This is a genomic window from Nocardioides sp. AX2bis, from assembly GCF_902506435.1.
Lineage (GTDB): Bacteria > Actinomycetota > Actinomycetes > Propionibacteriales > Nocardioidaceae > Nocardioides.
On sequence record NZ_LR733215.1, the window covers coordinates 456,026 to 513,696 of the forward strand.

General features: G+C 67.8%; 43 protein-coding genes (1 of these 43 cut by a window edge). 20 read left to right on the plus strand and 23 right to left on the minus strand.

The window, feature by feature from the left end:
- Positions 1 to 27: 27 nt before the first annotated feature.
- Complete coding sequence (locus tag GV155_RS02305; protein ID WP_201300029.1) at positions 28 to 1,806, plus strand: DUF1800 domain-containing protein; 1,779 nt, start codon at positions 28 to 30, stop codon at positions 1,804 to 1,806.
- Positions 1,807 to 2,060: 254 nt separating this feature from the next.
- Here the strand turns inward: GV155_RS02305 and GV155_RS02310 are convergent, their stop codons facing one another.
- From GV155_RS02310 to GV155_RS02320, 3 genes are all read right to left on the minus strand, one after another.
- Positions 2,061 to 2,567 (minus strand): hypothetical protein, encoded by a 507-nt coding sequence (locus tag GV155_RS02310; RefSeq protein ID WP_160004867.1) that lies wholly within the window; start codon positions 2,565 to 2,567, stop codon positions 2,061 to 2,063.
- A 1,063-nt stretch (positions 2,568 to 3,630) separates the two neighbouring features.
- The gene (locus tag GV155_RS02315; RefSeq protein ID WP_160004869.1) at positions 3,631 to 5,220 is read right to left on the minus strand and encodes a DUF1800 domain-containing protein; all 1,590 of its coding nucleotides are present in this window, start codon (positions 5,218 to 5,220) and stop codon (positions 3,631 to 3,633) included.
- Positions 5,221 to 5,402: 182 nt separating this feature from the next.
- Positions 5,403 to 6,713 carry a DUF1501 domain-containing protein gene (locus tag GV155_RS02320; protein WP_160004871.1) on the minus strand — a complete coding sequence of 437 codons (1,311 nt, stop codon included), beginning with the start codon at positions 6,711 to 6,713 and terminating at the stop codon, positions 5,403 to 5,405.
- Between the two features lie 268 nt (positions 6,714 to 6,981).
- Between GV155_RS02320 and GV155_RS02325 the strand changes: the two genes are divergently transcribed.
- Positions 6,982 to 8,211 (plus strand): right-handed parallel beta-helix repeat-containing protein, encoded by a 1,230-nt coding sequence (locus GV155_RS02325; protein WP_160004873.1) that lies wholly within the window; start codon positions 6,982 to 6,984, stop codon positions 8,209 to 8,211.
- A 43-nt stretch (positions 8,212 to 8,254) separates the two neighbouring features.
- Here the strand turns inward: GV155_RS02325 and GV155_RS02330 are convergent, their stop codons facing one another.
- Positions 8,255 to 9,460, minus strand: a complete 1,206-nt coding sequence (locus tag GV155_RS02330) for a glycosyltransferase (RefSeq protein ID WP_160004875.1) — start codon at positions 9,458 to 9,460, stop codon at positions 8,255 to 8,257.
- 18 nt (positions 9,461 to 9,478) lie between these two features.
- Positions 9,479 to 10,783: an O-antigen polymerase gene (locus GV155_RS02335; RefSeq protein WP_442938801.1), complete on the minus strand. Its 1,305-nt coding sequence runs from the start codon at positions 10,781 to 10,783 to the stop codon at positions 9,479 to 9,481.
- 417 nt (positions 10,784 to 11,200) lie between these two features.
- On the opposite strand from GV155_RS02335, the gene GV155_RS02340 reads away from it, so the two are divergent.
- Positions 11,201 to 12,547, plus strand: a complete 1,347-nt coding sequence (locus tag GV155_RS02340) for a lipopolysaccharide biosynthesis protein (RefSeq protein ID WP_160004879.1) — start codon at positions 11,201 to 11,203, stop codon at positions 12,545 to 12,547.
- 24 nt (positions 12,548 to 12,571) lie between these two features.
- Here the strand turns inward: GV155_RS02340 and GV155_RS02345 are convergent, their stop codons facing one another.
- Positions 12,572 to 13,507: a sulfotransferase family protein gene (locus GV155_RS02345; protein WP_160004881.1), complete on the minus strand. Its 936-nt coding sequence runs from the start codon at positions 13,505 to 13,507 to the stop codon at positions 12,572 to 12,574.
- 247 nt (positions 13,508 to 13,754) lie between these two features.
- Between GV155_RS02345 and GV155_RS02350 the strand changes: the two genes are divergently transcribed.
- Entirely contained in the window at positions 13,755 to 14,849 is a 1,095-nt protein-coding gene (locus tag GV155_RS02350) for a glycosyltransferase (RefSeq protein ID WP_160004883.1), read from the plus strand.
- 52 nt (positions 14,850 to 14,901) lie between these two features.
- On the opposite strand, the gene GV155_RS02355 is transcribed toward GV155_RS02350, so the two are convergent.
- Together GV155_RS02355 and GV155_RS02360 are read right to left on the minus strand one after the other, a co-directional pair.
- Entirely contained in the window at positions 14,902 to 17,049 is a 2,148-nt protein-coding gene (locus GV155_RS02355; protein WP_268892564.1) for an acyltransferase family protein, read from the minus strand.
- 97 nt (positions 17,050 to 17,146) lie between these two features.
- A complete protein-coding gene (locus GV155_RS02360) occupies positions 17,147 to 17,791 on the minus strand; it encodes a Wzz/FepE/Etk N-terminal domain-containing protein (RefSeq protein WP_236553867.1) in 645 nt (214 codons plus the stop codon).
- 360 nt (positions 17,792 to 18,151) lie between these two features.
- On the opposite strand from GV155_RS02360, the gene gmd reads away from it, so the two are divergent.
- Both gmd and GV155_RS02370 read left to right on the plus strand, forming a co-directional pair.
- Complete coding sequence (gmd, locus tag GV155_RS02365) at positions 18,152 to 19,180, plus strand: GDP-mannose 4,6-dehydratase (protein WP_160004889.1); 1,029 nt, start codon at positions 18,152 to 18,154, stop codon at positions 19,178 to 19,180.
- Positions 19,122 to 20,378 carry a glycosyltransferase gene (locus GV155_RS02370; protein ID WP_160004891.1) on the plus strand — a complete coding sequence of 419 codons (1,257 nt, stop codon included), beginning with the start codon at positions 19,122 to 19,124 and terminating at the stop codon, positions 20,376 to 20,378. Before gmd ends, GV155_RS02370 begins: the two co-directional genes overlap by 59 nt.
- Here the strand turns inward: GV155_RS02370 and GV155_RS02375 are convergent.
- Positions 20,294 to 21,544 (minus strand): glycosyltransferase family 4 protein, encoded by a 1,251-nt coding sequence (locus GV155_RS02375; protein ID WP_160004893.1) that lies wholly within the window; start codon positions 21,542 to 21,544, stop codon positions 20,294 to 20,296. The two genes, GV155_RS02370 and GV155_RS02375, sit on opposite strands and share 85 nt — an antisense overlap.
- 156 nt (positions 21,545 to 21,700) lie before the next feature.
- Entirely contained in the window at positions 21,701 to 23,941 is a 2,241-nt protein-coding gene (locus GV155_RS02380; RefSeq protein ID WP_268892565.1) for an IPT/TIG domain-containing protein, read from the minus strand.
- 334 nt (positions 23,942 to 24,275) lie between these two features.
- Here GV155_RS02380 and GV155_RS02385 point away from each other — a divergent pair, with 334 nt between their 5' ends.
- Complete coding sequence (locus GV155_RS02385; protein ID WP_160004897.1) at positions 24,276 to 25,658, plus strand: hypothetical protein; 1,383 nt, start codon at positions 24,276 to 24,278, stop codon at positions 25,656 to 25,658.
- Positions 25,659 to 25,776: 118 nt separating this feature from the next.
- Here GV155_RS02385 and GV155_RS02390 read toward each other — a convergent pair whose 3' ends face one another.
- The 3 genes from GV155_RS02390 to GV155_RS02400 all read right to left on the minus strand — a co-directional run bounded on the left by GV155_RS02390 (position 25,777) and on the right by GV155_RS02400 (position 29,864).
- A complete protein-coding gene (locus GV155_RS02390) occupies positions 25,777 to 27,048 on the minus strand; it encodes a DUF1501 domain-containing protein (RefSeq protein ID WP_160004899.1) in 1,272 nt (423 codons plus the stop codon).
- 7 nt (positions 27,049 to 27,055) lie between these two features.
- Entirely contained in the window at positions 27,056 to 28,744 is a 1,689-nt protein-coding gene (locus tag GV155_RS02395) for a DUF1800 domain-containing protein (protein WP_160004901.1), read from the minus strand.
- Positions 28,745 to 28,805: 61 nt separating this feature from the next.
- Positions 28,806 to 29,864 (minus strand): glycerophosphodiester phosphodiesterase, encoded by a 1,059-nt coding sequence (locus tag GV155_RS02400; RefSeq protein ID WP_160004903.1) that lies wholly within the window; start codon positions 29,862 to 29,864, stop codon positions 28,806 to 28,808.
- A gap of 871 nt (positions 29,865 to 30,735) precedes the next feature.
- Between GV155_RS02400 and GV155_RS02405 the strand changes: the two genes are divergently transcribed.
- The gene (locus tag GV155_RS02405) at positions 30,736 to 31,197 is read left to right on the plus strand and encodes a hypothetical protein (protein ID WP_160004905.1); all 462 of its coding nucleotides are present in this window, start codon (positions 30,736 to 30,738) and stop codon (positions 31,195 to 31,197) included.
- Between the two features lie 12 nt (positions 31,198 to 31,209).
- On the opposite strand, the gene GV155_RS02410 is transcribed toward GV155_RS02405, so the two are convergent.
- Positions 31,210 to 32,157 (minus strand): sulfotransferase family protein, encoded by a 948-nt coding sequence (locus GV155_RS02410; protein ID WP_160004907.1) that lies wholly within the window; start codon positions 32,155 to 32,157, stop codon positions 31,210 to 31,212.
- 134 nt (positions 32,158 to 32,291) lie between these two features.
- Between GV155_RS02410 and GV155_RS02415 the strand changes: the two genes are divergently transcribed.
- The 3 genes from GV155_RS02415 to GV155_RS02425 are packed head-to-tail and all read left to right on the plus strand — an operon-like array spanning position 32,292 to position 35,615.
- On the plus strand, positions 32,292 to 33,749 hold the full coding sequence (locus GV155_RS02415) for an oligosaccharide flippase family protein (protein WP_268892566.1): 1,458 nt from the start codon (positions 32,292 to 32,294) through the stop codon (positions 33,747 to 33,749).
- Positions 33,746 to 34,663 (plus strand): sulfotransferase domain-containing protein, encoded by a 918-nt coding sequence (locus tag GV155_RS02420; protein ID WP_160004911.1) that lies wholly within the window; start codon positions 33,746 to 33,748, stop codon positions 34,661 to 34,663. Before GV155_RS02415 ends, GV155_RS02420 begins: the two co-directional genes overlap by 4 nt.
- 1 nt (position 34,664) lies before the next feature.
- Positions 34,665 to 35,615 (plus strand): GDP-L-fucose synthase family protein, encoded by a 951-nt coding sequence (locus GV155_RS02425; protein ID WP_160004913.1) that lies wholly within the window; start codon positions 34,665 to 34,667, stop codon positions 35,613 to 35,615.
- Between the two features lie 26 nt (positions 35,616 to 35,641).
- On the opposite strand, the gene GV155_RS02430 is transcribed toward GV155_RS02425, so the two are convergent.
- Both GV155_RS02430 and GV155_RS02435 read right to left on the minus strand, forming a co-directional pair.
- The gene (locus GV155_RS02430; RefSeq protein ID WP_201300031.1) at positions 35,642 to 37,090 is read right to left on the minus strand and encodes a sugar transferase; all 1,449 of its coding nucleotides are present in this window, start codon (positions 37,088 to 37,090) and stop codon (positions 35,642 to 35,644) included.
- A gap of 867 nt (positions 37,091 to 37,957) precedes the next feature.
- A complete protein-coding gene (locus tag GV155_RS02435) occupies positions 37,958 to 38,146 on the minus strand; it encodes a hypothetical protein (RefSeq protein WP_160004915.1) in 189 nt (62 codons plus the stop codon).
- Between the two features lie 340 nt (positions 38,147 to 38,486).
- Between GV155_RS02435 and GV155_RS02440 the strand changes: the two genes are divergently transcribed.
- The 3 genes from GV155_RS02440 to GV155_RS20610 all read left to right on the plus strand — a co-directional run bounded on the left by GV155_RS02440 (position 38,487) and on the right by GV155_RS20610 (position 42,036).
- Complete coding sequence (locus GV155_RS02440; protein WP_268892567.1) at positions 38,487 to 39,677, plus strand: glycosyltransferase; 1,191 nt, start codon at positions 38,487 to 38,489, stop codon at positions 39,675 to 39,677.
- Positions 39,678 to 39,745: 68 nt separating this feature from the next.
- A complete protein-coding gene (locus GV155_RS02445; protein WP_160004919.1) occupies positions 39,746 to 40,987 on the plus strand; it encodes an oligosaccharide flippase family protein in 1,242 nt (413 codons plus the stop codon).
- Positions 40,988 to 41,178: 191 nt separating this feature from the next.
- Positions 41,179 to 42,036, plus strand: coding sequence for a glycosyltransferase family 4 protein (locus tag GV155_RS20610; RefSeq protein ID WP_442938857.1), 858 nt, complete (start codon positions 41,179 to 41,181; stop codon positions 42,034 to 42,036).
- A gap of 32 nt (positions 42,037 to 42,068) precedes the next feature.
- Here GV155_RS20610 and GV155_RS02455 read toward each other — a convergent pair whose 3' ends face one another.
- Positions 42,069 to 42,374, minus strand: coding sequence for a hypothetical protein (locus tag GV155_RS02455; protein WP_160004923.1), 306 nt, complete (start codon positions 42,372 to 42,374; stop codon positions 42,069 to 42,071).
- Between the two features lie 1,037 nt (positions 42,375 to 43,411).
- Entirely contained in the window at positions 43,412 to 43,582 is a 171-nt protein-coding gene (locus GV155_RS02460) for a hypothetical protein (RefSeq protein WP_160004925.1), read from the minus strand.
- Between the two features lie 555 nt (positions 43,583 to 44,137).
- On the opposite strand from GV155_RS02460, the gene GV155_RS02465 reads away from it, so the two are divergent.
- The 3 genes from GV155_RS02465 to GV155_RS02475 all read left to right on the plus strand — a co-directional run bounded on the left by GV155_RS02465 (position 44,138) and on the right by GV155_RS02475 (position 47,858).
- Positions 44,138 to 45,124, plus strand: coding sequence for an acyltransferase family protein (locus GV155_RS02465; RefSeq protein ID WP_160004927.1), 987 nt, complete (start codon positions 44,138 to 44,140; stop codon positions 45,122 to 45,124).
- A gap of 69 nt (positions 45,125 to 45,193) precedes the next feature.
- A complete protein-coding gene (locus GV155_RS02470; protein WP_160004929.1) occupies positions 45,194 to 46,417 on the plus strand; it encodes an O-antigen ligase family protein in 1,224 nt (407 codons plus the stop codon).
- A gap of 622 nt (positions 46,418 to 47,039) precedes the next feature.
- Positions 47,040 to 47,858 carry a class I SAM-dependent methyltransferase gene (locus GV155_RS02475; protein ID WP_160004931.1) on the plus strand — a complete coding sequence of 273 codons (819 nt, stop codon included), beginning with the start codon at positions 47,040 to 47,042 and terminating at the stop codon, positions 47,856 to 47,858.
- Positions 47,859 to 47,893: 35 nt separating this feature from the next.
- On the opposite strand, the gene cysN is transcribed toward GV155_RS02475, so the two are convergent.
- Together cysN and cysD are read right to left on the minus strand one after the other, a co-directional pair.
- Positions 47,894 to 49,183: a sulfate adenylyltransferase subunit CysN gene (gene cysN / locus GV155_RS02480; protein ID WP_201300032.1), complete on the minus strand. Its 1,290-nt coding sequence runs from the start codon at positions 49,181 to 49,183 to the stop codon at positions 47,894 to 47,896.
- Positions 49,183 to 50,097: a sulfate adenylyltransferase subunit CysD gene (cysD, locus tag GV155_RS02485; protein WP_160004932.1), complete on the minus strand. Its 915-nt coding sequence runs from the start codon at positions 50,095 to 50,097 to the stop codon at positions 49,183 to 49,185. Before cysD ends, cysN begins: the two co-directional genes overlap by 1 nt.
- 136 nt (positions 50,098 to 50,233) lie before the next feature.
- Between cysD and GV155_RS02490 the strand changes: the two genes are divergently transcribed.
- From GV155_RS02490 to GV155_RS02500, 3 genes are all read left to right on the plus strand, one after another.
- A complete protein-coding gene (locus tag GV155_RS02490) occupies positions 50,234 to 51,547 on the plus strand; it encodes a UDP-glucose dehydrogenase family protein (protein ID WP_160004933.1) in 1,314 nt (437 codons plus the stop codon).
- Positions 51,548 to 51,717: 170 nt separating this feature from the next.
- Positions 51,718 to 52,140 (plus strand): hypothetical protein, encoded by a 423-nt coding sequence (locus GV155_RS02495; protein ID WP_160004934.1) that lies wholly within the window; start codon positions 51,718 to 51,720, stop codon positions 52,138 to 52,140.
- 117 nt (positions 52,141 to 52,257) lie between these two features.
- Complete coding sequence (locus GV155_RS02500; protein ID WP_160004936.1) at positions 52,258 to 54,003, plus strand: DUF4012 domain-containing protein; 1,746 nt, start codon at positions 52,258 to 52,260, stop codon at positions 54,001 to 54,003.
- Positions 54,004 to 54,009: 6 nt separating this feature from the next.
- Here the strand turns inward: GV155_RS02500 and manA are convergent, their stop codons facing one another.
- From manA to cysC, 3 genes are all read right to left on the minus strand, one after another.
- Entirely contained in the window at positions 54,010 to 55,239 is a 1,230-nt protein-coding gene (gene manA, locus GV155_RS02505) for a mannose-6-phosphate isomerase, class I (RefSeq protein ID WP_160004938.1), read from the minus strand.
- Positions 55,240 to 55,282: 43 nt separating this feature from the next.
- The gene (locus GV155_RS02510) at positions 55,283 to 56,287 is read right to left on the minus strand and encodes a sulfite exporter TauE/SafE family protein (RefSeq protein WP_160004940.1); all 1,005 of its coding nucleotides are present in this window, start codon (positions 56,285 to 56,287) and stop codon (positions 55,283 to 55,285) included.
- 13 nt (positions 56,288 to 56,300) lie between these two features.
- The coding region annotated (gene cysC / locus GV155_RS02515) for an adenylyl-sulfate kinase (RefSeq protein ID WP_236553872.1) crosses the window boundary (this coding region is incomplete at its 5' end): on the minus strand, positions 56,301 to 57,671 show 1,371 of its 1,827 nt. 456 nt of the annotated region lie beyond the right edge of the window.

Sequence of the window (57,671 nt, forward strand, 5' to 3'; positions counted from 1 at the left end):
CACCACCTCCCCCCACCGGAGCCCCCCATGTCCGAGTCGCTCATCACGGAGTCGCTCATCACCGAGTCGCCCGCGTCGCCCGTGTCGGCCCCGCCCGCGCTGACCCGCCGCGCGTCGTTCTCCCTGCTCGGTACAGCAGCTGCCGGCGTCGTCGGCTCCGGCCTCCTGCCGGCCTCGCCCGCGGCGGCGATGAACCCGACCACCACCGGCGCCCCGCCCGCCGCCCGGCGGCGTCGGCGCAAGAAGCCCCGCGACCGGGACTTGCGCTACAAGGCCAGCCACGAGTGGGTCAAGAAGCCGGAGCCGGAGCCCCCGACGGACCCGGAGCCCCCGACGGACCCGGAGCCCCCGACGGACCCGGAGCCCGCTGGTCCGCGGGACGTGTTCGGCCTCACCGCCCGCGACCGGAACGTCGCGAGCCGCTTCTCCTGCGGACTCACCTCCTCCCTGGCCGCCGAGGTTGCCTCTGCAGGCGGGGGAGAGGCGTGGTTCGAGGAGCAGGTCGCTGCCGCGACGCGGCACGACGCCGGTCTCGATATCGCCGACTGGTGGTCCCAGCTGCACGATGACCCCGCGACCCTGTGGAATCGACAGCTCAACATGATGGAGGCCGGTTACGACGTCGCCTGTCTCGTGGTCAGCCGCGAGATGGTGCGCCGGATCGCGTCCCCGACCCAGGTCCAGGAAGCCATGGTGGAGTTCTGGCAGAACCACCTCCACGTGCCGTCCAACGGCGACAACTTCTTCATGTGGCGTGCGGACTACGGGGAGACCGTACGGCGGCACGCGCTGGGCCGCTTCGACGAGATGCTCACGGATGCCGTCCTGCACCCGGCGATGCTGATCTACCTCGACGCCGGGATCTCGACCAAGAAGCACCCCAACGAGAACCTCGGGAGGGAGCTTCTCGAGCTGCACACAGTCGGTGTCGGCAACTACTCCGAGGACGACGTGAAGGACTGCGCCCGAATCCTCACCGGTTACCGGATCGACATGGGCAAGACCTGGGCGATGAGCTACCGCCTCACCGACCACTGGACCGGAGCGGTGAAGGTGCTGGACTTCAGCCACGCCAACTCGGCCCCCGACGGACGGCCCGTCGCCCAAGCGCTGCTCGACCACCTGGCGCGGCACCCACTCACCGCCCGCCGCATCGCCACCAAGCTCGCCCGCTGGTTCGTGACCGACGAGCCCTCGGAGGCCTTGGTCTCCCGGCTGGCGGCGGTGTACCTCGCCAACGACACCGCGATAGTCCCGGTGATCCGAGCCTTGATCGCGTCGGCGGAGTTCCCCGCCTCGGTCGGGCAGAAGCTGCGCGACCCCGGCCAGGACGTGGTGGCCATGCACCGGGTCCTCGGGACGACCTTCGCCAGGCCGACCACCGCGCGGCCCGCAGCCTTGGTCATCCGCCAGCAGGCCTCGTCGATCGGCCTGGCGCCGCTGCAGTGGCCGACGCCGGACGGGCCGCCGCTGACCGGCAACCCCTGGTCCACCCCGGGCCGCGCACTTGCGTCCTTCCGGGTGCACTGGTCGACGGCCAATCAGGTCTCGCCGACGGACGACATCACCTACCGACCGATCGCAGAGTGGCTGCCGGCGCTGCCCATGACGGTCCGGGGAGTGGTGGAGCACCTCTCGCGCGAGCTGCTCGTCACGGAGGGCCCCGAGGACATGCTCGATCTCGTCTGCTGGCTGACCGGCAGCGGATCGGAGGAGGTCGTCACCCTCACGCACCGGCTCGTGAGCCGCTACTGGGGTCAGGTCCTGGCTGCCTTCCTGGACCACCCGAGCCGGTTTCGACACTGATCACCGGGCGCAGGCGCAGGCGCAGGCAGCCTGCGACGGAGGCAGGAGCGGGAGTGCAACCCCGACAGGGGCGCGCTCCCGCCCGGGCATCAGAGCCACGACCGCACCACACCTCCCGTCGCGGCGGGAGGTGTGGTGCGGGGGAGCGCCGGTTTCACCCTCTTCACAGGAATGGCCGTGCGGGTGACGGACTGAAACGGGGCTGAAGGCGCCGAGTCCGCAGGACCAGCCCGTGAAACAGCGCGATCATAAGGTCAGTTCAGCGGGCAGCCGAGATTGTTGGCGTTGTCGAGGGTCGTCGCCAGCTCGAGGATCACGGCGCGATCCCCGGATCGAAGTGCGGAGTTGACCAGAGGGCGCAGGCCCTCGACCCCACCGGCGCCGGTGGTCGTGCGACGGTAGGGGAACGCGATCTCGACGGTGGAGTTCAGCCAGGCCGCCGTGGCCGCGCGGGCCAGGATGGCGGTGGCGCCAGCGAGGCCCTTGCCCCCTCCGCCCTTCAGTGCTCCGCCGAAGGTCTCGCCGGGAAGGCTCTTCGCGAACTGCGGCGAGACGACCGTGAGCGGTGTCTTCGGGGTGTAGACGGGTGTCGTGTCCGTCGGGTTGTCGAGCCAGGACTGGGGGTGGTTCTTCCAGTAGCCCGGGGTGCATCCCTCGGTGGTGCCGACCATGTCGGCGCTGGCGGGACCCGCCAGCGCTGTGGTCAAGCAGATGGCGGCGAGCACTCCTGTTGCGAGGGTGCTGACGCGGTTCTTCGACATGCCTACTCCTGGATCGTCCGTGTGTCGCGGCCGATCGGCCGTCGCCACGACCTTGAGGCACCCATGCAGGTCAGAGAGATCAAGCGATGGAACTTCTCCTGACTTGGGTACGTGGAGCGGTGCCGGTGATTCCTTCAGGTGCCGCCGGGTGATCTCTCGAGTGGATTTCCCACAGCTCGCTTTGGTTGCCTCGCCTGGCCTGTTGTGTGGACCGCTCCGCTCCGCTGTGGCCGGTGGTGGTCGCAAGGCAGACATCGTGTGTGTCCCCCGTGGCGGATGGACAGGCTGGCGCAGTCGCCCCCCGTGGCGGATGGACAGGCTGGCGCAGTCGCCGGGCATCACCACCACGAGCAAGTCCCAGGATTGCGGGCTTGCCGAACGGGTGGTGCCAGGGCACGTTCTGGTCGTGACCTGGGGTAAACGCTGACGGGCACCGTGACCGCGGGCTCACACACTGCGATCACCGCGATCCGGCCCCAACGCCTCGTGTTAACGGTGCCGCAGCCATCACGCCGCGACCCTGAGGTCCGCAAACCCGACGTCGATGGGGGTGGGCAAGGCACTGCTGCACGGCGTCTGCGACCAACCCGGCGCCGAGACGGTCTGCGCCCAGTTCGACCGGGTCGTGGGCGGCCTTCGCTGCGTCCCAGAGGTAGATCCGGCGCCAGACCTGGTCCGACAACCTCAACGAGCGCCCGGATCGCGAGATCCGTGAGGGGATGGTCCCCGACCGCTCCGACGTGATGCGCCTCGTTGGGCCGACCTGACCGAGCAGCACGACGAATGGGTCGCAAGGCCGCCGCTACTCCGGACTCGACGTCCTCAACCGGTCTCGGACCACTCAGGCCCCGACTAGAAGGACGCCGACCAGAAGGACACCGACCAGTCCAGCACCACCGCGGCCTTCAGGGACTGGACCACGACCCCGCCGAATCAGTCGTCTGACACCACGTCAAAGGGCTTGGCCGATCTGTCGCTGCGTGAGTCCGGGATTCCTTGCGGACGGGTCGCGGCACGCCACCGGGCAAGGCGTCACCCGGCGGCGGCAGCCACACCCAAGGCGTCAGTGACGGTAGCGGTGGGGGTGGTCCAAGAGCAGACCCAGCAGTCGGTTCCAGCGGGTGGTGATCAAGACGTGTCCGGAGGTGATCGTCTCATCGGCCCTGACTCCGGTCGCCGTGGTGGCCGCTTGGAGCAGACCGGCTGGGGTCGGTTCGTTCAGGACGGCGAGGGACATGGAGTCGACCACCTGACGGAAGGTCATCGGCAGCTGGGGGACCCATTCCTGCGGCGTGCGGTACCTGATGTCGGCGGTGGGGTTGTACCCGCCGGCCAGTGCCCAGTGAACGCGCATGGATGCCAGGGCCCGCGCAGGGCTGGCCCACGAGTCGCCTGTGATTGGTGCGCCGTCGGGAGTGCTCCACGCGTAGGGACCCATACCGACCTGCTCTGCCTGTTGGCGCAGAACGATCGCGGCCGAGGTCTTCGTCGTGGGCGCCGAGATCTGGGTCCCCAGCACCCGGTGTGTGGCGACGACGTCATGGGAGGGGTCGCGCAGCTTGGCCAGGGTGGAGGACCGGAACTCCTCCGAGGCGATCAGGGCGCGCAGGACGGGCGCGACTGCGGTGTTGTTTGCGAGGTAGACGGCCGCGAGCTGATCGATGAGGGCCTGGGAGGGCTGGTCGGAGACGAACCAGGTGGCGAGGAGACGGCAGATGCGTCGGGCCGTGGCGGGGTGGCGGGCCAGATAGCGTAGGTAGGCGGCGGTCACGGCCCGTCCGTCGGGGTTCGTGTTGGCGTGGGAGAAGTCCATCACGCGCACGGGGCCGGTCCAATGGTCGGTCGTGCGGTAGCTCGGTGCCCAGGTCCGGCTCACGTCGATGCGATGGCCCGTGAGGATGCGCGCGGAGTTCTTGACGTCATCCTCGGTGTAGTTGCCCCGGCCGACGGTGTGGAGTTCGAGCAGCTCGCGGCCGAGGTTCTCGTTGGGGTGGGTCCTGGTCGAGATCCCGCCGTCCAGGTAGATGAGCATCGCTGGGTGCAGTACGGCCTGCGGCAGGAGCTCGTCGTAGCGGCCGAGCGCGCATCTACGGATGAGGTCGCCGTAGGGCACTCGCCACATGAACATCCGGTCCCCCACTGCGGGGACGTGGAGGTGGTTCTGCCAGAACTCGGTCATCACCTCGAGCACCTGAGAGGGGGACTGCACACGCCGCACGAGCTCGCGGCTGGCGAAGGCCTGGGTGACGTCGATGCCTCGCGCGCCGCCGTTCTGGAAGTTCCGCCACAGGGTGAGCGGGTCCTGGTGAAGGAGGGGCCACCAGTCACCGATCTCGGCGGCGCGGTCTCGGTCGTAGGCGGTAGCGACCTGCTGATTGAACCAAGCGACCCCGCCTCCGGCTGCGAGCACCTCCTGCTGGAGCGCCGTGTTGGGGCCGAACGAGAACCGGTTCATCACATGGCGGTCCAGGGCGCTGAGCGCGGTGATCGGCCTGGGTGCGACAGGACTGACGGGTTCGACCGACCGATCGACTGACTCGTGGCCGGTCTTGTAGCGGTGCCGGCGACGTCGGCGAGCTCGCCCGGCGGCTGCGGGATCGAGAAGGCCCGAGGCGACACCCCCTGCGGCGCCGGTGGCTCCACTGCCCAGCATGAACAACGAACGGCGGCGCAGGGTCGCCTGCTTTAAGGGTGGGGTCGTCAGGTCGGGAAGCGTGGGAGTCGGCTCGAGCGTGGGGGTCGATTCGGGGGGCGGAACAGGGATGGGGTCTCCGATGAGGGGGGTGGCGGAGGAGTCGCGATGGGTAGCCGCGGCCCGGGGGGAGGAGCGACGACTTACGACGCGGACATCACGCCGACGTGCTCACGGGTGAATCCGGGGAAGACGCTGGGGACCGACGCTGTCGGGAAGCGCGTTGCCACCACCTCGGCGAGCACGCTGCGGTAGTCCGTCGTGACACTGAGGTCGGAGTCGACGTTGTTCTCAAGGCCGGGCCAGCGTCCGTAGTACCTGCTGCCGGCCACGTTCGCACCAGCCACCAGCATGGCGTTGCCCCATCCGTGATCGAGTCCGGTGGCGGAGTTCTCCACGACCCGGCGCCCGAACTCACTGATGGTGACGAGCGTGACACGGTCACGTGCGGTGCCGAGATCGTCGAAGAATGCCGCTACCGACCGAGCGAGGTCGGTGAGGTTGTCAAGCATCCGTCCCCGTGTCGGCGTTCCCAGGTCGGAGTGCATGTCCCAGGACCCGGAGTCCACGGTCACCAGCTGGGTGCCGGAACCGCCCCGCAGGGTGCGCGCCACGGTGGCCAGGGCCTGGCCGAGGTCCGACGCGGGGTATTGCACCCCCAGGGTCCGCTGGGCGCGGGCGCCGTCGAGGCCGTCCACGGCGGCCATCGCGCCACGTACGGCCTTGCCCATCCCGCTCTGGTCAGCCGCCCAGACCTGCTGCAACGACGTCAGGCGGGCGCGGGCGGGGTCGCTCCTGCTGTCGCCAGCGATCGTCGCCGTCGCCAGGGACAGGAAGGACATCGCCGGGTTCTCGCCGAACATCGACGCGGGCGGGGCCCCGCCGGTGACACTGACCCCGGTCAGCGGGGAGAGCGCTGGGGCTTCACCCAGCAAGCGGTTGAGCCAACCGGTCCGAGCGGCCGAGCCCGGGTCAGCGTCCTCGACCTCCTCTATCGCAGCGAAGTGCGAGCGGTTGGCGACCGGCAACCCGGTGGCGTGGACGGCAGCTAGCTCGCCGTTGTTCCACATCGGGAGCAACGGGGCGAGAGCCGGGTGAAGGCCGAAGAAGGAGTCGGTGGCCAGCAGCTGCGCCATCGGGACGGCGATCTGAGGACGGGCCTGGTAGTAGACGGGGTCGCCGTGAGGGACGACCATCGAGAGCCCGTCGGCGGCCCCACGGAGGGAGAGCACCACGAGCACCGGAGCATCGACGGCATCGGCCGCGAAAGCGGGCGCGCTGCTCATGGTGACGACCGTCGAACCGGTGACCGCGGTGAGGCCGCCGAGGGCGATGCCGCCCAGCATGGAGCGGCGTGAGGTCTGGAAGCCGCCGCAGCCGGCGTCGTTGCACGACGGCGTGGTCGTGTCGGACACTGGGAGGCCCTGCGTGGGGAGGGTCGTGTTGCGGGGCATGGTGGGGCACTCCTGATGGAGGGGGCCGGCGACGGGCTGTCTCCTCCAAGATCGGCGCCGCGACGGCGGCCCTTGATCACCTCGGGTTGCGGACTAGACCGGGTCTGGCGCGGCGCGCTCCTGCACGTCGCGCCGGTCGACGGTGGCGCCCGCCCACCCATCGGCGAGACCGAGCGTCGAAGGTTGCCCGTGCGGGCGACCCCTCGTAGGTTGGGTCCCACGGCACCGCGCCGGCTGCCCGGCGCGGTCGCCTGAGCAAAGGAACTCGATGGACAGGTCGACCAGGCGACGGACACTGCTCGCCGCGGCAGTCCTCGGTGTTCTCGTGCTGGCCCTCGGGTCGTCGGTCCTCAAGCTGGTCGTCGAACCCTCGCGACCCGATCAGAGCGCGGCTCCGTCGCCACGTGCCGCCCTGGCACCTCCGAGAGACACGCCGCCGGTGCCCGGGGTGGTACGTCCCGAGGACTACGGTGCGCTCGGCGACGGCGTCCACGACGACGGCCCGGCGTTACAGGAGGCCCTCGACACAGCGCAGGGTCGTAAGGTGCAGCTCGCGGCGGGATCCACCTACCTCAGTCGCGTCTCGATCCGGCTTCCCTCCCACACGACGCTCCGGGGACCAGCGGACGCCGTGCTCCGCTTCCCGTGGCAGGCGGCGACCGGGCTGGACACCGGTGGGCCCTACTACCTCGGCAACACCGACCAGGTCGGGGGGAACGACGACATCGTCCTCGACGGCTTCTCGGTCGTCGGGGGTGGCGACGGGCTGCCGGCCGGCCCGAACCTGGAGGGGGAGACCCTAGGCATCCCAGCGATCCGGTTGCGTGGTGTGAACTCCTTCACCCTGACCAACCTGGACATCGGCTACGCCACAGGCATATCGATCCTGTATCAGGGCAGTGTTCACGGCACGATCGTGGGAAACCACGTCCACGACTCGGGGCGTGACGGCATCACCGGCATGTGGCTCGGAGACAACCTCGCGGACATCACCGTCGCCGACAACGTGATCGCGCGGGTCGGTGACGACGCCATCGCGATCGCCGGTGCCACGATCCGACTGTTCAACGACGTCGAGCTCCCGTACGACATCCGCATCCTCGACAACCGCATCTCGGGATGGGAGCGAGACCCCAACGGCGAGATCCTCGGCCGCGGCATCGCCCTGCTGGCTGTCGAGGACGTGGAGGTGGCCGGGAACGTGGTGGCACGCACGGCGGGGCCCGGGATCATGGTCCGCGGTGCCCCGGCGGGCGGGAGCGTGAACCCGGCCGACGGCCGCGTGTGGTCGAGTCGCGGCATCACGATCACGGACAACGCCGTGTCAGGGGCCGCAGTCCACTCCATCACCTCCACGCTTCCCGCGTCCTACCAGGGTTTCGGGGGCATCGAGGTGTCCGATGCGTTCGACGTGGTCACGGAGGGCAACATCGTCGACGCGGCAGTGGGGGAGGACTACCAGGTGACCAACTGCACGGGGTGCTCGATCGGCCGCTGACGTCTCGGAGGAGCGTGACGCGTGGGCACGGCGCTGCCGCGCTCTAGCTGGTCTGGCGACGCCACGAACGGTGTGCTCCCTCGGCCACGACCTCGCCGTAGATGCGTTCGAGCTGCGAGACGGTCGCCTCGGGCGTGTGACGAGCTTCGTACGCCGCACGTGCCGCGGAGCGGCGGGCCCGCCAGCTCGCGGGGTCGCGCGCGACGGAGGTGAGGACCGAGGCCAGCGAGCCGGCGTCACCGGTGCGGAAAGCCAGTCCCGCACCGTAGGGCACGACGTCTTCGGCGATGTTCTCCAGGTCCGAGGTCACGAGCGGCGTGCCGACCGAGAGGCTCCGGAGCGTGACGAGCGGCTGGCCCTCGTACCACTCCGACGGCACCACGACACATGTGGCCTCACCCATGAACGCCGTGACGTCCTCCTGGCTGAGCCATCCGACGTACTCGATGGTCTCGTCCTCGGCGCTGCGTTGCTCGACCAACCCACGCAGCGGCCCGTCACCCGCGATCCGCAGGACGAGACCAGGCGGCGATGAGGTGCGCCAGGCGTCGAGGAGCGTCCGCACGCCCTTGACATCGATGAGCCGGCCGGCAAATGCGACGTACGGCAGATCCTCCCGCGGACGGAAGGACGTCCCAGGATCCTCGACGGTGTTCGCCTTGACCGTGACGTGAGATTCCGGGATGCCGTCGCGCACCAACAGACGTTTGGAGAAGGGCGTGAGGGCGAGGAACCGGTTGATCGAGCCGTGCAGCGTGCCGAGCGAGCGGTGGAGCACGAGGCTCGCGGTCAGGGCGCCGGTGGCGGCCATGCTGTCGTGGTAGCACTTGTGACGGATCCCGGCGAGCTTGAAGGTGCTGCCCACGCAGTCCTCGCACGGCGCGCCGGCGCGGAAGCACGTCCCCGCCACGCAGGAGTAGCGATAGCTGTGCACCGTGGTGACGCTGGGGACGCCGCGTGCGGCTGCCACCCGGAAGACCGCGGGGGACAGGAGCGGGAACGGGGTGTGGACGTGCAGCACGTCCGGCCGGAAGTCGTCGATCAACCGGCCGACATCGCGAGCCGCCTCCGCGTTCCAGACGGCCTTGGCGCCGGCACGGATCGCTGAGAGGCCCAGGTCGTCGGCCGCAGGCAGTGTGAAGGTCGTGACCTCGTGGCCCGCCCCCTCGAGGAGCAGCCCCTCATGGGCCAGCACCTCCATCGCGCCGCCGAGGCTCGCATGGTGGTTGTGGGCGAGCAGGATCCGCATGCCACTCCTTCTAGGTCGTCATTCGGGGATGTCGGCGCTGCGAGGTCCAGTGGCGGGTGCCGCGCCCACCGGGTCCATCAGGGTCACGGGGTCCTGGGCCTCGACCATGGCAGGCCTGCTGTGCGGCGCGACGTACCACATGATCAGGCCAAGGGGGACGAGCCATGCGGTGAAGGCCACCGGCCACTCGGGCCCGAACCCGGTCTGCAGGACGTAGATCATGGTGACGAGCGCGACCCCGAAGTTGAGCCCGCTCGGTGCCGCCATGCGCTGCGCACGCTGGAGGGCCCCGATGATCAGACCGGAGAGCAGCCCGCCGATCAGCACGCCCAACGGACCGAAGTTCAGCCACCACAGCGTGGGCGCACCGACCGGCCAGCCGTTGACCACCCGGGGTTGGTACACCTGTCTGAAGTCCTTGCCGGCGACGACCGAGGTGGGCTTGCCCTCCCAGAGGATGCGTGGGACGAATCCGCTCGCGCTGTTCGCGAAGTCGGAGCCGAGGCGGTAGGGACGGTCCTGCGGCCAGTCGCGGAACGCCAGCATGGAGGAGTCGAAGTAGATGGAGTTCGTGCCGATCGAGATCTGCCGCCACACGGAGGCCTCGGCCACGACGTCCTGCACCTCGCCCGAGACAAGCTGGTCCCGCGCCACCCTGAGTCCGGTGGACACGCCGACGACGATGACGGCCACAGCGAGGATCGCGGCGACCGCCGACCGGGCCCTGATCCGACCGCTTCGCCCCTGGATGAGACCGAGCACCAGCATCACACCCATGATGGCCAACGTGCTCCGCTGACCCCAGATGAACACCCAGAACCCGTTGAGGAGCGCGAGGGCGAAGAATGCCGGGGCGACGCGGCGCCCGACGGAGCTCCCCGCCTTGCGGAGCTCGATGACCGCGGCGACCGAGCAGAGCGCCCCCATCGCGGCGGGGACCTTGAGGAAGTAGAGACCGGTCAATGACTTGTCGATCTTGACGGCCCGGATGAAGTTGCCCACACCGCCGTACTGGATCGTGAGCAGGAGCGAGATCAAGGTCGCAAGGCTGGTGAGGACGACCACCACGGTCAGGAGGCGCCGGAGGTCGGGCGCTTGTCGAGCGAAGATCAGGGTCGACCGGAACGTCGCGCGGGTGCTCGTCACGTACGCGCCGGCGAAGAACATCGCCAGGAACGCGGTCAACCAGAGCACGGTCGTGGTCGCGAGCGCGGCGACCTGGCGTTCTTCGAAGAACTGCTCTGGGTACGGGACGTCGAGACCGCTCGCGATAAGCACTGCCCTCAGGCCGTAGAACAGCGCGAACACCAGCGCGAAGAGCATCACGACGTCCGAGGGTCCGCGAGACAGGCGCCACACGATCGCACCCAGCACCATGAAGAGGAGCGCGGTAGCCAAGATCAGGGGCAGCTGCGACACCATGAGGGACCTCGTTCTTCTCTGCGGCCTGGGAAGGCGACCTCTGGCACGACGGCACGGGCGAGCAACCGGCACCCCCCCCCGATCCGCCGAGGCTACGCGGAGGTGAGCGGCGCCGCCGGGGCCGACCCCGGCAACGGTAGCCCAGCACCTCTCGACGAGGCGCGTTCTGGTCAAGGCACGTCAATCGCCGGAGGCGTGACGACGAAGCTCGGAGGTGGCGTTAGTATCGCCGCGATCGTCGCAGGCCGAGACCGTCGGGCACGCTGCGTCCCGGAGCGAGAAGATGAGAGCGACCTCAGGATGCCTTCCTCGCACCGCATGCGCCGCCAGCCCAGGCCGCGCGCTTCAGTGCTCGCTGCTCTGCGCTGGTTCGTCGTCTCCTACGGGCTCGCCGTCACCGGCTACGTCGCCATCAACGCCATGGTCAGCCGGTGGCTGGGGTTGGACGGGTTCGCCGACTTCGTCATCATCCTCACCGTCGCCACGGGCCTGGGTCAGCTGGCCCTCGTCGGTGTCCATCGTGGAGGCTTGCGTGAAGCCGCCAAGCTGACAGAGTCCCCTGACGCGGAGGTGCTGGCGACCCTGCGGGCCGGAGTACAGGTGGCGGCCCGAGGGACGCTCCCCGCCGTCGGCGTGCTGAGTGGTGCCGTGGTTTACGCAGTGGTGGGCGGCAACGAGGTCGAGCGCATCCTCCTCGGCGTCTCCTGCGCCTTGCTGGTGGTCCTGAACGGTCTCCAGAAGCTGTGGGCCAACTACCTGCGTGGTTTCGGCGAGATCCGACTCGCCGGTCTGCTGGAGGGGCGGTCTGGAGGGGGTCTCGTCAGTCTGTGCCAGGCCGTCGCAGTCCTGGTCATCTGGGTGGCCTTCCCGGGAACCGGCCTCGTGGGTGCCCTGGGTGCCCTGATCATCGGGTTCACCCTCCCCGTGCTCTACGGGGGACACAGGGTGAACCTTCGTTGGGGACACGTGCAGTTCGAGTCGCACTTCATCTCCGACCTGCGCACCACCGTCGCAGCCAACTGGCGCTTCGCGGTGAACCACCTCGGGGCCTTCCTAGGGACCAACATCGAGCTGTGGCTCGCGGGTCTGCTGCTGGCGAGCTCCCAGGCATCTCTGTTCTCCGCCGCTCAGAGGATCGCGTTGCTGCTGGTGATCCCGCTGATCTCGGCGCAGGTGGTATTTGCTCCGGTGTGTGCGCGCCTTCTCGCGACCGGTGAGATCCGACGGCTCCAGTCCGTGCTGCGGACCGGGGCGACGGTGGCACTCCTGGTCTCGGCCGTCCTGCTGACCCCGATCCTCCTCGCGCCGGACAGGGTGGTCGCCCTGGTGTTCGGCGACACCTTCGAAGGTGCTGCCTTGCCCCTCCTGATCCTGAGCATCTCCTCGGTGGCCAATGTGGCCACCGGGTTGTCCGGGATCGCGCTGACCATGTCGCACCGCGAAGGCGTCGCCGCTGCCATCCAGGCAGCGACGGTGGTCGCCCAGGTCGTCGTCGGTGTGGCGGCCGCGCTCGTCTGGGGTCTGAACGGCCTCGCAGTCAGCGCGACGACGTTCGTCACCCTGAACTACGTCGGCCAGTGGATCGCAGTGAGGCGCCTGCTCGGTCTCTGGACTCAACCGACCTTCCGGCCCCGCTTCGGAGACCTGCGCCGGGCCGAGGGGTGATGGTCGCCCCGCGTCAGGTCCGGTTCAGTGGGCCGCGGTCACCCAAGCGGGGAGCTCGCGCTGCACGTGGCCCTCAAGAAGTCCTGCGAGCTGGTCCAGGTCAGCCGCGAACCGAGGTGCCAGGAGGCCTCGCGTCCGGGGGTCGACGCCGTCGGGCCTGAGCGCGGCGCGCCGGACGAGCTCGCGTACGCGATAGGAGGTGAAGCGCTTGACAGTTCGTCGCACGGCCTCGTTGCGGGTGGCGGCCCAGATGATCCGGTGCGCCGTGGCCGACCGAGGGGTCCCGGAGATGTTCACCCGCGGCACGCCGGCGCCCTCGCCCGGGGCCGGGGGTGCTCCGATGTGCCGCAGGACCTCGCCGACCGTCCCCTCGTAGTCGGCCTGGAGATCGTCGTAGAACCAGATCCCGACCTGCTCGGCAGGGAAAGCGGCCAGGAAGGCCGACACAGCCTCCGCGTAGCGACTCATCGACTCGTAGTGCCAGAGGTGGTGCCAGCCCGCCTCCTGGCGAACGTGCTCCGACTCGAAGGCCTGTAGGAACGACTCCTCCGGCTCGAAGCCGCGGGCACGCATGTACTGATAGGCCGAGAACGCTCGGTCCACGGGCTCGCGCAGGATGATCACGATGCGCATCTGCGGGTTCATGGCCAGGATTTCGGGGATCGCGCTCTGGTGGTAGTACAGAGTGGAGACCGAGCCGTCGCCGCGGCAGGGCTGATCGGCGTCGGCGTAGAGCGAGAGATAGGCCTCTCGCTCGGTGACCGCGACGCGGTTGATTGTGGCTTCGTCTCCTGGAGCCTGGAACTCCGCGGGCTTGCCGTGCAACGCGAAGAAGTGTGGCTCCTTCGGCTCGGTGACGAAGACACCAGGATGCGTACGCAGACCCTCGACGACACCGGTGGTGCCGCTACGACCAGCCCCGGCGACCAGGAAAGTGGGCATAGGCATGTGGTCGGGCACGGCAACCTCCGGACGCGGGTACGCCACCCGTCTGGGGGACGGGCGCAGACTAACTTGTCCGACCGGCATCCCGCAGATCAGGCCTCCGGTCGCCAAGGATGTTTCCTGTCGCGGACATCGGCACACATGTGCTGCGGACGCCTTAGGCTGCACACTGGTGTCGACAGCATCGCTGTCCTTCCGTGTGGGCCGCGCGGGACGGTCGAAACGGACTCGCTCAGGGAGAATTCAGTTGCGCATCTTGCACGTGTCCGAGGTGCAGTGGGGGGGTGTCGTCAACCTCATTCGCGAGTTCACCGAGGAGCAGGTGGCGCGTGGCGACGAAGTGCTGGTCCTGACGCCGTCCGGGTTCCCGTCCCTCGACAATGCCGACATCGAGCGCTGGGATCTCGACAGGGGCAAGCCGGCGACCTACTTGCGGGCGTACCGCCAGCTCCGCCGGGCAGTGAGCACGTTCCGACCCGACGTGGTCCACCTGCACTCTTTCGTCGCCGGCTTCCTGGGGCGTCTGCCCGGCGCGGTGGCGGGCACGCCCATCGTGTACCAGCCGCACGCGTGGTCGTTCGACCTGCGGGAAGAACGCCTCTTCCAGCAGTCGGTCAAGGCCTGGGAGAGGGTCGCCGGGTGGCACACGAACGTGATGGTGACGAACTGCGAGGCGGAGATCGAGGAGGGGCTCTCGATCGGCGTCCGAACACCGGGCGTCAGCATCGGAGTCGCCATCGACCCCGGGCACTTCCACCCGGTGGACGAGCTCGAGCGCGAGCGACACCGACGTGACTGTGGAGTCACGTCGGGACGGATGCTCGTCGTGGTGGGTCGGCTGGTGCGTCAGAAGGGCCAGGACCAGCTGGTGGCCAGCTGGGAGCGGCGGCCGATTCCGGACACCGAGCTGGTGCTGGTCGGACCTGGTGACCAGGAGGGCCTCGCGGCGCTCGCGCCGAAGCAGTGGGGCAGCAGTATCCGTGCGGTCGGGGAGCAGAATGACGTTCGCCCCTGGATCTGGGCGTCGGACGCCGTGGTGCTCGCGTCACGCTACGAGACCGTGGCCCTTGCGGTCGCCGAGGCGATGTCTTGCGGCCGAGCAGTCGTGGCGACGGCTGTGAACGGCACCAGCGAGGTGGTCCTGGGCGGCCACCTCCCCCCGGCGGGCCGGATCGTGCCACTCGGCGCCATGGACGAGTTGCTCGACGACGTGACGAGGATCCTGGCCGAGCCCGCCACCGCAGCCGGCATGGCTGCTGCCGGGCGGATCAGGGCCGAGGAGCACTTCAGCCCTGCCACGGTCGCAGACCGCTTGCGAGCCGCTTATCTCCAGGCGATCGGCAGTCTGCCCGACTGACGGTCGGACTCGACGGGTTCGGTCCACCCTGGTCGTAGCTCTCCGGGCTTCGTCACAGCTTGGGCAGCGCCGCGTACAGGCGCGGCGCAAGGGTGAGGGCGTAGGTAGAGGTGAGGTGGTTGCTGTCGCGGTAGACCAGGGCGTCACCGATCACCGGAGAGCACTCGCGCGTCGGGCACACCGCGTTCTCGAGGTTGATGAACTCGACGCGGGGCAGGGACTTCGCCGCGGCTTCGAGGGGTGTGCCGTCGCGCATTGCCTCTGGCCGGGAGACGGCACAGGCTGTGAGATCGTCGGGGTGCTCGCTCACGCACGCGGGCACGTCGATGCCAGGACGAGGTGTGTCCTTGAGGACGACCACGTTCGCTCCGGACTCCAGAAACGAGCCCCAGCTGGTCTCGTAGCTCTCCCGCAGCGGCTCGAAGCTCGCCTCGTAGGACAGCTGTTCGGGATCGACGATCTTGCGGAACACGTCCGAGAGGATGACCAGGTCCGGAGGATCGCTGGCCAGTGCGGAGGCGACGTTCCCGGACCACGTCGTGCACTGCGGGTACGGCCGCGCGTCGTAGGCCACAGTGATGCCGGTCGCGTACGTGCAGTTCTGCTTCGCGTAGATGCTGAGCCGCCATTCCCGCTCACGGGCGATGGCAGTCAGGGGTGCGGCCCACTGGGCCGCATGGGAGTCGCCGACTAGGGCCACCTCGATGCTGCTGTCGACGTCGCCGGTGACACATGGCTCGGGCGACACGTCATCGAGTCGCTTCACGCACTCGTCCCCCACATTGTCCCGCAGCGCCACGAGCGGGTCGGGCGTGATCGAGTCGGCACGGGACACCGGTGCGCCCGCCCGGTCACCGAGGGCGGGAGTGTCGAGCACGAGCGCGCCGAGCTTCGGCGCGTCAGACGGCTGCGGCCCGCCGCCCAGCGAGATCGCCAGGGGCGCCGGCGGTGTCGCGGGTGGCCAGGCGGCGCCGAGAACGACGGCGCTGGCGACGGCGCCGGCGACCGTGCATGCGCCGCCCACCCGCAACGTTCGCCAGGTGTGTCCGGCCAGGGCCCGGCTCCGGCGGACGGGGTCCTCGATCAAGCGGAAGCTCAGGTAGGCCGGGACCGTGGCGAGGAGGACGACGACGACCCCTTCCGCCGCGCTGAGGTCGCGGGCCAGCGCTGCCGCGACGATGACCAGCATCGGCCAGTGCCAGAGGTAGAGGGAGTAGGAGAGCTTCCCTACCCATTGCAGCGGTCGGAGGCCCAGGACGAGGGTCGGGCCCCACCGGTGCGGCACGAGGCCCGCGAGGATGATGACGGCGGTGGCCACCGTGGGGTACGCCGCCGCGGTGCCGGGGAAGGGTGTCGTCTCGTCGATCAAGAACGCAGAGGTCAGGAGCACCGTAAGGCCGAGCCAGCCGACGACGGCTCCTGCCAGGGGCGACATCACCCGAGGGACGTAGATCGCGACGATCGCGACGACCCCGCCGACTGACAGCTCCCAGAGGCGGGTCGATGTCGCGAAGTAGGCGGCGGAGGGATCGGTCGACGTCAGGTGGATCGACCAGGCCAGGGAGGGGACGGCCAGGACGAGCAACACGAACAATGACGCCAGGGTCAGGGGCCACCGCTGCCCTTCCCTGCGCCGGCGCCGACCGATGAGCGCCAGAGCAAGGAGGAGGAGGACCGGCCAGACGACGTAGTACTGCTCCTCGACGGCCAAGGTCCAGAAGTGCTGCAGCGGGCTCTTCGAGAGGCCCTCCGCGTTGTAGTCGGTCGCGACCTCGGCAAGGCGCCAGTTCTGCACGTACAGGGCGCTGGCAAGGATGTCCTTGCCGATGTCGGGCCATCGGATAGGCGGCACCAGCAACAACGTGGCAGCGCCGGTCGCCAGGAGCACCGTGGCCGCTGCGGGGAGGAGCCTCTTGGCGCGGCGTGCGTAGAAGCCGGCCAGTGAGAGCGTCCCGGTCGCGGCTACCTCGCGCAGCAGCAGCGACGTCATCAGGAACCCGGAGATGACGAAGAAGACGTCCACCCCGATGAAGCCGCCGGCGAGGGGAATGCCCGCATGAAGGACGAGGACCAGCGTCACCGCCACTGCCCGGAGGCCCTCGATGTCCGGCCTCAGGTGTGTCGGAGATCGTTGCTGGTCCGTCCCAGTCCCCGTCCCGGGATCGGCCGGCCTATCGGTGGTGCTGGTCTGCGTCGTCATCTCCGACCCCCCCGTCGGTCTGCGTCTCGCAGCGAACGGTGCGGTCTGCCGAGACGCGGCAGAGGCTAACCCGGCCGGATCGGTACCGATCCGGTTCCTACCGGTCGACCGACGCGGTGTCACTTCGCTTGGCCAGCCGCGTCGGCTGGGGTCGGCGCGTCCGTCGGACGAGGCCGGCGTACACCAGGACGATCCCCACGAGCGCGCCGAGGAGGGCGCTCAGCGCGATGGTCACGGCAGCCGGGAGCCCGGCTGGCGCTCCGTCTGTGGCAGCCGGGGTCAGTACCTGCCCGCCGGGAGCCGGAGCGAGGGCATCACCGGGCGTACCAGTGGAGCCGATCGCGGCCAGACGAGCGTCCCGCTCCTCATCACGGTACTGGAGGTATTCCGAGGCGAAAGCGTCCGCGACGGTCACGGCACCGTCCGGGCTGTCCCAGGCTGCCGTCACCCGGAGGACCCGGGAGTCGTTGACGGCCTCGACGGTGACCCTCGTCTGTAGGTCCTGGACGCTCGTGCTCAGGCCCAGGAGGTCGATGACGGCCTGGGTGACCGGTGCGGAATCCACGACCAGGCTCTGGGTGGCGACCTCCTGCGCGGTGACCTCGCTGGTCTCCTGAGTCGTGGAGATCTCGGTCGGGTCGATCTGGATCAGCGTCGAGGCGTCGTATGCCGGCGGAGTGAGGAAGGTGTACAACGCGCCGGCGGCGCCGAACGCCAGGGCGACCACGACGACGACCACCACTTGAGCGAGCGTGACGGCCGGACGACGTGACGGGGCAGGGGTGACGGGGGCCATGAGTTCTCCGGAGCATGAGGCTCACACGCAGGGGCGGACGCCGACGGTGTGGTGCTCACATTATGAGGGCAGGTGCAGCAAAGCAGCCGCAACGGGACCTCCGAGGTGTCCGTCAGCCGCCGTGCGACCGACTCATGCGGTTAACTCCCGGCTGGCTGTGCATGTCGGTCCCAGGCGGACTCGGACTCGCCTAGAGTGGCGACCGGCTCGAACCGCCGCCGCCCAGGCCTCGGGCGAACCGGACGGTCCGGGCACCCATCGAGGAGCGTGGCAGTGGTCGACGGTCGAGCAGCAACCGGACAAGGCGTGACGCAGGGCGCCGGGAGAACTGCTCTGATCACCGGGATCACGGGTCAGGACGGTTCGTACCTGGCCGAGCTCCTGCTGTCCAAGGGCTACGTCGTGCACGGGATCGTCCGCCGCTCGTCGAGCCTGAACACCGAGCGCCTCGACGGGATCTACGAAGAGCCACAGCAGCCCGGACGTCGCCTGGTCCTCCACTACTCCGACCTCTCGGATGGAACCAGTCTCGTCAACCTCCTGCACGAGATCCAGCCGGACGAGGTCTACAACCTCGGTGCGCAGAGCCATGTCCGGGTCTCTTTCGACTCACCGCTCTACACCGCCCAGGCGACGGGGATGGGCACGATGCGTCTGCTCGAGGCTATCCGCGCATCTGGGACGCAGACGCGTTTCATCCAGGCGTCGTCCTCGGAGATGTTCGGCTCTACCCCGCCGCCCCAGAACGAGATGACCGCATTCCACCCCCGCAGTCCTTACGCTGTAGCCAAGGTCTTTGCGTACTGGTCCGTCGTCAACTGGCGCGAGGCACAGGGGATGTTCGCGGTTAATGCGATCATGTTCAACCACGAGAGCCCTCGCCGCGGGACCACGTTCGTGACCCGCAAGATCACTCGCGCGGTGGCTCGGATCCAAGCAGGCCTCCAGGACCGCCTCTACCTCGGCAACCTGGATGCCTCGCGCGACTGGGGATACGCGCCCGAGTACGTCGAGGGGATGTGGAGGATGCTCCAACGGGACGAACCGGTCGACCTGGTGCTGGCGACGGGCGAGATGCACACGGTGCGGGAGTTCTGCGAGCTGGCTTTCGCCCGGGTGGGTCTCCGGTGGGAGGAACACGTCGGGCACGACTCCCGGTACGAGCGGGCCGCCGAGGTCGACGCCCTGCTCGGGGACGCCTCCCGGGCCAGGGCGGAGATCGGCTGGGAGCCGAAGGTGGCGTTCGAGGACCTGGTCGCGATCATGGTCGATGCCGATGTCCGTCATCTTGATGACGAGCGCAGCGGAAGGCTGGTGCGGATCGACCGTGAGTGATCGCGTCGGACCCCTCACCGTGGTCCAGGTCGTGTCCCTCGTCGGGGGTGGTGGGGAGTTCGGCGGCCCCACGACGGTCGCGGTGGGCCTGACGAGAGAGTTGTCCAGTCGAGGTCACCGCGTCACCCTGCTCGCTCTGCGCGTGGGTGATGTCGGAGTGCCCGACGGCGTGCCGTCCAGCGGCTGGAAGGTGTTCCCAGCCCGGCGGTTCGTGCCCGGGGTCGGGATGCTCGGGTTGTTCAACCTCCGTCTGGCCTGGTGCCTGTGGCGTTCGATGAGGCGCGCTGACATCGTCCACCTGCACGCCGGTCGTGACCTCGTCTCGCTGGTGACCCTTCTCCTTGCTGCGCTGACCAACGTCCCCGTCGTGGCTCAGACCCACGGCATGGTCCGACCCCGCAGCAGCCCGCTCGCGTCGCTCTTTGATCGGGTCTTCGTCCCACTGCTTCGCAGGGCACGCGTCGTCAGCTTCCTCACGCCTGACGAAGAGGTGGACCTGCGCGCCCTCCTTGGGTCGGATGCCCCGTTGTCCGCTCTCTCAAACGGGCTCCCGTTGCCACCTCAACCGGCCTCGCGTGATCCGTCCGATACGACGCCGACTGTGGTCTTCGCTTCTCGGCTCCACCCGGTCAAGCGGGTGGTGGCTTTCGCTGAGGCGGCACGAATCCTGCTCGACGCCGGTGTCGACGCAGACTTCGTGGTCTACGGCCCGGACCAGGGCCAGCTCGACCGGTTGCTGGAGATCGTGGCGGAGATGGGTTCGTCCGGTCGCCTTCGTTATGGGGGCGCCCTTGGACACGACGAGACCCTCACGGCGATGGCAACCGGCGACGTGTTCGTTCTGCCCAGCAGCATCGACTGGGCGCCGATGGCGCTGTTGGAGGCGATGAGCCTCGGCCTGGCCTGTGTGTGCACTCATTCGTGCGGGCTCGCGCCGGCGATCGAACGGGCGGAGGCAGGCCTGGTGATCGACGGCGACGTCGTGGAGATCGCCGAGGCGGTCCGACGGCTCGTGGAGGACCCGGCGCTCGCGAGACGTCTAGGCGAGAACGCCCGTGACCTCGTGCGCCGCGAGTTCTCCCTGGCCGCGATCGTGGACGACCTGCTCCGCTGCTACGTCGCGGTGTTGAGCCCGGCCACCACGAGCGCGGCGACCCGGTCCAGGCCCGCTTCGGCCGAGAGAAAGTCCGAGGCGTAGGTCCGTCCCGCGGCTGCGAGTGCTCCGCGCTGGGCCGGCGCATCCCGAAGCGCGAGGACCGCGCTCAACAGGGCTTCCGGTTCTTGGGCGTCGATCACGACTCCCGCGCCGCTGCTGCGAACCTCGCGAGCGGTCCCGCAGTCTGCGGCGACTGACGCCAGCACCGGCACACCGGCGTTGAAGTAGGCGGTCAGCTTGCTGGGGACACTCATGTCGTGGACCTCCGAACGTTGGGCCACCAGTCCAATATCTGCGGCGGCCAGTACCCCGGGGAAGTCCATCCCGGCGACGGGATCGACGAAGGAAAGGGTGGAGATGTCCTCGGCCCGCTCCATCAACGCACCCCGACGGCTTCCATCGCCCATCAGGACGAACAGCAGGTCCGTGTGGCCGTGGTGCTGGGCCAGGCGCGCGGCATCGACGACGACCTCGAGGCCCTGTTTCAGACCCATGTTGCCGGCGTGGAGCACCACGAACCGATCGCGCCAGGAGTCGTCGACGATCTTCTCTACATCTCGCGGCGGCTGTTGGAGGGTCCAGTTGGGCACCACGTGCATCCGGTCCTCGGAGACCCCGATCGCTCGGCAGTGCTCCGCCAGTGAGGAGTGGACCAGGCCGAGGGCTGTGGCCGTCTTGAAGAGGCGCTGCTCGAGAGCACTGACCAGGCCGGCAGCAAGACGACCACCGAGGATCCCACTTTGACGTGCGCCGGCACCCGAGAGGTCCTGCACGATGAGCACCAAGGGCACGCCATGGTGATCGGCAACCCGCTGGGCGAGGACCCCACCGGCCAAGGACGGCACGACTGCGACGACGACGTCGACTGCGCGCCGTCTGGTGCCGCGGAGCAACCCGTGCAACAGGAAAGTCAGCTCGTAGAAACCGCGGGTGAGAGCCGTCTGTCGACGAGGAATGTACTGCCGCAACCGGGTCACCGGGATGCCGTTGACCTGCTCGACGCGGCTGAAGCGTCGGCGGTCGTCGGGCGAGAGGCGCCAGGACGGGTAGTGGGGCAGTCCAGCCACCACCTCGACGCGCGCACCGTCTCGACTCAACCGCTCGGCGGTTGCAGCGGCATACGGACCGATCCCGGCGTGCTCCGGGCTGTAGGAGACGCTCACGAACAGCACTCGTTTGCCCGCAAGAACGACTGGCGTCTCGGTCATGTTCTGTTCTCCGCCCTTGCCCCGCGAGAGTGCAACGCGAAGGCCACCATCCGGACCGTGGTGGGCCCGATCATGCCTTCGGCGGCATGGCCCGCCTTGCTCAACAGTCTGATGATCTGGTCACCCTAGTCTGCGTGGGTGCCCTCAGGTGCTGTCTCAGGGCAGCAGCTGGAACGCGGCTTGACTCTGCGTGACGCCACCAGGGGTGACCACGCCCAGCTTGCTCCGCGCGGGGGCGTTGGCCGGCACGGTTGCGGTGATCTGGGTCGGGGAGTCGACGGTGAAGGTGGCGGTGACGGCCCCGAAGCGCACGATGCGCGCCTGGAGGAATCCGGTACCAGTGATGACGACGCTGGAGCCGGCCCTGGCCGAGCTCGGGGTGAAGGAGGTGATCGTCGGTGCGACCTTGAACGGGTCGGTGCTCTGCGCGGTGCCGGCGGGGGTGGTCACTCCCAGCTTGCTGGAGGCGGGGGCGTCGGCCGGGACGGTTGCGGTGATCTGGGTCGGGGAGTCGATGGTGAAGGTGGCGGTGACGGCCCCGAAGCGGACGAAGCGCGCCTCGGCGAAACCGGTGCCGGTGATGACCACGGAGCTTCCGTTCGTGCCGGTGGTGGGCGTGAAGGAGCCGATCGTCGGTGGCATCTTGAACGGGTCGGTGCTTTGCGTGGTGCCGGCGGGGGTGGTCACTCCCAGCTTGCTGGAGGCGGGGGCGTCGGCCGGGACCGTTGCGGTGATCTGGGTCGGGGAGTCGATGGTGAAGGTGGCGGTGACGGCCCCGAAGCGGACGAAGCGCGCCTCGGCGAAACCGGTGCCGGTGATGACCACGGAGCTTCCGTTCGTGCCGGTGGTGGGCGTGAAGGAGCCGATCGTCGGCGGCACCTTGAAGGAGTCGGTGCTCTGCACTGTGCCGGTCGGCGTCGTCACGCTGACTTTGCTGACCGCGGGAGCGTCGACCGGCACGATCGCAGTGATCTGGGTGTCGGAGTCGACCGTGTAGGACGCAGACGAGGCGCCGAAGGCGACGGCGCTGGTCTCGGACAGGTTGGTTCCGGTGATGACCACTGCGGTGCCCGGCACTCCAGCGCTCGGGCTGAGCGCGTCTACTCCGACGGGGCGCGTGGCGGTGAACAGCGCGTTGCTCTCCACCGTCGTCGAGGGAGTCGTCACAGTGATTCTGCTGGACGCGGGCACGTCAGTCGGCACGGTCGCCGTGATCTGGGTGTCGGAGTCGACGACGAACGGGGCGCTGGCGGTGCCGAATGCAACCGCGGTCGCGTCGAGGAACCCGGCACCGGTGACGACGACCGGGGTACCAGGTGACCCGGTGGTCGGGGTGAAGGTGTCGACGACTGCGGGTGCGGCCTGGAACGGCGTGCTGCTCGTGACAGATCCGTTGGGCGTCCGCACCGTGATGTTCGCTCGTGCCGGGACGTTCTCCGGCACGACGGCCGTGAGTTGGGTCCGCGAGTCGACCACGAAGGTGGCGGACACGTTGCCGAAGGTGACCCGCGAGGCGTCGGTGAAGAAGTCGCCGGTGACGGTGACGGGCGTGCCGGCGGGACCGCCGGACGGTGTGAAGCCCTCGATGGTCGGTGGCTGGAGTGCGTCCGGGCAGAAGGACACGAGCTCTTGCGGGAAGTCGGTCAGCTGCGCGTTTGCGCCGGCGCCGATCGTGTTCCGCCACTCCCGGGTGTCGTTGGCGAGCCGGTCCTGTACCTCGATACCGCCGGCCTGGTAGCGGTCGACCTCTGTTGCGGTGATTCCTGTGGGGCCCATGATGATGATGTCGACCCCCTGGTCGGTCAGCACCTGCGGGTCGGGAGGGGGAGAGGTGATGTAGCGAGCAGCCAAGCGGATGTCCGGCGCAACACGGTGGGTATAGGCGGCATGAGTCGTGAACCAGGTGGTGTCGACCCTCCCCGCGTCTCGGATCTGCTGGGCGACCCGCTCCACGGTGGTCTGCTGCTTGAGCTCGATGTACACCCTGGTCTCCGGGATCGTGGCCCAGTACGCCATCGCCTCCTCCAGGGTCGGGATGCGCGAGCCGGCCTTCTTGTAGCGCAGGGCTGCGACCTGGGCGGTGGTCATCTTGTCGATATAGCCATCGACCCCGGTCGAGCGCAGGGTGTTCCGGTCGTGGAAGATCCACATCTGTCCCTGTGCGTCCGCCCAGAGATCGGTCTCGATGCTGAAGCCTTCAGCTGCGGCGCGCTCGAAGGACGTCATCGAGTTCTCATCCACCCTGGCGGGGTGCAGCCCACGATGCGCGATGGCCTCCAGCGAAGAACAGTCCGTGGGTGCAGCGACTGCCGGTGCCGCTGGTAAGGCGACCAACGATGCGACCACAGCCGTCAGAGAAAGTAAAAAAGCGCGCACTGCAGGTTCCCCCAAAGGCATTCAGCATCAGAAGAGGCCGGTCGGCTCTGCTCCTGGCGTCCTTGCTGGCCCCTCGGGCGAGGCTGCTCGGACAACGGGCAACAGGTTGCTCGCGGTGAGAGAACGGTAGCGCGGATAATCGCGCGGACAGAATTTTGACCGGTGACGTTGCGCCGTCGACACGAAGCGTCTGGAACCACCCGGCGATACCGCGTGGGTCGGGCAGCGCAGGCGTACCCAAGTCAGGGGAAAACTTCGTCTCAGTGTCCGAAGGTCCCAGTCCGCTGGTGGAACCTACTCGCGTGGCCGTCAGGTCGCACTCTCGGGTCCGCACCCCAACGCTCCAGGAGCCAGCATGTGGCAGAACCGTCCTCGTACCCTCGCTTCTGGGGGATCCGCCGCTAGTCGCGCCCCTGTCGTGGTGTCGCGACGTGCTCGTCTGGCACGGGGTTCGGCGCGATTCACCGCCGTGGCTGCCGTCCTTGCATCCAGCCTGGTGTCGGGCGGGGCTGCCTCGGCCAGCGAGGTCGTGCACCCGGTTGTCGTGTCAGAGACCGCAGCAGAGTTCACTCCGAACCTGGTCGACGACGGGGCGTTCCCGCGCGGCCCGAGGGTGCTCTCGATCACGTCCGCGGGTGACCAGATGTTCGCCGGCGGCGAGTTCCACCAGGTCCGCGGCGCCGCGAAGTCGTCACCGGTCCTCGACCGCTCGAACTTCGTCGCCTTCGACGCTGTGACCGGTGAGATCAGCGGAGCCGCCCCCCAGCTGGACGGGGCCGTCTGGGCGGTGGAGGCCAGCGGGGACTCGGTCTACCTGGGTGGGAACTTCCAGAACGTCAACGGCGTGCCCTCTCCCGGTCTGGTCAAGATCGATGCCGCTACCGGTGAGGTGGACCCGACCTTCAGGCCGCGTCCGATGGTCGGGACCCGTCAGCTGGATCTCGTCGACGGTCGTCTCTTCGCGGCGGGTAGCTTCGGCCGGCGTCTGATTGCTCTGGACCCGGTTACGGGCGTCGACACCCGGTACCTGAAGACCACGGTCTTGGGGAAGATCGCGAACAGTGCGGGTTCGACGTCGGTCTACAGCTTCTCGATCGATCCTGCCGGCACCCGGCTCGTCGCCGTCGGGAACTTCACGACCATCGACGGCGTCTCCCGCCCCCGCGCATTCATGCTCGATCTCACCGCCACCGGAGCCACGCTCAACGAGTGGTATTACGCGCCGCTGGCCGACAAGTGCGCCTCCGACACGCCGGTACGCCAGGCGTACCTGAACGACGTCGACTTCGCTCCCACGGGTGACTGGTTCGTCCTCGCCTCCAGCGGGTACGTCCCAGCCACGACGCAGCAGATCGGCACCCACGTCTGCGATGCGGCCGCTCGGTTCGAGACAGCTGTCGCGCGCCCCACCCGGCCGACCTGGATCAACTACACCGGCGGCGACACGCTCACCTCGGTCGTGATCACCGGGGCCGCGGTGTACGTGCAGGGCCACCACCGCTGGCTCGACAACCCGTTCGGCAAGGACTACGCCGGTCCGGGGGCCGTGGTCCGCAAGGGGATCGGCGCGATCGACCCGTCGACCGGCAGGGCGCTGGCCTGGGACCCGCCCAAGCAGAGCGGCATTGGTGGCTTCGGCTTCGACGTCACCGACAAGGGCCTGTGGATCGGTAGTGAGAGCAAGGTCTTCAACGGCAGGCCTCATTGGGGCATTGCTTTCACCCCACTTGCGGGCTGATTCCCCCGGCGGACCAGACGACGACTACGTGCAGGACGCGCTGGGAACCATCAGGATCCCCGCGCGTCCTTCTCGGGTCGGAAGGGCGTCGCAGGGCGTGGCCTGGCCGCGTGTCTGGTCAGGCCATGAAGCCGAGCGCGGCCTCCGGGCGGAATCCCGGAAAGACCGCCCCGACGTTCGTGCTCATCCGGTTCCGCACGATCTCACTGAGCACGCTGCGGTAGTCACGGGTGACTGCGAGGTCACCGTTGATCAGGTCGCCGCGGTCGAGCCCCGGCCACCGACCGAAGACGCGGCCGCCGTTGACCCCGCCACCCAGCACCAACATGGTGTTGCCATGGCCGTGGTCGAGGCCGGCGTTCGCGTTCTCGCCGACGCGGCGGCCGAACTCGCTGATCGTCACCAGGGTGACGCGGGACGCCAGCGTTCCGAGGTCCGTGAACAGCGCCGCGATGGCGGCCGACATGTCGGAGATCATGGGTGACATGGACCCGTGGTCGAGGTTGCCGACGCCCACGTGCATGTCCCAGCTGCCGAAGTCGACAGTCACGGCGCGGACGCCTACGCCGGCCTTCACCAGGCGGGCGGTGTCCTGCATGACCCGTCCCAGCGGCGTGCCGGGGTAGTTGGCGCCGGCGGCCGGCCTGGGCTGGGTCCTCGCCAGTGGCGCCAGCTTCAGGGACGCGTCGAGAGCCGATGTCCCGGCCCTGCCGAGAGGGTCCTGGGGACCTCGCCACATCGCATCGAGTGAACGTCGCTTCCAGGCTGCTTGCGGTCCGCTGTTCGCGCCAGGCAACCCGATGGCAGCAGTCTGGCGGATCCCCAGCGTCGGTTCCGAGCCGTACAGGGACGTCGAGACCATGGAGGACCCCATGGCGACGGCTTCCGTAGGGGCGTCGTCCGCCGTCAGCCCGATCATCCGGTTCAGCCAGCCGGTGCGGGCCGATGACCCGGGGTCGGCGTCCTCGATGGACTCCATGGCGGCGAAGTGGCTGCGGTTGGGCATCGGGAGTCCGACGGCCTGCACCGCGGCCATCCTTCCCTGACGCCACATCGGCTGGAGAGGCGCGAACGAGGGGTGCAGGCCGAAGAAGCCGTCCGGCTCGAGCAGCCGGCTCCGTGGCACGGCGATCGATGGTCGGGCTGCGGCGTATCCGGGATCGCCGTAGGGCACGACCATCGACAACCCGTCGGCGCCCCCGCGCAGGCTGAGGACGATGAGGACGTTGCCGGGACTGGGGGTCGCCGCATAGGAGACCTGACGGAAGATCCCCTCGCTGAGGGCGGTGACGGTGCCGGCCCCGGCTGCCAGGCCAAGGCCGCGAAGCACCGATCGCCGTGACGTCGAGTAGTCCGCGCAGGAGCAATCAGTGTGAGACACGTGGCGCATCAAGCCATCACCGCTTCATGTGGAGAGGAGAGTCGAGCAGGCAGGCGAGCAGGAGTGGAAGGCGTTCGGTCATCAAGGGGTGGCCGGCGGTGATCACGTCGTCCCGCTGCAAGCCGACGGAGGCGCAGGCGGCGGCCACCATGTCGGTCGTGGGTGGTTCGAAGAGCAACCGGCCGCAGAGTCGGTTGACGACGACGTCGAACCGGGCGGGGAGGTCCGGCACCCACGACTGCGGTGACCGATAGGTAGCGCCCGCCGCCGGGAACCCGGAGGCCATCGCTTGGTGGACCGTCCAGGAACCGAGCATCCGGGTCGCAGAGCTCCAGGCGTCGCCCGCGTCGGGGAACCCATCGGGGGTCGGCCAGTTGAAGGGGCGTTGCCCCATGTCCATGGACATCCAGATCGACTTGTTCGCGAAGTCCGCAGCGGTGGCAGGTCGACGCAACGTCACGTGCAGGGCCCGCGTGGTCGCAACGAAGTCTTCCGTCGGTGTCCTGACCTTGGGCCTCGAGGCGGCCCGGAACTCGGGGTGGTTCACCAGGGTCCGCAGGGTGAACTTGATGTCCGTGCCCGAGGAGACGAACGCAGCTGCGACGTCGTTGACGATCGATGCCGGTGGCGTGTCTGAGACGAATCGTCTGACCAGCGCGCGGGCTACCCGACGGGCGGTCGCCGGGTGACGGGCGAGGTACTCGAGGTAGCGGAAGGTGGTCGCCCGGCCGTCCTTCGAGGCGTTCGCGTCCTTGAATCCGAGGACGGAGACCGGTCCTGTCGCATGGCCTGACGCGTTGTAGGACGGCTTCCAGGAGTTGCCCCGGTCGACGGCCCATCCGGTGAGGATCCGGGTGGAGCTAGCCACGTCGGCTTCTGTGTAAGCGGTCTCGCGACCCACGGTGTGACACTCGAGGACCTCGCGTCCGAGGTTCTCGTTCGGTGCCTTGTTCGTCGAGGCGTAGTTGTCGAGGTAGAGCAGCATCGCCGGGTGTGTGATGGCGCTCGACAACAGGGTGGTGAAGCGCCCGAGCGCGTGCTGGCGGATCACCGAGTCGTAGTTCTTGCGGTGCACCCAGCAGTTGTCGTTGGGAGCGGCGGCGTGGAGGAGGTTGGACCAGAACTCGGTCATCACCTCCAGCACCTGGCGCTGGCTCACGGTACGGCGGGCCAGCGTCCACCTCGACAGCTCGTCGGCCAGGATGGAGCTGGACATCGACCGGTTGTTCTTGTAGCGGGCCCACATCTCGTACGGCGTCAGCTGGAGGGTGGGGAACCAGCCGTCAACCGCGCGTCCGGAGTCGTCGGGCACAGCCGCTGGGTCGAGTTGCTGCTGGAACCATGCTCGTCCGCCGCCTGCAGCACGCACCTGCGCGGCCACGGTGTCGTTGAGTCCGTAGCTGAAGCGACGGACCAGGTGACGGTCGCTCGCGGAGAGCGTCGGTTGCTGCAGGGCAGACAAGATCGTCACGGGAGGAACCTCCGGGTGTGGCGTGGGCGCTGTGTCGGGCAGCGTTCGGAGCAGCGGGGAGCGGTTGGTCGGACGGCCTGCGCCGACGACGGTGTGGGCGAAGGGACCGGTAGTCCGGTCCTCAATCGAAGATTGAGGCCTCGCGGGCTGGACAACCCCGGCGATGTCGGCCGTGATGACCGACGCCGTGGACCATACCTGCGTTGGTCTGATCTGGCCATGTCGCGGGCTCAAGGCCGGCCAGGCTAGTGACCGACGGACTTGACGCTGAAACGCGGTCGTCCGGCGGCTGCGGTCAGCCTCGGCGGACCCGGACCCGCTGCGTGACGTCGCTACCCGCGGGCGTGACCACCTTCACCTTCGCCGTTCGCCCCACACGCTTGGGCAGCGTCACCTCAAGCCTCCGAGGTGCGGCCTGCAGCAGTCGGGCACGGATGCCGGCGACACGTACGGAGCTCGCCGTGCTGAGGAACCGGCCCCGGATGCTGATCTTGCGTGACCCTGCCTTTGCGGCGACCACGTCGGAGATGCGGGGAGGAGTCGTGTACTGGTGGCAGAACCGCCCCAGCTCACGTGGTGAGTCGGTGAGCTGCCCGTCGACACGGGCATCGAGCGCGATGGCCCAGGCGGCCTTGGCATTGCTGTTGAAACCCTGCACCTCGACCCCCGCAGCCTGGAACTCCTCGACACGGGCCCTGGTCAGGGCGGGACGTGGGATGGCCACCAGGTCTGCGCCGATGTCCGTGGCGATGCTCGGGTCTGGGTCGTTGACCGAACCGGGCACCTTGTACAAGGTCCTGACGTCCGGTGCGTTCCGGTAGGTGTAGGGCGTGTAGGCAGTCAGGAACGTGGAGTCGAGCCGCCCTGCCTGCCTGATCTTCTCTGCCACGGCCAGGACGTCCTCGACCAGCTTGACCTCGACGAACACGCGTGTGGACGGGGTGGAGACCCACTGCGCGAGCGCACGGTCGAACGTGGGGATGCGGGCCCCGGTGTCCCGGTAGCGGAGGTCGGCCACCTCTTCGGTGGTCATCTCGTCGATGAACCCCCTGACGCCGGTTGATCGCCGCGTGGATCGGTCGTGGAACACCCAGAGGACCCCATCCGCGTCCGACCAGACGTCGGTCTCGATGGAGAACCCTGCGGCCGAGGCCCCGCGGAACGACTTCATCGTGTTGTCGTCGGTCCCCGGCGGGTGGAAACCCCGGTGCGCAACGGTTTCGAGAAGCGCGCACTGGTCGGTCGTACCTGCCGACGCCGGTGCGGACGCCGCGACGGCTCCGGAGGCCCCGGGCACCAACGTGACGAGGACCGACGACGCCGTCGCGAGAGCAAGCCTGGATGACAAGTGCACGAGAACTCCTACAAGCGGTTGCTGGACCTCCTGAACGGTAGGCCGGAACGAGGCGACGTCTGCGTTGCCTTCACGTTAACGGACCCTGGTGTGCGATCGGTCCTAGACTTCACACATGGCCGTGCGCACCAGACAGGGACACGGTGTGAACGAGGACGACTTCGCCTGGTTACGCCAGGTCGTGTGGGGCCAGGACCAGCTCGGTTCCGTGGGCCCCAGCATGCGCTACGTCGTGGCTCCGTCGATCTCGCGGCCCTGGTTCGTGCTTCCGTGGCTGGGCTTCGTGCCCACGGTGCGGGTCGCGCTCGACGGCTGGGGGCGGTTGTCCGACCGGCACCGCATGATCAGGTCGATCGGCGTGATGAAGGCCACCGGCGCGGTTCTGCACCTCTCCTCGACCGTTGATCTCCCCGCGACACCACCGCTCCTGGTCTGGTTGCGCGATCAGCTCGGAGTCCCGGTGTCCGGTGCGGTCATCACAGGTGTGAAGGATCCCAACCGGAAACCGACGGTGCAGGTCGTGGGCCGGGCCGGAGACACTCTGGGCTGGGCGAAGGTCGGCTGGAGCCCGGCCACGCGCGAGATGGTGCTCCGTGAGCGCGCGATGCTGGACCGGATCGGTCCACGACTCGCCGAGGACCCCCACCTGCGGGTTCCCGGCGTCATCGCCGGTGGGTCAGTGGGTGGGTCCGAGGTGCTGGTCACCCGTCCGATGCCAGCCCGGTCGCGGCGGTGGGGCAAAGGTGCGGAGCCTCCCCGGGCTGACCTGCTCCGCGCCATCGCAAGGTCTGCGTCCGCGAGCGGTCGTCTGCACGAGGGGCAGCTGGCAGGGCTCCCGTTGTGGGCCCAGCTGTCGGAGAGGGTCGCCGCTGTGGCCGACCTCGCGCCGACCGCAGCAGCAGCGGTGGAGGACGCAGTGCGGGACGCCGCAGGATCGGCGTCACCCACGGCGACGGTCCCCATCGGGGGCTGGCACGGTGACCTGGCTCCGTGGAACCTGGCCCGTCGCGGTGACGAGGTCTGGCTGTGGGACTGGGAGCACGCCGGAGACGGCCGACCGCTCGGCCTGGACCTGCTCCACTACCAGCTCGTGGTGAGTCTCTACGTCCGTCGTACCGACCCGGCGACGGCGCTCCGGGAGCTGGTCGTGGGGGCGCCTGGTCTGCTGCGGCCGCTAGGCATCGACGAGCACGCCGCCCGGGCCGTCACCGTGGCGTACCTCGCCGAGCGCTGGCTCCGGGCCGCCGAGCTGGCGCGTCACGGCGCCTCCTGGGACGAGACGGTGCACCCGGCGATCCCGGATGTCCTGTCGTCGCTCACGTCCAAGCCGTGACTGCGTCAGTCCTCAGTCATTGGTGACGTGCCACGGGACCGGACCGATGAGGGCTTCGAGCGCCTCGGTGTCCTCGCGGTAGTAGTCCCTCAACCGTGCGCGCAGGTCACTTCTCAGTACCGGCTGCCGTGTCCGGTCGCGGCGCGCCAGTACGCCGCGGTCGATGGCCGTCGCCGTGGCCGCCCACGCCAGGCCGAGGGGGCTCGGCCGACGCGGTTCCCGGCGGTAGAGGTCTGTTGAGTAGTCGAACAGGAACCGGTTGCGCGATCGGAGCAGGCGGATGCGCCGGTGGTCGTACGTCCCGGTGTTGGCGCTCCGGACGGCACCTGCCAGTGCGGGCGACGTCGTGGGGTCGAGGTCGAGGAACGTCAGCAGGCGCGCTATCTCGGCGGCCGGTCCGGAGGCGAGATCGGGCTGGAGCATGACGTGGACACGGTCGCGCCGCACACGCAGCAACCAGCGGCTCAGGTGTTCGCCGTACAAGCCGTAGTCGAGGACGTCGGCAGCACGTGGGTGCCCGTTCAGCGACATGCTTCCGTCCAGGATGCCTTCGAACGCGTCGTTGATCGGCAGCAGGGGCAGGAACCCGAGACGGACGTAGTGGACGTAGGCGGACATGGCGCGGGGCACGGGGTCGCGCAGCACCGCGACGACTCGCACGTCCGGTGCCGCTGCCGTGATCCGCCCGGGTGCGAGCGGGTCGGCCAGGTGGTCGGGCCGTTTGAGCCCCCGGCGTACGTCGGCGCTTCGCGGGCCGAACAGCTGCTCGAACCCGGCCTGGCTGGCGGATGAGTACGATGGATCTTCGAAGAAGCGGACTTCTGCCGGGGGGATGTCGATCGACGGATGCTGGACCAGGCACTCGTGCACGTAGGTCGAAGCAGACTTCTGCGCACCGATGATCGCGAAGTCGAGGTCAGCCGCGCCGTCCCACATCTCAGCCTCTCCGTCGGCGGGCACCCCCGGCCCGTCGTCCCGGGAGACGGTACGTGACGGAGGCGGTCGGGCGCGCGGCCGATAATCGGTCCGCAGCGCAGCCGCGGCGCCGCACCTCGGTCGTGTCCGGGGGCGCCCTCGGTGCCGTCGGTGCCGTCGTGAGCGCGGCCGGGGGGTTTGCGCTGGTACTGGTGGTCACGCGGACGCTCGGTGCCGCGGACAGCGGCCGCTTCTTCCTCGCTGTCGCCGTGTTCACCGTCCTGATCGCGGTGGGGAAGCTCGGCACGGACACCAGCCTCGTGCGTTTCGTCTCCGTGCTGCTGGCTCGCGGTCGCGACGACCAGGTCGTCCCACTCGCCGTCCGGGCGGCCGTGGTGGTGCTCGTCGTGAGCGGCCTGGTCGGCGTCGTGATCTTCGTCCTCTCTCGACCACTGGCGGCCCTGCTCGTGGCCGACCCCAGCGGCGACGACCAGGTGCTGCTGAGGTGGGTGGCTGTCGGTCTTCCCCTCGGGGCGGTCACGTTGACCCTGCTCGGGGCGACCCGGGGGGCGGGGAGCGTGGCGACCTTCGTCTGGGTCGAGCAGGTGTTCAAGCCGTTGGCACGCCCTGCCGCGGTCGTGGTGGTGTGCGCGCTCGGCGCGGGCGTGGTCGGCGCCTTCGTCGCGTGGCTCGTGCCTGCGGTCCTGGGGCTGGCTGTGGTCTTCGTGTCGATGCGTGCCCGCCTGCGCGGTGCCCGGGCCGGCGAGGCGCCGTCAGGGCCGCCCGTGGGCGGCGCGGAGTTCTGGCGCTTCGCCCTGCCCCGGGCACTCTCGGGCACGCTCGAGGTCTTCTCGCTGTGGATCGGGGTGATGATGCTGTCGGCCCTCACTGGTTCCGCCGACGCTGGGGTCTTCACCGCGGTCGCCCGAGTGGTGACCGCTGGTCTGATGGTGATGGTCGCGATGAGGTTGGCCCTGGGTCCGCACCTCGGGGCAGCCTTCGAGCATCGGCAGCTCGACCGGGTCGAGGCGCTCCACGCTCACTCGACGACCTGGGCGGTCCTCGTCTCGTTCCCCTTCTTCCTGCTGGTCGCGGTCTTCGCCGACGTGGTGCTGGAGGTCTTCGGAGCGGGGTTCGAAGCCGGCGCGGCCGCGCTCACGGTGCTCGCCGCGGCCAACCTCGTCAACGTCGCGGTCGGCAACGTGCAGAGCATCGTCCTGATGTGCGGTCGGAGCTCCTGGACCCTGGTCGGCACCACCAGCGCCCTCGCCGTCCAGGTCCTCCTCGGGCTCGCCCTGATCCCGTCCTACGGCCTGGTCGGTGCGGCCTGGGCCTTCGGTGCCGGGGTGGTGGTCAACAACCTCGTGGCGTGGTGGCAGGTCAGTCATGGCCTCCGGCTGCGAGTCTGGTCGCGACCGGTCGTCGCGGCCCTGCTGCTCACCACGGCGGTGTTCGGCGGGGGTGGTCTCGCCGCCCGCGCCTGGATCGGGTCCGGTCTGCTCGCCGCGGTCCTCGTCGCGTCGGTCGGCACCGTCGCGATCGTCGCAGTAGCCTTGGCCCGACCACGGCTGCTCGACCTCCCAGCGGGGTACCGGGTCCTGGCCAGACGATTCGACCCGACCGGAGCCACGACGTGACCGCAGCTGAACGGATCAAGCGCGTAGCGCCGAGCCTCCCGAAGGAGCTGGCCCGCCGGGGCTTCCGGTCGTGGGGGGCGGCGACGTCGTCGCGCCGGCCGCTGCCGAGCTACCTCATCATCGGGACCAAACGTGGCGGCACCACCTCGCTCTGGCGCAACATGCAGACCCACCCCCAGGTCGTGCCCATGTTCCCCGCCGCCGAGAACCTCAAGAGCCCTCACTACTTCGACATCAACTGGGACCGCAGCGAGTCCTGGTACCGCTCCTACTTCCCGACGGAACAGAGGCGTGAGCGCGCGCGGCGGGTGGCCGGGCTCGACGGGCCGGTGGTGAGCGGCGACGCCAGCCCGTACTACCTGTTCCATCCGGCTGCCGCCGGACGAGCGGCGCAGACCGTGCCGGGGGCGAAGGTCATCGTCCTGCTTCGTCATCCCGTCGACCGGGCCTGGTCCCACTTCCACGAGCGGGTCGGCGCCGGGACCGAGACCCTCGAGTTCGAGGCTGCGCTGGACGCAGAGGACGACCGCCTGCGTCCGGCCCGAGACCGCATGGCCGCCGGCGACTACGCGTACGACGAGAGTCATGACTTCTGCAGCTACCTCGCTCGCGGGCGGTACTGGGAGCAGCTCGAGACCTGGCTGGGGCAGTTCCCCGCGTCCTCGGTCCTCGTCATGCGCAGCGAGAGCTACTACGCCGACCCGGGCAACCACCTGCGTCGGGTGTTCGACTTCGTCGGGATCGACGCGGACGTCGAGCTGCCGGACCTGCGCCACATGAACCGGTTGCCCGCCCGCCCCCTCGAGCCCCGACTCCGCGGCCGTCTGAACGAGTACTACCGTCCGCACGTGCAGACTCTCCAGGAACGGCTCGACCGTGACTTCGAGTGGGACCTGACTGCGGACAGGGTCTGACGTGGCGCCGGCACCCTTCGCCTTGCAGCCCGGCACCCGCGTCTACGTCGCGGGGCATCGAGGCCTGGCCGGCTCTGCGGTGTGGCGTGCCCTGGGCGCGCGACCCGGCCTCGAGCTGGTGGGTCGCACCTCGTCGCAGCTGGACCTGCGTGACCGAGCGGGCGTTGCCGCCTTCATGCAGGAGGTCCGGCCGGACGTCGTCGTCCTGGCGGCAGCCCGGGTGGGCGGCATCAAGGCGAACCGTGACTATCCGCTCGACTTCTTGAGCGACAACCTGCAGATCCAGGTCAACGTCATGGACGCGGCCGTGGCCGCCGGTGTGCAGAGGTTGCTTTTCCTCGGTTCGTCCTGCGTGTACCCGAAGTTCGCGCCGCAGCCGATCCGCGAGGAATCGTTGCTGACCGGCTTGCTCGAGCCGACCAACGACGCCTACGCGATCGCGAAGATCGCCGGCCTGTTGCAGGTCCAGGCTGTACGGCGCCAGCACGGGCTCCCGTGGATCAGTGCGATGCCGACGAACCTGTACGGCCCGGAGGACAACTTCGACCCGGAGTCGTCCCACGTGCTGGCGTCGTTGATCCGTCGTTACGACGACGCGGTCCGCCGGGGCGACCGCTCCGTCACGAACTGGGGGAGTGGCGCACCGCGGCGCGAGTTCCTGCACGTCGACGATCTTGCAGAAGCCTGCCTGCACCTGCTGGAGGCCTACGACGACCCCTCACCCGTGAACGTCGGCACCGGGACCGATCTCAGCATCGCCGAGCTGGCCGGGCTGGTCGCTTCTGCGACCGGGTACGAGGGCGAGACCCGGTGGGACGAGACGTACCCGGACGGGACGCCTCGCAAGCTTCTCGACGTCAGTCGCCTGACGGCGTCGGGTTGGTCAGCGAGGACCGGACTGGCCGAGGGGCTCGTCGAGACGGTGTCCTGGTACCGGCAGCAGAAGAGCTGAGACCGGGCCTGTCGGTCGCATGGCGCTCAGTACGCGCCGCGTGATCCCAGCACTGCGTTGACGGTGCGCGCCAGAATGCTGAGGTCCTGCATCATCGACCAGTTGTCGACGTAGTAGAGGTCGAGACGCACCGTCTCGTCCCAGGACAGGTCCGAGCGGCCCGAGACCTGCCAGAGACCTGTGAGCCCGGGGCGGACGTGGAGACGACGCAGCGCGTCCGGCTGGTAGGTGGCGACCTCCTTCGGCAAGGGCGGTCGCGGTCCGACGAGGCTCATGTCGCCACGCAGGACGTTGAGAAGCTGGGGGAGCTCGTCGAGTGAGAACCGCCGCAGCCAGCGGCCCGGTGAGGTGATCCGGGGATCGTCCTTCATCTTGAACAGCCCCCCGTTCTCGCGGGCGTGCTCGAGCCGTGACAGCAGTGCCTCGGCGTCGACGACCATCGTCCGGAACTTCAGGCAGGAGAACTCCCGGCCGTTGCGCCCGATCCGGGTCTGCCGGAACAGCACAGGTCCGCCGTCGAACCGCTTCACCTGCACGGCGGTGAAGGCCATGATCGGCAGGAGCATCACGAGCAGCACGGCTGAGCTGACCATGTCGAAGGCGCGCTTGCCCCAACGGGAGGCCTTGATCCAGCGCGGCGGCTCGATGTGCATCAGCGGCAGGCCGCCGGTCGGGCGGATGCGGACGCGCTCGCTGGAGATGTCGGTGACGCTGGGAGCAACCACGACCTGGACGGGGCTGTTCTCCAGGTCCCACACGACGCGTCTCAGCTGCGTCGCAGACTCGACCGCACCACCTGCGAAGAAGACCACGTCGATGCTGGCGCTGGCGACGAGCTCGGTGACCTGCTCGACGTCTCCAACGACCGGGAGCCCGATGTCAGTCTCTGACGCCCCGTCGGAGGCGGGCGTCAGTGCGCCGACCACGTCGTACCCCAACCACGCCTCGCGCCGGATGACACCGACGATCTCGTCGACATGACCACGCGACCCGACGATCAGCACGCGGTGGCGCATGCGTCCTCGGCGCCGCGCTGCGTGGACCCCGCGACGGACGGCAAACCGCCCTAGGAGCAACATCGGTGTTCCGAGCCCGAACAACAGCAGGAAGAAGCCGCGCGACAACTCGTAGTGGGCGAGGTAGGACCCGACACCGATCAGGCCGGCCGTACCCAACGAGGCGCCGAGTACACGGCGGTATTCCTCGGTGCCGGCTCCGAGGACGGTGCGGTGATAGGTCCCCATGGCCGTCAGCACCAGCACCCAGCCAATCGGCAGGATCATCGCCCCTGCCCCGAGATCGACCTCGGGGACAGGGTTGACGAAGCCGAGGCTCTCGCGGCCCACGGCTGCCACGCCAGCAGCGGCTGCCGCGAGCAGGAAATCGATCGATGCGGTCACCAGCGGAAGCGCCAGCAGACTCGGACTGGTCTCGCCGCTCGCCAGTTGCGAACGGCGTTCGGACATGATCGTCATGGCGTGTGGTCCCCCCCGGGCCGGCCGGCGACAATGAGCGCGGCGACTTTGCCGCGCCTATGGTGACCGACGAACCTGGAAATGACCAAGCCTGACGAAGACCTCGAGTGGGGGAGAGAACTAGGTGGAAGATCTACACAGAGACGGGCCGCGGCGTGACGTCAGTCATGGCCGGGCGGCGGCCAGCGGGTTTGGCCTCGGGGGAGCGGCGCAGGAGGCGGCCCACCAGGATGCCAATGGGGAGTGACAACAGACACCACCCGAAAAGAACCACCGCTATGAGCGCCATGACTCGAGTGTGTCTTAGTTACCAAGACTTGTCCATGGTTTGGAAAAGTAACAACGAGGAGGTGTGTCAACCAACCGGTAGAACTGCACGCCTGACCCCCGGTCGCTCGTACGCGGTGGTGGCCATCGCCCGTTGACGGACCGGCAAGGGTCACGGTGACCTCGATCGCGGCATGCAGCCGGTACCTTCACGCCTTGGCTGGTGGCGCTGCCTCTAGGTCCGGGTCAGACGCCGGTCGCATCGCTGCGGCGACTTGAACATTCCCGGATCTCGTGGAGGCTCGCTTACCTGCGACCAGCCTCCGTCGCGCGATGGATAGCAGTAGCAGCTCTGCTGTGTGACTTGAGAGTGGCTCATGGGCTTCAGCTTCAGGTCAAACGGCGCCCCATCATCAGCGTGATGGAACCACCGCTGGCCGACCGCACGTGTCGCGCCGACCGCGGTAGCGGTCTCGATCGACAGCAGTCCGTTGGCGATCTCGGTCCAGAACGCGGCCTCGACGTAACGCAAGAACTCCGGATGCCCCGGCAAACGGGGCTTCGGTCGGCTCGGCCGATCTGCTACCCGTTGTCAACGGACTAACTCAACGCCTCCATGACGCTGTGCTTCGACGACTCGTTGTGCCCATCCCGCATGCCGCGGTCGCTATGTTGGATCAGCCTGGTGACGTCCTGGCCGGTGCGCTGGCAGGACCAGAACCTCACTTCGAGGACGTTGACGGCCAGATCGGTGGACAGCAAGGTCGAGACCTGCCAGCCGACGATCATCTTGCTGAAACGTTGAGGACGATCGCGATGTAGGTCCACTCGCCCAAGCCTTCGCCGGCTGGGTCGACTGGCACAACACCCGATGCCGTCAGCCGGCCCAAAGTTGAGAAGCGTCACCAGTCGAGTACGAGCAAGCCCACTGGGCTGACATCCACCGAGAGCCACACCAGGCGTCGGAACGGCCGAGTACCTGGGGCGCTTCGAACTGCCGCACCGATGCGCGCCCCGGACTCACAACTGCACACCGCCTGCGGAACCGCTTGGCTCCGAATACCCTGACGTACCTGGAGCGGTATGGCCGCGCCAACTGGTAGCCATCGCGGAACTGGAAGAGGCACGGATGAAAGTCGTTGTTGTCGCTCGTCACTACTGGCCCAAGTCCGGGGCAGCGACGGTGAGGCTCGGTGCCCTTGTTGAAGCATGGGTCGTGGCTGGCGATGAGGTTGTCGTCGTGTCGAATCGACTGCCCGGACAGTCGCGCCGAGGTGCCGGGCCCCATGGAGAAACCATCGTGCGCATTGCCGGTGACAACGAGACTGGGGTAGGTGTCAGGCGGGTGCTCGAACTGCTTTGGTTCGCTATGGGCGCCTTCCGGGAATTGCGGCGATTGAAAGCCGACGTTGTGATTTGCGATCCACCACCGACTGTCGGTCTCGCTGCCCTTCTTGCGCGGTCGCCCGTAGTCGTCTATTACATTGCTGACTCTTGGGCAGAGATGCTGGGTGAAGGCGGAGGATCCATCTCGAGGTTGCTCGGGCGTGCCGTAGCGCACCTGGAGAACTCTGTCTTGCGCCATGCCGCGACCGTTATTGCCGTCCGTGAGAATCTTGCAGTGATAGCTCGTCACGCTGGGTCGACCGACACCGTCGTCGCACCGTACGGAACGGATCTTGAAACCTTCCGTCACGACGGAGAAATCTGGGATGACCCGTGGGGCGGCCACCTCCCGTATTTCTTATACGCGGGCAACTACGGGGTTATTCAGGGTGGACATGTTTTTCTCGACGCGGCGCGAGAGTTGTGGCGTGAGGGAGAGTCATTTGGCCTGGTCTTCATGGGCTACGGGTCGGATGAGTCGCGGGTCCAAAAACTCGCTATCGAGATGCCGGACGTCTTTGTCTCGCTGCCCCTGGTTCCTGCGAGCATCACCGCCGCAGCCTACCGGGGCGCTCTTGCTGGATTGGCATCGATGAGGCCGGTCGATGTTGCTAGTGAAACAAGGCCGGCAAAGGCGCTGGCGTCCATCGCATCGGGCTGCCCGATTATTTTCGCTGGCACTGGAACATTTGCCACTGAGGTAAGCGAAAACCGGCTCGGTAGGGCGGCGGAGTGGAATCCGGACGCAGTCGCGGATGTCATGCGGGAGTTACTGGCGACCGCTGCGTCAATGGATGGAGACAGCATGTCCGCGTGGCGTCGCGACATTGCTGATTTTGGACGTCAGCATCTCGATATGCAGCCTGTTGCGCGAATGCTGCGTAAGCACGTCATCGATCGTGGCACCGCCCTCGGGGCTCTGTCGCCACAGTGACAAGACTGTGGCGCTCCGTTGCGATCCTCGGTCCGGCTACTGACAAGTTCCGCGGCGACACTAAGGCAATGTTGGTCAACAAGTTTGGTCGGATCGGCCTCCAGGCCGGATACTTTGTCCTGATCGCGCGTCAGCTCGGTGCATCTGATTTTGGTGCATTCGCTGCGGTGGTCGCAATTGCCGGCATCCTGGCTCCCTTTGCGGCGGGCGGGCGCATGCAATTGATGATTCGAAATATAGTCCAGAAGCGAGCGTCAATCGGGGAGCAGCTCGCCACCTCCCTGCTCGCCACTGGGCTGAGTGCGCTTGCGTTGGGTAGCGTCGTCCTATTGGTCTCGTCATGGGTCGCCCCAGATAATCTCCCAGTATTCGTTATTGCCATGATCCTAGTGGCCGACCTGTTTTTGTCGCGCATCGTGGACGTTGCCAGTGCCGGATATATTGCAGTGCGTCGCATGAAGCGTGCTGCCGCATGTGTCGTCCTGCTGCAACTTGTGCGCTTGATGGCGGCAGTCGCCGCTTTCATCGGGTTATTCGAAATGACCTTAAAGTCTTGGAGCGTTGCCTATTCTACGACAACTTTGCTCGCTGCGATTGTGGTTGTCGTGGTTGCGGCTCGCGACCTCGGTTTGCGGCGACCCGACTTGGCGAGGTATAAGCGTGACGCGCCTCTCGGTTATCAATTCTCTGTTGGGCTGGCGTCACAGAGTATTTACAACGATATCGACAAGGCAATGTTGGGTTCTTTGTCAACCACGGCCGCGGCCGGGTTGTACACGGCGGCGTTCAGGCTTATGGATGTAGCCTTCACGCCTGTACGGGCAATGCTCGGTGCAGCCGAACCCCGTTTCTTTGAAAAAGGTGGCCAAGGGGGGCTGCGCGCTACTCTGTCATATGCGAGAAAATTGGCGACGCCAGCCATTGGTTATTCGATTCTGGCTTCTTTTGTTCTTGTTGCGTGCGCCCCATTAGCTCCTGTCGTACTGGGCGCCTCTTTCGCCGAGGCGACTCTAGCGCTGCGGTTTCTGGCGTTTTTGACCGTTGTCCGCGCGGCGCAGTACCTGCTGGCCGACTCGCTCACTGGCGCGGGTTACCAGGGGAGGCGGACGGTTGCGCAAATCTGTATCGCAGTCTTGAATGTGGGGCTTAATGTTTGGCTCATACCACTGTATTCCTGGCAGGGCGCTGTTGTGTCTTCGATTCTCTGCGACGCACTGCTTTTGTTGATTTTATGGGCAATCGCGGCCTGGACATTGCGGTCTGAAGATGCAGTTGTCTCCGAGCTGTTAGACGAGAGGACATCATTTTGAACTCGACAGGATCGCTGCGTGGCGTCTTGCACGGCGTTCCACGCGCATCTGAGCGGGGGGGTATTCAGACCTTTGCTCGCTCAGTTATCGCGGTGCCAGTGGGTCCCTACGCGCACAGCCTTATCGACCTTGGTGGGTCCAGAACCTCGCAGATCTCCGGGCTTACGAGGCTTGCAGTCGCTGGTCGGGCTATGGGGCCCCGTAGGCAAGGTCGCGCCAGGTCGTTGGTGCACCATTGGCACTACCTGTCGGCAACGCCGCCGGGAATTCGTGCCGATGTCGTGACGTGCCATGGGAATGAAGTACTTGATCAGGGAAAGCGTAGTCTGGTCAGACGGTCCCTAGGTAAGGCGTCGGTCGTGACCACGCCAAGTAAGTTCACTAGGGATTTGCTGGCCGAAAATTTTAGTGAAGTGGCAGGTAAGATATCCGTCATTCCTCCGAGTGTGTCATTGCGTGGACATAAAGCACGCCTAACGAGCATGAGTCGCTCGGACGGGACCGTCGTGATCGGTACGTTGTCACGATTGGTGCCACGTAAGAATATTCTGCGGGTCGTAGAGGCCGCCGTCGTCGTTGCAGAAGAACTCGATCGACCTGTCGAGTTTCATTTGGCGGGGGATGGTCCGGATAGGGACCAGATACTATCCGCCATGCGCCGGGCGCCGATCACCACCCGTTACTGGGGCGAAGTGTCTGAAGAAGACAAATGGTCGAATTTCCTCCCACTCTTAGACGCGTTCGTTCTGCCGACCTTAGCTATGCCTGCCGACGTGGAAGGGTTCGGGATCGTCTACTTAGAGGCAAACGCTGCCGGAACTCCTGTAATTGCCGCTAGAAGTGGAGGTAGCGAGGATGCGGTAAGCGACCATTTGTCCGGCGAGTTTGCAGAGCCCGACGACGTGTCCAGTATCGCTCGGCACATAATGAGTGTGGTGGCTGGCGGAGAGGTGCTGCGACGGTCTGCGAGGGCGTGGGCGGAGCGGTTCGCTCCGGAGAACACGGCCCGGGCTTTCGCAGACGTCTATGGCGCTTGCCGTATTAGGTGACTGGGCAGGCTTTGCCACGGGGCGGGGTTCCATCACAGGGCCAACGACACGACCTCGGCGCCCATGGTGATCTCGCGGGACCCGAGACGGTCGGTGACGACGGTGGTGTAGGTCGTGCGCGCGGCTGGCAGGGCGACCTCGTAGTTCGGGTCCCAGATCGATGCCGGCCGCCGCGGCCAACGGCTGGTCCGCTTCGGACGTCGACGTCGTGTTCCCGCGGCGAGCCGCTTGGCGAGATGACCCAGGACGACCTTGGTGTCGGGCTTCGCGGTGCGTAAGGCCTCGGCGTACTCGATCGCGCGGCAGTCATGGCGTCGACGTTGGTGCGGCCGCGCCACTGCGACCGCGCTAGCGGGTTCGGTGCCGACGGTATGGCCGGGCGTGCGCCGCCCAGGACGCCGAGCAGTTGGGTCGCGTCGAAGCCGGCGACTGCGGTGGGCATCGATTCATGGGCATGTTGAGTGGCCGTTGCTGCCGCTGTGGGCACGCCACTCCTTACCGGTCCGATCGGCCGAGAGGGTCGGTCGGTTCCAGATGATGTGGGCGCCGGACTCCAAGCCGGAGTGCTCGTCGAGCAGGACCGCGACACCGTTCGCGATCCTGGTGGCTTCGCACCTCTGGGCGGGGGCGTGGGTAAAGTCGCGGACGCCGACTACGCCTCGGGCCGCCGGCGTGACGCCAGGGGTTGTGGTCGGAGTCGCGCGACGCGTGAGCGGCGTCAACGGTCGACCCGTCACTGATCCTGGAGCGGTTCGGAGCTGCAGTGTCGATCTCAGCGAGCAGGAGGTCGAGTGCTCAGGCTACGCGCCAGGACATGAGGTCCTCCAGGTCGGTGCGGGCGTGACGGAACGCCCCGCTGACCTACCGGGCTAGGACGGGACGGGTGCTCAGGACGGGTCGGCGGGCTGGTGCGGTTCGTGGCCTCGCCTCGGCCAGGAGCGTGCGGAGCTCAGCTGGGATCCGGGGCGGGGGCAACTGTGCGCCGGAGTCGATCCACGCCGCCAGTGGGCGATTCAGCGACGTGAAGGTGACGGGGAGCCAGGTGACCTCGCGGCGTGCGCAGTCGGCCTCGCGCACTGACTGGGCCACGTCGGTTTGCAGATGCGCGAACGTCGCGCCTGCTTCGTCCTTGCGTCGCTGGTGGCGGCGGACCTTGCCGTGTAACTGGGCCTCGAGTCCGTCCTTCTCAGCGTCCGCGTCGGGCTTGGGTTCCGCCCGTGGTCGGCGGTAGGGACTCGGCGGGGCATCGGTCAGGTGTGTGTCAGCGAACTGGAGGCCGCCACGATGAACACGACGACCATCAGGGCGGCGTCGCCCCAGGCGGCCTCGCCTACGGTCGCCGCCGGTGCGAGTTCTCCTGCCGAGCCAGTGGGACTTAGCGCGCGCGGAGCCCTCGGATCAGCGCTGCAGCTGCTGTTGAGCCGGCGACCTGTCGCCCGAGGAGGTTGTTGACCGCCGTCGCTACGAGAGCGAAGGTCATCAGGGTGCCGGTGAGGCCGTGGGCGAGCACGACGCCGGCGGTGAAGATCCCCAGGCTCGTGGCCATGAAGAGAACCCGACGCGCTCATAGTCGGCTCCGAGCAAACCGCGCCGGCGAGTCGGGCGTAGATCGGGGCGTGGGACCAGGCGGCGCCGGTGGTGGTCAAAGCGCCAGCAATGAGGACCGCCAGAGGTGGCGTATCAGGTGGCCACGGCGACTAGGCCGGGCACGCAGCTGTGTCGCACGAGCGCGGTGAGCGCGACAAGGATCGCCGTGGAGCCCCAGACCCACCAGGGTGCGAAGTCCGCCTGATTGAAGTCGCACCGGCCAGTCCGTCGGGGCTGGCGCCGAGGTGCAGGACGCCAACGGCGACGACGGTGGTGGCGATGGCAATGCGTGCGAGCCGGGTGGCGCGTGTGAATAGGCTGCGGTCGGGCACGGGGACCTCTGGGCGCGTCGGGGGTGGGGCCGGGCCTGGACGGGGCTGGCCGTAAGGGCGCCGTAGCGCGTGCGAGAAGGCGCGGCAGGCCAATCGGGGAGCCGTGCCAGCCGAGTGGAATGGGCGGCATCTGTGATCCGATTCAGAAGCCAGACGGTCGGGTCCGCGATTACGCTGCCGCCGTGTCAACCTCCATCGCGCGTCCCCGACTGCCCGGCCCCGATCTGCTACGCGTGATCGGGTTCCTCGCGATCGTGGTTGGGCACGCGGCACCAGGGGCTCTCACCGAGCACGTCATCTACACCTGGCACGTCCCGCTTTTCTTTTTCCTCACCGGGTACCTGTGGCGGCCCGGTCGGACGCTCCGCGACGAAGTCCGACGTGCTTTCCCGGCGCTCCTTGTTCCCTACGCCGGGTGGCTGGTGCTGATCGGCGTCCCGCTGCTCGCGTGGGAGGCATACTCCCGGTCGCCGATCAGCCTCGTTCGTCGAGTTGGCGGAATGGCCCTCGGCGGGGAGTACCTGAAGTCGCCGTTCTACGCCTTCTGGTTCGTTACCGCTCTGGCCATGGCAGCCGCGCTGTACCGCGTTGCCGAGCGCCTCGGGCCAAGACGAATCTGGTTGGCAGCGCCTGCCCTGGTGTTGACGCTGACCCCGGACTGGCTCTCGGCCATCCCACTGGCGGCTGGCGTTGCGGTGATCGCTGTGTTTTTCGTGGCCGTCGGCGAGGCGTTCCGGCGTCTCAGGGCCCGCGTCAACTGGCCCGTGGCGGTGCTGGGCATGACCGTCGCCTTGGTGCTCGTCATAGCCGACTTCGCCCAGCCCCTCGACCTCAAGTACGGCGACTGGGGCACACCAATCCTCAGCTTCGTCGTCGCCGCACTGATCTCAGGCTCCGCAGTTGTGCTCGCGGACATGGCTACCAGTCGTTTCAGCCCGGGAGCGGCCACGGCAGTCACGACCGCGGCCGGCGCTGGTCTCGTCCTCGTCCTCGCCCACGGTGTTCCGATCTACCTTCTCGAGGGTGAGGTCCCGACGTGGGTGGTGGTAGCCGCGTCGCTAGCCTTCGCGGCCCTCGCCGCGTGGGTGGTCCGTAGAGTGCCGATCCTCACGGGCAACAAGCCACCGCATCGCCAGGACGCATCTACCTCGTCGTCCCCGCCCAATTAGGCTGCGGTAGTGCAGCGACAGCCAGGAGTCCGTGGAGCCACTGTCACGTGGGTCCTCCTCTTAATGGCCGTGACCGGTCAGGCCGCACTTCCCGACATTGTCACCGACGACATCCTGAACGGCATTCGCGCCACCGCCGTAGCCGCCGCTAGCGTGACCTTTCTTCGCGGGACCAGGCCAGCGCACCCACTTGTGTGGGTGTTCTGCCTGCTGCCGGTGACCGGTGCGCTCCTAGCGCAGATACGAGGTGAGCCCGCCGACGCGATCAACCACCTCGCGAGCTTGCTGACCGTCGTCATGGTCTCCCGCATGCCCAGGCAAGTCATTGCAGAATCAGCGCTCAAAGCACTGACGTTCCTCATCGCGGCGTCCCTCGCACTTGGTCTCTTCTACGCCCCGGCCGTCTTTCCCAATGAGCGAGCCTTCCTGCGCTTCCTCTATGACGGTCGCCTGACCGGCCTGCTCGGCAGTGCGAACGTTCTAGGTGAAGCTGCGGTTCTCCTTGCGGCCGCCGCATTGCTCACGCTGAGCGGGCGCCGTCGCCTCACCTCGCTCACCATGGCATTTGTTACGATTATCGCGACCTCCAGCCAAACCTCGGCAATCGTGTTCGTCGCGATCTTGGTCGCCTTTGTGTTGGCACAAGGCGCCTCGACTAAAGCCGGGTTGGCCGCGATCCAACTGTTCGGCATCTTCGCGGCCTTCGCGGCGCTAGTGGCGTACTTTCTCGCGAGCAACCTGGCCGGCTTCTTGATCACCGAGTACGTATCGCAGGTCACGTTGTCGGCACGGACCGAGATCTGGGACTACGTCCTTAACCGCACCGTCATTCCCACTACGGGCATCGGGCAGGGTGAGATCGACGTCGTCTTCGCGTTCGCCACCATAGATGGGGCGACCGGCGTGGGCAGCCTGCACAGCGTATTCTTCGACGGGTACGTCCGCGATGGTCTGATCGGTCTCGGAGCTGTTCTGGCGGCGTACGTCGGGGCTGCGTGGACGATCGGCAAGCGTCGAGCCCGGGCCGGGTGGGTTCCGTTCATCGCGTGGCTCCTGATCGGCTTCGTGGAGGTGACACCCACCCATGTGCCGTTCTACGCCTTGTTCTTCGGCCTCATCTTGGTCGGGCTAGGTGATCGTGGCGTAGACCAGGATGAGTTCGAGGCTGACCCCAGCGCAGTGGAGCACCTCCACTCGCCTCGTCAAGGTCTCAAGGGTGGGGGCGGCCTGGGTGTCGCCCATCGCCGTCAGCGTCGCGGTGCCCGTACCGGTCTGCTTGACGACCGCAGTTAGGTGATTGTCGCGACGTGGTGACCCGGACCCCACCGAAGCAACGGATGCCCTACGAATCCGCATTCGTTGATCAGACTGTCCGTGGGGGCGATGTCGGTGGCCGGGGTCGAGCCTGCGACCCGCGCGTTCGCGCCGTGAACTTGCGGGAGGTCTGGTTCCTACGGAAGAGGTAGCCGGGATCAGGTCGCAACGGACGATCCGGCGGTGTCTATGTTTTACGAGCTGAGTCCATGCCGGGGGCTCCAGGCCGACCCAGGCGGTGCGCAACGGATGGTTTACATCCTGCAGGTGGCGACCGCGGTCGGCAGAGACTTGTGACCTCCTTTGTGCCGTCACTCGGCTCTACTCTCAAGGATTAGGTTTGTGTATTGGGGTGCCGCAAAGTCCGCGCTGGCGGGGAAACTTCCTGGACTCAGGCGGGCCGGCCGGTTCCCCAAAATATCTCGATGCCTGCGGTCGCGTCATGGCCAGATATCGGGCGGACGGCACATTGAAATTCCCTCAGGGGCAGCAGGATCTTTCGATCCTCTTGGTTACGTAAGCCGTTCATGGGATGATGCGGTTGGGTTGACGGATTTGACGGTAGCGTGTAGGCATCTGGGAATCTTAGGGGTTGGTCTCCGTGAAGGAGTTTGTCCGCACAGGCGAGGGTGAGGTCTCGCACTACAACGAAGTGGCTCGGAGTGAAGCGAAGTTCGCGGAGTTGCTAGGTCGCGTCTCTCGCGTTCAGAGCTCGGGAGACGCTTGGGGTGTCTCGGACAAGTGGCTAGATACGCCGTTTGACTCCGTCGCACAGGCGGAGGTGTACGAACACGTGGGCCTTCGCTTAGTGGATGGCGATGTGCTGCAAGTTGGCGGAACTGGTCTGTTTGCCTTAAAGGCGATCGTTGGTGGCGCGCGCGCGGCCACGCTTTTGAGTCCTTCGCAGGGCGAAGTTGATCTCACGAAGTCAGTAGCCTCGGAGCTTGGTCTGTCTGACAGGCTCACGGCCCTGGTCGGGTTCGGTGAGTCAATCCCATTCGCAGAATCCAGTTTTGACGTTGCCGTTACGGAGGGATGCCTTCACCACATGGATGTGGCTGCCGCGTCCCAGGAATTTGCGCGCGTACTAAGGCGAGACGGCCGGTTCGGCGCTTTCGATCCGTGGAGAGCACGAATGTATGGTGTTGGTACAAAGGTTTTTGGGAAGCGTGACCCGAGTGTCGGGTGCATTCCGTTGGACTCGGAACGAGTTGCCGGTTTCCATTCGAGTTTCCAACAAACCTCGATTCGTCGGCATGGTGCTGTTGTTCGGTATCCCGCGGTGGCGGCTAATAAGTTGGGGATTCCGGTTTCTAGGCAAGCGGCGCATTGGTTGACCGAATGGGATGACGTTGTTTTCGGACGGTTCGGATGGGCTCAGCGAAATGGCAGCAGCGCCGCTCTTCTTGCAGTCAAGTGAACTGCTGATCCGAGAGCGGCGCTGCTACGAAGCGGTCACTGGCCGGAGTTGATCATCCCGGCGCCGACGGTCACGCCGGTGGCTTCGTCGATCAGGATAAACGAGCCGGTGGTGCGGTTCTGCGAGTAGGAATCGCACAGCAGCGGCTTGGTGGTTCGCAGCTGCACGCGGCCGATCTCGTTGAGACCGAGCTCCTTGGTGTCCTGGTCGCGGTGCAGGGTGTTGACGTCCAACCGGTACTGGATGTCCTTGATAAGCGCCCGCGCGTTATTCGAGGTGTGCTTAATGGCGAGCTTCTGGCGCGGCTGCAACGGCTTGGTGGCCATCCAGCAGACCATCGCGTCGATGTCCTGGCTGGGCTGCGGGGCGTTCTTGACCCGGGCGATCATGTCGCCGCGCGAGACGTCGACGTCGTCGGCGAGTCGCACGGTGACCGACATCGGCGGGAACGCCTCGGCGATCTCCTGGTCGAAGAGGTCGATGCCCTCGATGGTGGACGTCATCCCGCTGGGCAGCACGACGACCTCGTCGCCGGGCTTCAGGATGCCGCCAGCGACCATGCCGCCGTAACCGCGGTAGTCGTGGTGCTCGTCCGACTTGGGGCGCACGACGTACTGCACCGGGAAGCGGACGTCAACGAGGTCGCGGTCGGAGGCGACGTGGACGTGCTCCAGGTGGTGCATGAGCGTCGGGCCGGAGTACCAATCCATGCTCTCGGAGCGGTTGACCACGTTGTCGCCGGCGAGCGCCGAGATCGGGATGACCTCGAGGTCGGGGATGTTCAGCTTGGTCGCGAACTGGGTGAACTCGTCGCGGATCTTGTTGTAGACGTCCTCGGAGAAGTCGACGAGGTCCATCTTGTTCACCGCGAGCACCAGGTGGGGCACGCGCAGCAGCGACAGGATCACCGCGTGGCGGCGCGACTGCTCGGTGAGGCCCTGGCGGGCATCGACGAGCACGAGGCCCAGGTCGGCGGTCGAGGCGCCGGTGACCATGTTGCGGGTGTACTGCACGTGACCCGGGGTGTCGGCGATGATGAATTTGCGGCTGGGCGTCGCGAAGTAGCGGTAGGCCACGTCGATGGTGATGCCCTGCTCGCGCTCGGAGCGCAGTCCGTCGGTCAGCAGCGCGAGGTCGGTGTAGTCGTAGCCCTTGCCGCGACTGGTGGTCTCCACTGCCTCGAGCTGGTCGGCGAAGATCGACTTCGAGTCGAGCAGGAGCCGACCGATGAGGGTCGACTTGCCGTCGTCGACCGAGCCGGCCGTCGCGAAGCGCAGCAGGTCCATGTTGGTCGCGCTGATCGTCTGGGTGGTCTCGTCGGCCATCAGAAGTAGCCCTCCTTCTTGCGGTCTTCCATGGCAGCCTCGGAGAAGCGGTCGTCGCCGCGGGTGGCGCCACGCTCGGTGAGCGTGGCCACCGCGATCTCCTCGATGATCTCGGGGATCGTCGAGGCGGTGCTCTCGACGCAGCCGGTCAGCGTGATGTCGCCGCAGGTGCGGAACCGGACGGTGCGCTCCTCGACGACCTCGCCCTCGCGGGTCGGGTTGAGGGGGGTCTCGCTCATCAGCATGCCGTCGCGTTCGAAGACGCGACGCTGGTGGGAGAAGTAGATGTCGGGGATCTCGATGCCCTCGCGGCCGATGTAGTCCCAGATGTCGAGCTCGGTCCAGTTGGAGATCGGGAAGATCCGCATGTGCTCGCCCTCGTGCAGGCGACCGTTGTAGAGGCTCCAGAGCTCGGGACGCTGAAGCTTGGGGTCCCACTGCCCGAACTCGTCGCGGTGGGAGTAGACACGCTCCTTGGCGCGGGCCTTCTCCTCGTCGCGGCGACCGCCGCCGAAGGCGGCGGTGAAGCCGTTCTCCTCGATCGCGTTGAGCAGGGTGCCGGTCTGCATGCGGTTTCGGGAGGTCTTGCCGTCGTCGACGACGACGCCGTTGGCGATCGCGTCGTCGATGCTAGCGACCACGAGCTTGACCCCCAGGCGGTTGACCCAGTTGTCACGGGTCCCCAGCACCTCGGGGAAGTCCAGGCCGGTGTCGACCTGCAGGACGGGGAAGGGGATCTTGGCCGGGTAGAAGGCCTTCTCGGCCAAGCGGAGCATCACGATGGAGTCCTTGCCGCCCGAGAACATCAGGACGGGCTTCTCGAACTCGGCCGCGACCTCACGGAAGATGTGGATCGACTCCGCCTCGAGCTGGTCGAGCTGACTCAGCTGGTAGTCGGCGTGCGTGTCAGTCATGGGCGACGGTGTACCTCTCGGGTGGACAGCAGCCTGCATCGTAGCGACGCGGAGCCCCGGCGCCGAACCCGACGCGGCCTGGCGGGGCCGCAGGATGTTCCGGGTCGGTCGCCGACTGGCCTTAGGCTCCTCGCCCATGCGCATCTCTGTGTTCGGTTGCGGCTACCTCGGGGCCGTCCACGCTGCCTGCATGACCCGCCTCGGTCACGAGGTCGTCGGTGTCGACGTGGTGGCCGATCAGGTGGCCTCCCTCAACCGAGGGGCGGCGCCGTTCTTCGAGCCCGGGCTTCCGGAGCTGCTCTCGGAAGGCCTGGCCACCGGCCGGCTGACCTTCACCACCGACGCCGCCGAGGCAGCCGGCTGCGACGTCCACTTCGTCTGCGTCGGTACGCCTCAGAAGGCTGGGGAGAACGCTGCAGACCTCCGCTACGTCCACGCCGCGATCGACGACCTCCTACCTCTGCTGCGCGCCGGCGACGTCGTCGTAGGCAAGTCCACGGTCCCGGTGGGCACGGCCGAGGCACTTGCCGAGCGTCTCGATGAGGGTGCCTCCGGCGCTGAGCTGATCTGGAACCCCGAGTTCCTGCGGGAGGGTTTCGCGGTCAAGGACACCCTGCACCCCGACCGGTTTGTCTACGGGGCGCGGTCGAACGAGCAGGGCGAGCGCGCCAAGCGACGCTTGGACGAGGTCTACGCGGTCGCGCTCGGCGAGGGCACCCCCAAGATCGAGGCCGATCTGGCGACCGCCCAGCTGGTCAAAGTGGCGGCCAACTCGTTCCTGGCCACCAAGATCTCCTTCATCAACGCCATGGCAGAGCTCTGTGAGGCGACTGGAGCGGATGTCACCCTCCTGGCGGACGCGATCGGTCACGACGCCCGGATCGGCCGACGTTTTCTCAACGCTGGTGTCGGGTTCGGAGGTGGGTGCCTGCCGAAGGACATCCGCGCCTTCATGGCCCGCGCCGGTGAGCTCGGGGTCGACCAAGCGCTCACGTTCCTGCGCGAGGTCGACTCGATCAACATGCGCCGCCGCGTCCGGATGGTCGACCTTGCACGTGAGGAGTGCGGGGGATCCATCGTGGGGCGACGGATCGCCCTGCTCGGGGCGGCCTTCAAGCCCGACAGCGACGACGTCCGAGACTCGCCGGCTCTCAGCGTCGCCGCGCAGATGCAGCTGCAGGGCGCTCACGTGGTGGTCACGGACCCGCAGGCCATCGACAACGCCCGGAAGAAGTGGCCGGACCTCGCATTCGCCGACACAGTCGAGGAAGCCGTGAAAGCAGCCGAGCTGGTGGTCGTCCTCACCGAATGGCCCGAGTACGTCGGTCTCGACCCCCGTCAATTGGCGGAGCGGGTCGATGCGAAACGCGTCATTGACGGCCGCAACTGCCTCGACCCGACAGCGTGGCGTGACGCGGGATGGACCTATCGAGCCCTCGGGCGGCCATGAACGATGCAGTAGGTGTTCACGCCGGTCCAGACCGGTGTCGCCGAATTACGACGTGACGAGGCATTCGTGAACCTGATCGCGAGCGATGCACGGAAAGAACACCCACCGGGGCCAGTCACTGTGGTCTGATTCGGCTTGTCACGTTCAAATATCCCCCTGGGAGCTCCCTTATGAAGAAGATCTTCGCGGCCATCATCACGGCCTTCCTGATGTCGGCCGGCTTGGTCGCGACGGCGTCGTCGCCGGCCTCCGCCGCCCCTTGCACCTACCCGGACACCTGCTTCGAGACCTCGACGAGTGCCACCGGCCTCACGTCCAAGGCGCCGAAGAAGGCCAAGCTCTTCGTGAAGGTGTCTTCCTTCGGCAACGGCCGCCCCGATGGACGCCTGACGTTCACCTTCGTCAGGGCCAACGGCAACTCCATGACCTTCTCGCGTGCCTACCCCAGCGACAACAAGAAGTACAACTTCAAGGGTCTGCGCAAGGGCAAGTACACGGTTGTCGTGAACTTCGTGCCGGCTGACGGCTCGCAGTACCTCGGCAGCGGCGACACGACCAAGGTCAAGGTCAAGGGCGCCAAGCGTCGCGGCTGATCGCCACTTGTTGCTGCTTCATCGACGATGCCCCGCGACCTGGTCGCGGGGCATCGTCATGTCCAGAGCGCGACCGGGTAGGTTGCGCTTCGCCGACGACCCGAGGAGGAACCCGTTGTGGTGACCCGTGGCCGAGTTTCCCTTGCGATCGTCCTGCTCGTGGTGGCGGCCGTCGGCTGGACGGCCTGGCTGGGCTACCGCTCCTACGACGGGTTGCGTGATTCCGAGGCTGCGATCGCCGACCTGCGCGCAGCCATCGACACCGGGGACGCGAGCGGTCAGCGCAGTGCGGTGGACGACTTGCAAGGTGCGGCAGCCGCCGTCGAGGGTGCGACCGGCGGGTGGTGGTGGGGCGCCCTGACGCACATGCCGGTCGTCGGTGACGACTTCACTGCCGTTCGGGTCCTCGGCTCCGTCCTGGACCGTGTCTCCACGGACGGGGTCGACCCACTCCTGGCCATCAGTGGTCGGCTCGATCAGATCACAGGGGATGGTCGGATCGACCTGGATGTGGTGCGGAGTCTTGACCAGCCGCTCACGGAGGCCGCCGACGCATTCCGCGTCTCCGCCGCCGAGACAGCCGAAGTGGACACCGACGGACTGCTCGGAGGTCTGCAAGGTCGTTATGTCGACTTTGAGGCCCGGGTGGACGAGGTCGCGGGCAGCCTGGAAGCCGGCGCCACAGCGGTCAAGCTGCTGCCGGCGATGACGGGCGGTGCGGGCGAGCGCAACTACCTTCTGATCTTCCAGAACAATGCAGAGATCCGTGCAACGGGAGGACTGCCCGGTTCCTGGGCGCGACTGAGCGCGACTGGCGGCGCGTTGAGCCTGCGCGAACAGGGCGCTTGGGCCGACTTCCCCACCCTGCAGGAGCCCGTCCTGGAGCTGAGCGACGCAGAGCAGACGGCGTTGCAGGGTGGATACGGCCTGACCTTCCAGAGTGCGGGCTACTCGCGTGACTTCCCGCGGGCTGCCGAGATCTGGAACGCGTTCTGGGAGATCAAGTACCCCGACACTGACCTGGACGGCGTGATTGCGATCGACCCCGTGGCGTTGTCGTACCTGGTGGAGGGGACCGGGCCGGTTCAGGTCGGATCGGCCACATTGACGTCGGACACGCTCGTCCGACAGGTCCTCAGCGAGCCGTACCTCCGACTCAGCGATCCTGCAGCGCAGGACGCGTTCTTCCAAGCGACGGCACGCTCGGTGTTCGCCGCGATCACCGCCGACCTCGCCTCGCCTACTGAATTCGTGAGCGGCCTGGCGCGTGCGGTCGAGGAGGAGCGATTCCTTGTCGCACCGTTCGTGGACTCAGAGGCAGCTGAGCTGGCGGGCACCCGGATCGCCGGTGAGCTGCCCTCGCCGGACGACGACTCGCCGCACGTGGGTGTGGGCCTGAACGACGCCACCGCATCAAAGATGTCCTACTACCTGAGGTACGACGCGGATGTCGTCGCCGTGTCCTGCGGCGGGGACCGCCAGCAGCTGGCCGGGTCCATGTCGCTGCGGCAGAACATCAGTCCGGCCGCGGCCGTCCGTCTGCCCTCCTACGTGACCGGCAGCGGTGCGTACGGCACCGAGCCTGGCTCGCAGCTTCTGTCGGTCCAGGTCTACGGGCCCGCCGGGGGTTCCTTCGGGCCGGTCCAGGTGGACGGCGTTCCTGTGGAGGGACTGACCACAGCGCGGCTGGACAACGGGCAACCGGTCATCCGGCTGCCGATCCTGGTCGACTCACGAGACGACGTCGAGGTGACGTGGTCGATGGAATCGGGGGAGGGACAGGTCGGTGACCCCGTGCTGAGCATGACGCCCAGTGTCGTCCCCGGCGAGCGCGGAGGGACCAGCGCCAGCGCCTGTGAGTGATCGGGGTCAGCCGGGGACGTAGCCGCAGGCGGCGCGGCCGGCCACCTCGAACGATCCGTGGTCGGCCGGGACGAAGACACACTGGCCGCGGGTGAGGCGGAGGGTCCCGGACCGGGACCCGATTTCGCAAACGTCGTCGAGGGCCAGGACGATGTGTGGGCCGTCGCCGGCCGAGCGGATGGCGCCCCCGACGTCGAGCGCAAAGTCCTCTACAGGTGGCGTGAATTCCTTCAGGTCCTTCCCGTCATGCGCCGCCCACCGAGGCGCCGGGATCGGGGTGAAGTCCGTGACGTCCAGGAGCTCGTCCACGTCGCGGTGCTTGGGGGTCAGGCCCGCCCTCAGCACGTTGTCGCTGGCCGCCATGATCTCCACTCCGAAGCCGGAGGCATAGGCGTGCACGACACCGGCCCCGACGAACATGGCCTCACCGGGGGCGAGGACGACATGGTTGAGCAGCAGCGTCACAAGCACCCCGGGGTCGTCCGGGTAGTGCTCGACCAGCGAGGGGAGCAGCTCGAAGACCCGGATCGCCTCCCGCCGGACGACGGCCTCCTCGGAGTCCCGCTGACTGCGCGAGGATCCGAGGGATCGCTCCTGCTGGTGCCCTCGGGCTGCGGCGGCCTCCGCGGCCGCGACGAGCCCTGAGAGGACGTCGCGGACGACGTCCGGACTGGTCGTCATCATCTCGGTGACGAGCGCGCGGAGCGTCTGGCTCGGGAAGTTCGTCTCGAGCCGGCCGGCTGCGTCCTTCGCCCAGTCATGGTCGAGGAGGGCCAGCAGGGCGCTGGACCGGCCGACGTCACGGAACCCGGCCATCCCTTCGAACCTGGTCAGGGCGTAGATGAGCTCGGGCTTGTGCCACGGGTCCCGGTAGCTGCGCTCCGGTGCGTCGGCAGGGGTCCCCGACCGCTCCTCACGTCCGAACCCGAGCCGCGCTCTCTCTGCGGACGGGTGGACCTGGAGCGACAGCGGTTCGTTGACAGCGAGGATCTTCATCAGGAACGGCAGACGGGCCCCGTGGTCCGAGCACACCCGACTGCCGAGGAGGGCGACCGGGTCGGCAGCGATGGCCTCGTCGAGGCGGCGCCCGTCGGGCAGCAGCGACGGGTCACCGGCATGTGCCCCGATCCAGAGCTCGGCCTCGGGCCCGCCGCTCGGGTCACGTCCCAGGAACTTCGCGAGTCGACGATCAGAGCCCCAGGCGTAGTCGCGGACGGGGTTGGTCAGCAGGTACACCGGGGACACCTTCGTCGGGGTGGGCGTCAGGACACGGTGCAGGTTATTCGCCGGCGGTCGGTGTCGACCGCCGTGCTTCGGATCGGCCCGGATCCTCGAGATCAGCGATCGTCGGGGCTCCCATGAACGGCAGGCCCTGCTCCTTGCGAAGCAGGCCCCAGACGACCGGGACCAGGACGACCATGGCCAGGCCGATGCCGGCGACCAGCAGGGGCGAGGTCTCCTCGCGGCCCAGGGGCGCCCAGCCGGCCTTGTCGAGCAGTGCGACGCCTGACATGGTCAGCACCACGACGATCCCACGACGGATCAGCGACTGCGGGACGCGGGGGGCGATCTTGGCGCCGATGATGGTCCCGGGGACCGAGCCTAGGATCAGCGGGATGGTCAGGCCCCAGTCCAGGCCGTGGATGGCGATGTTAGAGATGGCCGCGGCCAGCACGAGCGGCACGGCCTGGACCAGGTCGGTGCCGACCAGCTTCACCGCGGACAGGCCGGGGTAGAGCATCAGCAGGGCGACCATGATGACCGAGCCCGAGCCGACGCTGGTGATGCCGACGAGGAGGCCGCCGAGCATGCCCACGAGCAGCGTGGGGATCGGCCGGATCTTTGGGTTGGGGTCGCCGCCGTCGTAACCGGCGCGGACCCGACGCAGGTTGATGTAGAGGCGGATGGCGTAGGTGCTCGCCGCCAGCAGCAGCGCGAACCCGATGGCCAGCTGCAAAGTGGTGTCGAGGTTTTCGGCGTCGGTGAACCGGCTGACGAGGTAGGGGCCGAGCAGCGCGGTGGGCACCGAGCCCAGCACCAGCCACTTGGCGAGCTTGAGGTTGGGCGAGCCCTCCCGGGAGTGCACGATCGCGCCGCCGGTCTTGTAGACCGCCGCGGCCGTGAGGTCGGCGGTGACCACGGCGGCGGTCTCGCCGACGCCGAGGAAGATCAGCGCCGGGGTCATCAGGGCCCCGCCGCCCATCCCGGTCAGCCCGACCACGATGCCGACGATGAAGCCCGCCGCCGCGATCGAGAAGAAGGCGGCGGTGATCAGGTCCTCCATGAGGGGTCCTCTCTCAGACCAGGCGCTCGACGGCGGCGGTGAGCAGCTCGTCGAGGTGGGCGGATGCGGCGGCGATGGCCTCGGGGCCACGTCGGTAGGGGTCCTGCACGTCCAGCGCCGGGTCGGCGTTGCCCCGGTGGCGACCGACCTGCTCGAGCAGGTCGCGCCCGCGCACGTCCTCGGGGAGGCGCCGGGCGGCCTCGACGAACTGGCCGAGGGTGTAGATCTTGCGGAACGCCGCCGGGTTGTCCTCGAGCAGCATCGTGCGGTGGTCGGCCTCGGCGGTCAGGACGAGGTCCGCGCTAGCGACCAGGTCGCGGCTGACGGGGCGGCTGGTGAACCCCGCCGGGTCCGCGGCGTGGGCGGTCAGCTCGGCGGCCATCTCGGGGTCCATCGGGTGCTGGTCGAAGCCGTGGGTGCCGGCGCTGGAGAAGCGGACGGGGGCGTTTTCGCCGAGAAGCTGGCGGGCGCGCATCTCCATGTAGGGGGAGCGGCAGATGTTGGCGGTGCAGACGAAAAGGACGTTGAGGGGTTCCTCGACCACCGGGTCTTGGTCTCGTGACGCTCGCTGCGCTCGCTCCTCGACCACCGGGGTGCCGGCGCGCTCCTCGACCACCGCGGTGCCGGCGCGCTCCTCGACCACCGTGGGGGCCGTCGCTTCCAACGCCTGGGGGATGAGGCCGGCGTCGTCGAGGGCGTCGAGGACGTCGTCGAGGGCGTCCTCGATGGTGCGGCCGGTGGTGTCGACGCGGACGTCGGCGTCCTCGGGCTCCTCGTAAGGCGAGGAGATGCCGGTGAACTCGGGGATCTCGCCGCGCCGGGCCTTGGCGTAGAGGCCCTTGCGATCGCGACGCTCGCACTCCTCCAACGGTGTGGCGACGTGGACGAGGAAGAAGGCGCCGCGCGCCTCGTCGACCATCGCCCGGACCTGCTGGCGGGTCTCGTCGAAGGGCGCGATCGGGCTGCACACCGCGACCCCGCCGTGACGGGAGATCTCGGCGGCCACCCAGCCGATCCGGCGGATGTTGGTCTCACGGTCGGCCTTGGAGAAGGTCAGGCCCGCCGAGAGGTGGCGGCGCACGACGTCGCCGTCGAGGCTGGTGACGCTCCGCTGGCCCGACTCCAGGAGCCGGTCCATCAGGGCCCGGGCGAGGGTGGACTTGCCGCTGCCGGACAGACCGGTGAAGAACAGTACGAGGCCCTGCTGGTCAGGAGCGGGCTGGTCCTGCTCGACGATCGCGGCGACGCGCTCGTCGAGCTCACCCGCGGCGCGCAGGCCATGCACCGCGTCGTCGCCCGCGTAGGTGGAGGTGACCTGGACGCCGAGGCGGTGGTCGGTCTCGGCGTCGCCGTGGGAGGGCAGCGGCACCGCGACGACCACCGC

Bases quoted from the DNA above. Each gene is read 5' to 3' on its own strand.
- GV155_RS02325 (WP_160004873.1), top strand. From the start codon at position 6,982: ATGGACAGGTCGACCAGGCGACGGACACTGCTCGCCGCGGCAGTCCTC.
- GV155_RS02375 (WP_160004893.1), bottom strand. From the start codon at position 21,544: ATGACCGAGACGCCAGTCGTTCTTGCGGGCAAACGAGTGCTGTTCGTG.
- GV155_RS02330 (WP_160004875.1), bottom strand. From the start codon at position 9,460: ATGCGGATCCTGCTCGCCCACAACCACCATGCGAGCCTCGGCGGCGCG.
- GV155_RS02430 (WP_201300031.1), bottom strand. From the start codon at position 37,090: ATGACGATCATGTCCGAACGCCGTTCGCAACTGGCGAGCGGCGAGACC.
- GV155_RS02310 (WP_160004867.1), bottom strand. From the start codon at position 2,567: ATGTCGAAGAACCGCGTCAGCACCCTCGCAACAGGAGTGCTCGCCGCC.
- GV155_RS02370 (WP_160004891.1), top strand. From the start codon at position 19,122: ATGTCCGTCATCTTGATGACGAGCGCAGCGGAAGGCTGGTGCGGATCG.
- GV155_RS02380 (WP_268892565.1), bottom strand. From the start codon at position 23,941: ATGCCTTTGGGGGAACCTGCAGTGCGCGCTTTTTTACTTTCTCTGACG.
- GV155_RS02305 (WP_201300029.1), top strand. From the start codon at position 28: ATGTCCGAGTCGCTCATCACGGAGTCGCTCATCACCGAGTCGCCCGCG.
- GV155_RS02440 (WP_268892567.1), top strand. From the start codon at position 38,487: ATGAAAGTCGTTGTTGTCGCTCGTCACTACTGGCCCAAGTCCGGGGCA.
- GV155_RS02435 (WP_160004915.1), bottom strand. From the start codon at position 38,146: ATGATCGTCGGCTGGCAGGTCTCGACCTTGCTGTCCACCGATCTGGCC.
- cysD (WP_160004932.1), bottom strand. From the start codon at position 50,097: ATGACTGACACGCACGCCGACTACCAGCTGAGTCAGCTCGACCAGCTC.
- GV155_RS02335 (WP_442938801.1), bottom strand. From the start codon at position 10,783: ATGCTCTTCGCGCTGGTGTTCGCGCTGTTCTACGGCCTGAGGGCAGTG.
- GV155_RS02445 (WP_160004919.1), top strand. From the start codon at position 39,746: ATGTTGGTCAACAAGTTTGGTCGGATCGGCCTCCAGGCCGGATACTTT.
- cysN (WP_201300032.1), bottom strand. From the start codon at position 49,183: ATGGCCGACGAGACCACCCAGACGATCAGCGCGACCAACATGGACCTG.
- GV155_RS02355 (WP_268892564.1), bottom strand. From the start codon at position 17,049: ATGACGACGCAGACCAGCACCACCGATAGGCCGGCCGATCCCGGGACG.
- GV155_RS02390 (WP_160004899.1), bottom strand. From the start codon at position 27,048: ATGCGCCACGTGTCTCACACTGATTGCTCCTGCGCGGACTACTCGACG.
- GV155_RS02460 (WP_160004925.1), bottom strand. From the start codon at position 43,582: ATGGCCACGAGCCTGGGGATCTTCACCGCCGGCGTCGTGCTCGCCCAC.
- GV155_RS02320 (WP_160004871.1), bottom strand. From the start codon at position 6,713: ATGCCCCGCAACACGACCCTCCCCACGCAGGGCCTCCCAGTGTCCGAC.
- GV155_RS20610 (WP_442938857.1), top strand. From the start codon at position 41,179: ATGGGGCCCCGTAGGCAAGGTCGCGCCAGGTCGTTGGTGCACCATTGG.
- GV155_RS02385 (WP_160004897.1), top strand. From the start codon at position 24,276: ATGTGGCAGAACCGTCCTCGTACCCTCGCTTCTGGGGGATCCGCCGCT.
- GV155_RS02315 (WP_160004869.1), bottom strand. From the start codon at position 5,220: ATGCTGGGCAGTGGAGCCACCGGCGCCGCAGGGGGTGTCGCCTCGGGC.
- GV155_RS02340 (WP_160004879.1), top strand. From the start codon at position 11,201: ATGCGCCGCCAGCCCAGGCCGCGCGCTTCAGTGCTCGCTGCTCTGCGC.
- GV155_RS02490 (WP_160004933.1), top strand. From the start codon at position 50,234: ATGCGCATCTCTGTGTTCGGTTGCGGCTACCTCGGGGCCGTCCACGCT.
- GV155_RS02510 (WP_160004940.1), bottom strand. From the start codon at position 56,287: ATGGAGGACCTGATCACCGCCGCCTTCTTCTCGATCGCGGCGGCGGGC.
- GV155_RS02495 (WP_160004934.1), top strand. From the start codon at position 51,718: ATGAAGAAGATCTTCGCGGCCATCATCACGGCCTTCCTGATGTCGGCC.